The organism is Rhizobium sp. AP16, assembly GCF_000281735.1.
Lineage (GTDB): Bacteria > Pseudomonadota > Alphaproteobacteria > Rhizobiales > Rhizobiaceae > Rhizobium > Rhizobium rhizogenes.
Window position 1 is genome coordinate 1 of record NZ_AJVM01000086.1, and the last position, 56370, is coordinate 56370.

At 61.6% G+C, this 56370-nt stretch carries 58 protein-coding genes and 1 tRNA gene (1 of these 59 only partly in view); 37 read left to right on the top strand and 22 right to left on the bottom strand.

Annotation, left to right across the window (positions count from 1 at the left end; translation table 11 throughout):
- From PMI03_RS29240 to PMI03_RS29250, 3 genes are all read right to left on the bottom strand, one after another.
- Positions 1-986: ABC transporter ATP-binding protein (locus PMI03_RS29240; protein WP_007702893.1), on the bottom strand; the 986-nt coding region annotated here is incomplete at its 3' end.
- Positions 987-1066: 80 nt separating this feature from the next.
- The gene (locus PMI03_RS29245) at positions 1067-2062 is read right to left on the bottom strand and encodes a BMP family protein (RefSeq protein WP_007702895.1); all 996 of its coding nucleotides are present in this window, start codon (positions 2060-2062) and stop codon (positions 1067-1069) included.
- 349 nt (positions 2063-2411) lie between these two features.
- The gene (locus PMI03_RS29250; protein WP_007702897.1) at positions 2412-2729 is read right to left on the bottom strand and encodes a hypothetical protein; all 318 of its coding nucleotides are present in this window, start codon (positions 2727-2729) and stop codon (positions 2412-2414) included.
- Between the two features lie 234 nt (positions 2730-2963).
- Between PMI03_RS29250 and PMI03_RS29255 the strand changes: the two genes are divergently transcribed.
- Positions 2964-3053 (top strand) — tRNA-Ser (locus PMI03_RS29255).
- A gap of 110 nt (positions 3054-3163) precedes the next feature.
- On the opposite strand, the gene PMI03_RS29260 is transcribed toward PMI03_RS29255, so the two are convergent.
- Positions 3164-3790: a TetR/AcrR family transcriptional regulator gene (locus tag PMI03_RS29260; RefSeq protein WP_007702900.1), complete on the bottom strand. Its 627-nt coding sequence runs from the start codon at positions 3788-3790 to the stop codon at positions 3164-3166.
- Positions 3791-3885: 95 nt separating this feature from the next.
- Here PMI03_RS29260 and PMI03_RS29265 point away from each other — a divergent pair, with 95 nt between their 5' ends.
- Positions 3886-4614, top strand: coding sequence for an NIPSNAP family protein (locus PMI03_RS29265; RefSeq protein WP_007702903.1), 729 nt, complete (start codon positions 3886-3888; stop codon positions 4612-4614).
- Positions 4615-4684: 70 nt separating this feature from the next.
- On the opposite strand, the gene PMI03_RS29270 is transcribed toward PMI03_RS29265, so the two are convergent.
- On the bottom strand, positions 4685-5599 hold the full coding sequence (locus tag PMI03_RS29270; RefSeq protein WP_007702906.1) for a LysR family transcriptional regulator: 915 nt from the start codon (positions 5597-5599) through the stop codon (positions 4685-4687).
- 136 nt (positions 5600-5735) lie between these two features.
- On the opposite strand from PMI03_RS29270, the gene PMI03_RS29275 reads away from it, so the two are divergent.
- The gene (locus PMI03_RS29275) at positions 5736-6842 is read left to right on the top strand and encodes an aldo/keto reductase (RefSeq protein ID WP_007702909.1); all 1107 of its coding nucleotides are present in this window, start codon (positions 5736-5738) and stop codon (positions 6840-6842) included.
- Positions 6843-6890: 48 nt separating this feature from the next.
- Here PMI03_RS29275 and PMI03_RS29280 read toward each other — a convergent pair whose 3' ends face one another.
- Positions 6891-7349, bottom strand: coding sequence for a helix-turn-helix domain-containing protein (locus tag PMI03_RS29280; protein WP_007702910.1), 459 nt, complete (start codon positions 7347-7349; stop codon positions 6891-6893).
- Between the two features lie 95 nt (positions 7350-7444).
- On the opposite strand from PMI03_RS29280, the gene PMI03_RS29285 reads away from it, so the two are divergent.
- Positions 7445-8740 (top strand): MFS transporter, encoded by a 1296-nt coding sequence (locus PMI03_RS29285; RefSeq protein ID WP_007702911.1) that lies wholly within the window; start codon positions 7445-7447, stop codon positions 8738-8740.
- An 18-nt stretch (positions 8741-8758) separates the two neighbouring features.
- On the opposite strand, the gene PMI03_RS29290 is transcribed toward PMI03_RS29285, so the two are convergent.
- Positions 8759-9508, bottom strand: a complete 750-nt coding sequence (locus tag PMI03_RS29290; protein WP_007702912.1) for a sulfite exporter TauE/SafE family protein — start codon at positions 9506-9508, stop codon at positions 8759-8761.
- 98 nt (positions 9509-9606) lie between these two features.
- On the opposite strand from PMI03_RS29290, the gene PMI03_RS29295 reads away from it, so the two are divergent.
- Positions 9607-10497, top strand: a complete 891-nt coding sequence (locus PMI03_RS29295; RefSeq protein WP_039974903.1) for a LysR family transcriptional regulator — start codon at positions 9607-9609, stop codon at positions 10495-10497.
- A gap of 76 nt (positions 10498-10573) precedes the next feature.
- Here the strand turns inward: PMI03_RS29295 and PMI03_RS29300 are convergent, their stop codons facing one another.
- Positions 10574-10915 carry an antibiotic biosynthesis monooxygenase gene (locus tag PMI03_RS29300; protein ID WP_007702914.1) on the bottom strand — a complete coding sequence of 114 codons (342 nt, stop codon included), beginning with the start codon at positions 10913-10915 and terminating at the stop codon, positions 10574-10576.
- Positions 10916-11011: 96 nt separating this feature from the next.
- On the opposite strand from PMI03_RS29300, the gene PMI03_RS29305 reads away from it, so the two are divergent.
- From PMI03_RS29305 to PMI03_RS29335, 7 genes are all read left to right on the top strand, one after another.
- Complete coding sequence (locus PMI03_RS29305) at positions 11012-11443, top strand: MarR family winged helix-turn-helix transcriptional regulator (protein ID WP_007702915.1); 432 nt, start codon at positions 11012-11014, stop codon at positions 11441-11443.
- 82 nt (positions 11444-11525) lie between these two features.
- Positions 11526-11987, top strand: coding sequence for a GNAT family N-acetyltransferase (locus PMI03_RS29310; protein ID WP_007702916.1), 462 nt, complete (start codon positions 11526-11528; stop codon positions 11985-11987).
- 145 nt (positions 11988-12132) lie between these two features.
- A complete protein-coding gene (locus tag PMI03_RS29315; RefSeq protein ID WP_007702920.1) occupies positions 12133-13011 on the top strand; it encodes a helix-turn-helix domain-containing protein in 879 nt (292 codons plus the stop codon).
- Positions 13012-13112: 101 nt separating this feature from the next.
- Positions 13113-13985, top strand: a complete 873-nt coding sequence (locus tag PMI03_RS29320) for an NAD(P)H-binding protein (protein ID WP_007702923.1) — start codon at positions 13113-13115, stop codon at positions 13983-13985.
- Between the two features lie 96 nt (positions 13986-14081).
- Positions 14082-14888 carry an alpha/beta fold hydrolase gene (locus PMI03_RS29325; RefSeq protein ID WP_007702926.1) on the top strand — a complete coding sequence of 269 codons (807 nt, stop codon included), beginning with the start codon at positions 14082-14084 and terminating at the stop codon, positions 14886-14888.
- 204 nt (positions 14889-15092) lie between these two features.
- Positions 15093-16214 (top strand): alkene reductase, encoded by a 1122-nt coding sequence (locus tag PMI03_RS29330; protein ID WP_007702929.1) that lies wholly within the window; start codon positions 15093-15095, stop codon positions 16212-16214.
- Complete coding sequence (locus tag PMI03_RS29335; RefSeq protein WP_007702931.1) at positions 16211-16939, top strand: SDR family NAD(P)-dependent oxidoreductase; 729 nt, start codon at positions 16211-16213, stop codon at positions 16937-16939. The genes PMI03_RS29330 and PMI03_RS29335 overlap by 4 nt, the downstream gene beginning before the upstream one ends.
- 22 nt (positions 16940-16961) lie before the next feature.
- Here the strand turns inward: PMI03_RS29335 and PMI03_RS29340 are convergent, their stop codons facing one another.
- The gene (locus PMI03_RS29340) at positions 16962-17258 is read right to left on the bottom strand and encodes a hypothetical protein (RefSeq protein ID WP_007702934.1); all 297 of its coding nucleotides are present in this window, start codon (positions 17256-17258) and stop codon (positions 16962-16964) included.
- Between the two features lie 139 nt (positions 17259-17397).
- Between PMI03_RS29340 and PMI03_RS29345 the strand changes: the two genes are divergently transcribed.
- Positions 17398-18468, top strand: a complete 1071-nt coding sequence (locus PMI03_RS29345) for a LacI family DNA-binding transcriptional regulator (protein ID WP_039974897.1) — start codon at positions 17398-17400, stop codon at positions 18466-18468.
- A gap of 84 nt (positions 18469-18552) precedes the next feature.
- On the opposite strand, the gene PMI03_RS29350 is transcribed toward PMI03_RS29345, so the two are convergent.
- Positions 18553-20727, bottom strand: coding sequence for a mechanosensitive ion channel domain-containing protein (locus tag PMI03_RS29350; RefSeq protein ID WP_007702939.1), 2175 nt, complete (start codon positions 20725-20727; stop codon positions 18553-18555).
- A gap of 178 nt (positions 20728-20905) precedes the next feature.
- Here PMI03_RS29350 and PMI03_RS29355 point away from each other — a divergent pair, with 178 nt between their 5' ends.
- Positions 20906-21862 carry a hypothetical protein gene (locus PMI03_RS29355; protein WP_007702942.1) on the top strand — a complete coding sequence of 319 codons (957 nt, stop codon included), beginning with the start codon at positions 20906-20908 and terminating at the stop codon, positions 21860-21862.
- A 10-nt stretch (positions 21863-21872) separates the two neighbouring features.
- Here the strand turns inward: PMI03_RS29355 and PMI03_RS29360 are convergent, their stop codons facing one another.
- The 9 genes from PMI03_RS29360 to PMI03_RS29400 form a co-directional block, all read right to left on the bottom strand.
- Positions 21873-22118, bottom strand: a complete 246-nt coding sequence (locus PMI03_RS29360) for a type II toxin-antitoxin system RelE/ParE family toxin (RefSeq protein WP_198929354.1) — start codon at positions 22116-22118, stop codon at positions 21873-21875.
- A gap of 35 nt (positions 22119-22153) precedes the next feature.
- Positions 22154-22438: a CopG family ribbon-helix-helix protein gene (locus PMI03_RS29365; RefSeq protein WP_007702948.1), complete on the bottom strand. Its 285-nt coding sequence runs from the start codon at positions 22436-22438 to the stop codon at positions 22154-22156.
- 87 nt (positions 22439-22525) lie between these two features.
- Positions 22526-23830, bottom strand: coding sequence for a nicotinate phosphoribosyltransferase (pncB, locus tag PMI03_RS29370; protein ID WP_007702951.1), 1305 nt, complete (start codon positions 23828-23830; stop codon positions 22526-22528).
- A gap of 191 nt (positions 23831-24021) precedes the next feature.
- A complete protein-coding gene (locus tag PMI03_RS29375) occupies positions 24022-24981 on the bottom strand; it encodes a glyoxylate/hydroxypyruvate reductase A (RefSeq protein ID WP_007702954.1) in 960 nt (319 codons plus the stop codon).
- 11 nt (positions 24982-24992) lie between these two features.
- A complete protein-coding gene (locus PMI03_RS29380) occupies positions 24993-26630 on the bottom strand; it encodes an ABC transporter ATP-binding protein (RefSeq protein ID WP_007702958.1) in 1638 nt (545 codons plus the stop codon).
- Entirely contained in the window at positions 26627-27778 is a 1152-nt protein-coding gene (locus PMI03_RS29385; RefSeq protein WP_007702962.1) for an ABC transporter permease, read from the bottom strand. The genes PMI03_RS29380 and PMI03_RS29385 overlap by 4 nt, the downstream gene beginning before the upstream one ends.
- A complete protein-coding gene (locus PMI03_RS29390; protein ID WP_007702966.1) occupies positions 27778-28869 on the bottom strand; it encodes a microcin C ABC transporter permease YejB in 1092 nt (363 codons plus the stop codon). The genes PMI03_RS29385 and PMI03_RS29390 overlap by 1 nt, the downstream gene beginning before the upstream one ends.
- 173 nt (positions 28870-29042) lie before the next feature.
- The gene (locus PMI03_RS29395) at positions 29043-30881 is read right to left on the bottom strand and encodes an extracellular solute-binding protein (protein ID WP_007702969.1); all 1839 of its coding nucleotides are present in this window, start codon (positions 30879-30881) and stop codon (positions 29043-29045) included.
- Positions 30882-30991: 110 nt separating this feature from the next.
- Positions 30992-31579, bottom strand: coding sequence for a TetR/AcrR family transcriptional regulator (locus PMI03_RS29400; protein WP_007702971.1), 588 nt, complete (start codon positions 31577-31579; stop codon positions 30992-30994).
- Between the two features lie 397 nt (positions 31580-31976).
- Here PMI03_RS29400 and mepA point away from each other — a divergent pair, with 397 nt between their 5' ends.
- From mepA to PMI03_RS31945, 7 genes are all read left to right on the top strand, one after another.
- Positions 31977-33023: a penicillin-insensitive murein endopeptidase gene (gene mepA / locus PMI03_RS29405; RefSeq protein WP_007702974.1), complete on the top strand. Its 1047-nt coding sequence runs from the start codon at positions 31977-31979 to the stop codon at positions 33021-33023.
- Positions 33024-33126: 103 nt separating this feature from the next.
- Positions 33127-33507, top strand: coding sequence for a methylglyoxal synthase (locus PMI03_RS29410; protein WP_007702978.1), 381 nt, complete (start codon positions 33127-33129; stop codon positions 33505-33507).
- Between the two features lie 32 nt (positions 33508-33539).
- A complete protein-coding gene (locus PMI03_RS29415) occupies positions 33540-34562 on the top strand; it encodes a glucokinase (protein ID WP_007702981.1) in 1023 nt (340 codons plus the stop codon).
- Positions 34563-34702: 140 nt separating this feature from the next.
- Positions 34703-36541, top strand: coding sequence for an ABC transporter ATP-binding protein (locus PMI03_RS29420; protein WP_007702983.1), 1839 nt, complete (start codon positions 34703-34705; stop codon positions 36539-36541).
- 15 nt (positions 36542-36556) lie between these two features.
- Complete coding sequence (dapB, locus tag PMI03_RS29425) at positions 36557-37381, top strand: 4-hydroxy-tetrahydrodipicolinate reductase (protein ID WP_007702985.1); 825 nt, start codon at positions 36557-36559, stop codon at positions 37379-37381.
- A gap of 25 nt (positions 37382-37406) precedes the next feature.
- Positions 37407-38042, top strand: a complete 636-nt coding sequence (locus PMI03_RS29430; RefSeq protein WP_007702987.1) for a 2,3-bisphosphoglycerate-dependent phosphoglycerate mutase — start codon at positions 37407-37409, stop codon at positions 38040-38042.
- Between the two features lie 91 nt (positions 38043-38133).
- Positions 38134-38304, top strand: a complete 171-nt coding sequence (locus tag PMI03_RS31945; RefSeq protein WP_174015308.1) for a hypothetical protein — start codon at positions 38134-38136, stop codon at positions 38302-38304.
- A 16-nt stretch (positions 38305-38320) separates the two neighbouring features.
- On the opposite strand, the gene phnF is transcribed toward PMI03_RS31945, so the two are convergent.
- Positions 38321-39055, bottom strand: a complete 735-nt coding sequence (gene phnF, locus PMI03_RS29435) for a phosphonate metabolism transcriptional regulator PhnF (protein WP_007702989.1) — start codon at positions 39053-39055, stop codon at positions 38321-38323.
- A gap of 102 nt (positions 39056-39157) precedes the next feature.
- On the opposite strand from phnF, the gene phnG reads away from it, so the two are divergent.
- From phnG to phnN, 15 genes are all read left to right on the top strand, one after another.
- Entirely contained in the window at positions 39158-39634 is a 477-nt protein-coding gene (phnG, locus tag PMI03_RS29440; RefSeq protein WP_007702990.1) for a phosphonate C-P lyase system protein PhnG, read from the top strand.
- Positions 39634-40260, top strand: a complete 627-nt coding sequence (gene phnH / locus PMI03_RS29445; RefSeq protein ID WP_007702993.1) for a phosphonate C-P lyase system protein PhnH — start codon at positions 39634-39636, stop codon at positions 40258-40260. The genes phnG and phnH overlap by 1 nt, the downstream gene beginning before the upstream one ends.
- A 3-nt stretch (positions 40261-40263) precedes the next feature.
- On the top strand, positions 40264-41373 hold the full coding sequence (locus tag PMI03_RS29450) for a carbon-phosphorus lyase complex subunit PhnI (protein WP_007702997.1): 1110 nt from the start codon (positions 40264-40266) through the stop codon (positions 41371-41373).
- On the top strand, positions 41370-42266 hold the full coding sequence (locus PMI03_RS29455) for an alpha-D-ribose 1-methylphosphonate 5-phosphate C-P-lyase PhnJ (protein WP_007703001.1): 897 nt from the start codon (positions 41370-41372) through the stop codon (positions 42264-42266). The genes PMI03_RS29450 and PMI03_RS29455 overlap by 4 nt, the downstream gene beginning before the upstream one ends.
- Complete coding sequence (phnK, locus tag PMI03_RS29460) at positions 42263-43039, top strand: phosphonate C-P lyase system protein PhnK (RefSeq protein WP_007703004.1); 777 nt, start codon at positions 42263-42265, stop codon at positions 43037-43039. Before PMI03_RS29455 ends, phnK begins: the two co-directional genes overlap by 4 nt.
- A gap of 12 nt (positions 43040-43051) precedes the next feature.
- Positions 43052-43759 (top strand): phosphonate C-P lyase system protein PhnL, encoded by a 708-nt coding sequence (phnL, locus tag PMI03_RS29465; RefSeq protein ID WP_007703007.1) that lies wholly within the window; start codon positions 43052-43054, stop codon positions 43757-43759.
- A complete protein-coding gene (locus PMI03_RS29470; protein WP_007703009.1) occupies positions 43756-44373 on the top strand; it encodes a DapH/DapD/GlmU-related protein in 618 nt (205 codons plus the stop codon). Before phnL ends, PMI03_RS29470 begins: the two co-directional genes overlap by 4 nt.
- Positions 44374-44467: 94 nt before the next feature.
- Positions 44468-45031 carry a pyridoxamine 5'-phosphate oxidase family protein gene (locus PMI03_RS29475; RefSeq protein ID WP_007703013.1) on the top strand — a complete coding sequence of 188 codons (564 nt, stop codon included), beginning with the start codon at positions 44468-44470 and terminating at the stop codon, positions 45029-45031.
- A 226-nt stretch (positions 45032-45257) separates the two neighbouring features.
- A complete protein-coding gene (phnC, locus tag PMI03_RS29480) occupies positions 45258-46112 on the top strand; it encodes a phosphonate ABC transporter ATP-binding protein (protein WP_007703015.1) in 855 nt (284 codons plus the stop codon).
- Positions 46113-46207: 95 nt separating this feature from the next.
- Complete coding sequence (gene phnD, locus PMI03_RS29485) at positions 46208-47113, top strand: phosphonate ABC transporter substrate-binding protein (RefSeq protein WP_007703018.1); 906 nt, start codon at positions 46208-46210, stop codon at positions 47111-47113.
- A gap of 68 nt (positions 47114-47181) precedes the next feature.
- Positions 47182-48162 carry a phosphonate ABC transporter, permease protein PhnE gene (gene phnE, locus PMI03_RS29490; protein WP_007703021.1) on the top strand — a complete coding sequence of 327 codons (981 nt, stop codon included), beginning with the start codon at positions 47182-47184 and terminating at the stop codon, positions 48160-48162.
- 8 nt (positions 48163-48170) lie between these two features.
- The gene (gene phnE, locus PMI03_RS29495; RefSeq protein ID WP_007703024.1) at positions 48171-49517 is read left to right on the top strand and encodes a phosphonate ABC transporter, permease protein PhnE; all 1347 of its coding nucleotides are present in this window, start codon (positions 48171-48173) and stop codon (positions 49515-49517) included.
- 190 nt (positions 49518-49707) lie between these two features.
- Positions 49708-50400: a DUF1045 domain-containing protein gene (locus PMI03_RS29500; RefSeq protein ID WP_007703027.1), complete on the top strand. Its 693-nt coding sequence runs from the start codon at positions 49708-49710 to the stop codon at positions 50398-50400.
- Between the two features lie 10 nt (positions 50401-50410).
- Complete coding sequence (locus tag PMI03_RS29505; protein WP_007703030.1) at positions 50411-51550, top strand: alpha-D-ribose 1-methylphosphonate 5-triphosphate diphosphatase; 1140 nt, start codon at positions 50411-50413, stop codon at positions 51548-51550.
- Positions 51547-52149: a phosphonate metabolism protein/1,5-bisphosphokinase (PRPP-forming) PhnN gene (gene phnN, locus PMI03_RS29510; protein ID WP_007703033.1), complete on the top strand. Its 603-nt coding sequence runs from the start codon at positions 51547-51549 to the stop codon at positions 52147-52149. Before PMI03_RS29505 ends, phnN begins: the two co-directional genes overlap by 4 nt.
- Positions 52150-52171: 22 nt before the next feature.
- On the opposite strand, the gene polA is transcribed toward phnN, so the two are convergent.
- Entirely contained in the window at positions 52172-55174 is a 3003-nt protein-coding gene (polA, locus tag PMI03_RS29515) for a DNA polymerase I (RefSeq protein WP_007703036.1), read from the bottom strand.
- 431 nt (positions 55175-55605) lie between these two features.
- On the opposite strand from polA, the gene PMI03_RS29520 reads away from it, so the two are divergent.
- Positions 55606-56037, top strand: a complete 432-nt coding sequence (locus PMI03_RS29520; protein WP_007703039.1) for a MarR family winged helix-turn-helix transcriptional regulator — start codon at positions 55606-55608, stop codon at positions 56035-56037.
- Here the strand turns inward: PMI03_RS29520 and PMI03_RS29525 are convergent, their stop codons facing one another.
- A protein-coding gene (locus tag PMI03_RS29525; protein WP_007703044.1) for an EAL domain-containing protein crosses the window boundary here: on the bottom strand, positions 56038-56370 show its final stretch. The gene runs 2004 nt beyond the window's last position; the window shows 333 of its 2337 coding nt (coding positions 2005-2337); its start codon lies beyond the right edge, outside the window — the gene reads right to left on this strand; its stop codon occupies positions 56038-56040.

Sequence of the window (56370 nt, forward strand, 5' to 3'; positions counted from 1 at the left end):
GCCGGGTCGGCCCTGCCGATCGGCTTGCCGTGCAGACAGATCTCGCCCGAGGCCGGCTTGCGGATGCCGGCGATCGCCTCCAGCAGCTCGGACTGGCCGTTGCCGGCGACGCCGGCGATGCCGACGATCTCGCCGGCGCGCACATCGAAGGAGACATTGTCGACCATGGTGACGCCGCGGCCGTCCTTGACGGTCAGATTGCGCACGGAGAGCAGGACGTCACCCGGATGGGCGGTGCCTTTTTCGACGCGCAGCAGCACGCGGCGACCAACCATCAGCTCGGCCAACTCTTCGACGGTGGTTTCAGCGGTCTTGCGGGTGGCGACCATTTCACCGCGGCGCATGACCGACACCGTATCGGTGATCGCCATGATCTCGCGCAGCTTATGGGTAATGAGAAGGATCGTCTTGCCCTGGTCGCGGAGCACGCGCAGGATGCGGAACAGGTTATCGGCTTCGGCGGGCGTCAACACGCCGGTCGGCTCATCGAGGATGAGGATCTCGGCGCCGCGATACATGGCCTTCAGGATCTCGACGCGCTGCTGCTGGCCGACGGGAAGCTCTTCGATCAAGGCGTCGGGATCGACGTCCAGGCCGTAGTCCGTCTCCAGCCTGCCGAGCTCGGCGCGGGCCGCAGCAACGCCCTTGGCCAGAAGGGCTCCGCCTTCGGCACCAAGCATGACGTTTTCCAGCACGGAAAAATTATCGACCAGCATGAAATGCTGGTGCACCATGCCGATGCCGGCGGCGATGGCCGTCTGGCTGTCACGGATGGCGATGGGATTGCCGTTGATGCGGATCTCGCCGCTGTCGGCCTGATAGAAGCCGTAGATGATCGACATCAGAGTCGACTTCCCGGCACCGTTCTCTCCGATGATCCCGTGGATCGAACCCTTGGAAACGGTCAGGTTGATGTCTTTATTGGCATGGACGGCACCGAACTTCTTGTCGATGCCCACAAGTTCGATGGCAGGCAATTGGCTCACTACACGGCTCCAGAAATCAGAATTCCGGATAAGAAAAGGGCGTATGACGTTTTGATGCCGTCATACGCCCTAATTTCATATCAGCTCTTCGGGCAGGCGTTATCGGTCGTGTAGTCATGCACCTTGATCGTGCCGGCAATGATGTCGGCGGTCGCCTTGTCGACGGCAGACTTGATTTCCGGGGTGATGAGCGGCTTGTTGTTGTCGTCCAGGGCTACGCCAACGCCCTCTTCCTTGAGGCCGAGTTCCTGCGTGCCGGGCGTGAACTTGCCGGCCTTGGCGTCGGTGAAGGCATTGTAGACCGCGAGATCGACACGCTTGACGACGGAGGTCAGAACCGAACCCGGATGCAGGTAGTTCTGGTTCGAGTCGACGCCGACGGAAAGCTTCTTGTTGTCGGCAGCCGTCTGCAGCACGCCGAGGCCGGTGGCGCCGGCAGCCGCGTAGATTACGTCCGCGCCCTGGTCGATCTGGTTCTTGGTGAGCTCGCCGCCGCGAACCGGGTCGTTCCAGGCAGCACCGGTCGTGCCGGCCATGTTCTGGAAGACTTCGATCTTCGGATTGGCGGCGCGGGCGCCCAGTTCGTAACCGCATTCGAACTTGCGGATCAGCGGAATGTCCATGCCGCCGACGAAACCGATCTTGCCCGACTTCGAAGACAGAGCGGCCATGACGCCGGCGAGATACGAGCCCTCATTTTCCTTGAACTTGACCGAACGAACGTTCGGCAGATCGAGGCTGTCGTCGATCAGAACGAATTCGGTCTTCGGATATTCAGCTGCAACCTTCTGGAGAGCGGAGGTCCAGGCGAAGGAAACGGCAATCACCGGGTTGAAACCCTTGCTGGCGAAGTTGCGCAGCGCCTGTTCGCCCTGGGTGTCGCCGGTCGGCTCGAAGTCGCGATAGGCGATGCCGGTTTCCTTCTTGAACTTTTCGGCGCCGTTATAGGCCGCTTCGTTGAAGGACTTGTCGAACTTGCCGCCGGTGCCGTAGACGATCGCCGGCTTGATGTCGGCCGCAAGCGCCGTTGCCGACATGGCAGCCAAGGCGAAAAGCGTCAAAAGGGATTTTTTCATGAGTTGCAGCCCTGTTGTTTCTATCTTGTTGGGTCCTCCCGCAAGCCCGTTGACCGGACATGTCTGCGGAACCGCCGGCCTCCCCCGAGGCCAAGCTGGCGCGCATCCTTGCATGGCTGCACGAAAAATTCACCAGAAATTTTTCAGTTGGTAAAGATTTGTGGGAATTGCCAAAAGCCCGCTCAAAGGGGCTGTTTTTTGGACAATTCCGCTCTCGAACTGCGATTTTATTAGCCAACCAAGCGGCGATGGAAGGCGATAACACCCGCGCCGACGCGCCTCCGGACGTCGCCAAATTGCATAGCCGGACCGGTTTTCAAAGCATAATACCGAGGAGGAACGACCGGCCTCAGACGCTGAAACGGCCCGCAACCGGCGGCTTCTTGTAGGCAACCATCCACAATAGCAGCGAGAGCACCAGGAAGACCGCGAAAGCCGGCTGGAACAGCAGCCATTGCATGGCCATGTCGTAGAGGCGCGGATGAATATAATAGGAGATCAGCGACTGGACGCTCGCGAGTGAGGACGGGCTCACATCCTTCCAGGCATCCCCCATCGGCGTCATGACCACAGCAGAGGCTGCGACCGACTGGATGGAATCAATGGTCCCGGCAACCACCGCAACCACGAGCGCGACGAGGCTGGCAAAACGCAGCAGGAAACGCATGAACTCCTCCCGATACTCAATGATACTCGGCCATATACGCTTGGCCGGTTGCATTCTTTTTCCGTCTTTCTCTTTAGATAAGTTGGGAATGAGACAAGCGCAATGGAGGAGAAGCGCATAGTTTTCTGCTCAGAAGTCAAAAAACTGTCAGATTTGGGTTGATCCCAGAAAATTCATCGGTATATATCGCGCCGTTCCCACAATAGCTCCTTCATCGGATGCGAAAGTGCAGATGGACAGGTGGCCGAGTGGTTTAAGGCGCACGCCTGGAACGCGTGTGTGCGTGAAAGCGTACCGTGGGTTCGAATCCCACCTTGTCCGCCATCTCTATCGATTGCGCGATAACGTCCCTATTGCCTGACTGGCTCGCCGAAGCATGTGAAAAGCTGACGGATTAATCCGTGCCGGGATTTCCCTGAACTGAAAATCGAATATCAGCTAGCCGGAGTTGCTGCGCGATATTTCAGTGCCAGAAGCGCTGTCAACTCCGCCCTGGATTCGATGAGCGCACCGACATCCTGACGTGCTTTTGCCATCGCCATGGCGCCGGAATAGACGGCGATTACCAGCGTCGCAAGACTGCTTGGGCGGATGTCGCTCGCGCGTCCCGACGTCAGGTCCGCTTGAAATTTTGCCGACAGTGCCTCGTGCCAGGCAGCGAAAATATCGCCGAGGGCAACACGCATTTCAGGATCATGGGGGGAGACGTCCATCGCCATGTTGTTGAGCGGACAGCCGGAAACCGAGCCCTTGTACGTCAGTTCGCCGATGATGCCCTCGAAAATCAGATCGACGGCAGCTGGTGCGTCAACACATGTGTCCAACGGCTCAATCCACGTCTGCTGCACAGCATGGCTCACCCGATCGCGGATAACCGCCAACCCTAGCTCGCGCTTTGCCGGGAAATGATGCGCCATCGCACCACCGGATACCGAAGCCTTTTCACGGATCTCCAGCATCCCGGTTGCGATGTAACCCTGCTTGATGAAGGCGTCATAGGCCGTATCGACGATCCGACGACGTACACCCTCAGGGTCATTGGTTCTTCTGTTTCCGATCATGCAACTCCTGCGAATTTTTCAAGAGAATAGCATCTTGACAAAACAGGTCAATCATCCTCTTTTTAAACAGGATGATTGACCTGTTAGGAGGAAGCATGGAATCCCACACCGTATTTGAACTTCGCCGCTATCGGCTGCTTCCCGGAGGCCGGGAGCCATTGATCAGTCTGTTCGACAGGGAATTCGTTGAACCGCAGGAAGAGCTGGGCATGCGTGTCGAGGCCGAGTTTCGCGACCTTGGGGATCACAATGCTTTCGTCTGGGTACGCTCTTTCCGGGACATGGAAGCGCGGACGGAGGCGCTCCAATCCTTTTATTCAGGACCGATCTGGAAAAAGCACGGGCCGGACGCAAACGCCACGATGCTCAACTCGGACAACGTGCTGCTCCTGAAATCGGCGGGCGCAATGCAACCCTTCGCGCGCAATTTACAGAGAAAGCAGGAGACGGAGCGGCCCGAAACGAGGGGTATCGTCATTGCGAATACCTGCTCGTTGGCACCCGCGACAGAGGGTGATTTCGCGAGGTTCTTTTTCGATCGCGTACTCCCGATCATCCAAGACGCCGGCGCGCGGGTTGATGCCGCATTTGTCACGGAGCAAAGCCCGAACGGTTTTCGGAGGCTCCCGGTTCGCGAGGGAGAGACTGTTTTCGTTTGGTTCGAATGCCACGAGGACGAGGCTGGCGTGGCGCGATACCGGGAGCGTCTGCGTCAGAACGCCGATTGGACGGACGAGATCTACCCGCGCATGGACAGCCTGTGCTGGCGTGAAATCGAGGTAGCGCGCTTGACGCCGACGTCACGGTCGCTCTGCGCCTGGTAATCGCGATTGGCGACTTCGTCCGGTCCTCATGGGACAACTCGCTCCCATTCCGGCCGGGCAAGGGAGTTCGTCAGGACAACGGCGCGGCCGAATGGCCGACGCTCCGCGCGGTAGCGATGAAAGCCCTGAGCTTCGGCGCCAGTTCGGCGCGGCGCGGGAAATAGAGGAAGAGGCCGTCTTCGGTAACGGCGTAGGGATCCAGCACCTGAATGAGCCTGCCCGCGGCAATATCGGCCTTTACCAGAGGTTCGAACACATAGGCGAGGCCGACCCCGGCAAGCGCCAGTTCGATGGCCGAGTGCGATTCCGTGACGATCGCCGAACCTCGTACCGCCACGGCGACATCCCGGCCGTCCTGTACTAGGTCCCACTGGTAGAGCCCGCCGGAGCGAATGAGCCGGTAACCGATGCAATTGTGCTGCGAAAGATCCGTGAGATTCATCGGGCGACCGTGGCTGCCGATATAGCTGGGCGAGGCAACCACAATGGAGCGGAACGGCGGCGTCAGCCGCACCGCCACCATGTCCTGCGCGATCATCTCGCCGATGCGGATGCCGGCGTCGAAGCCTTCGGAGACGATATCGGTCAGACGCTCATCGGAGAATATTTCGACCTCGACATCGGGATAGCGCTCCGCCATCGCGGCGACGATCGGGGTTACGGCAAGCGGCAGGGATATCCTCGCGGCATTGATCCGGAGCAGGCCGCTGGGCCGGCCCTTGACCGAGCGGATACGCTCCATTCGCTCGCGAATATCCTGCAGGGCCGGGGCCAGCGTCCCGACCAGACTCTTGCCCGCATCCGTCAGCGCAACGCTGCGGGTCGTGCGTGCAAACAGCGGCTGTCCCAGCCGCTCCTCCACCAGCCGTACGGCATGGCTGACCGCCGACGGGCTCATGCCGAGTTCGGCGGCAGCGGCGGCAAAGCCACCGCGTCGCGCCACGGCAACGATAACCGGCAGATGGGCAAGCAGGTCGCGATCCATTCATGCACCATATCGCACACTACATGCGGAATAAACGATCTTATCGAATAGATGCCTTTTGCGCATCCTACGCCGGCGAACCGCGACGCAGGAGAACCTGCCAAACGCACAGGATCTATGAGCGAGGATCAAACCCATGGGCATGACCTATTACACACTCGGCAATAGCGGCCTGAAGGTGCCGCAGCTTGCGCTCGGCACCATGACCTTCGGCACGGAATGGGGCTGGGGCGCCGACAAGGACACAGCACGCGCCGTGTTCGACGCCTATGTCGAGGCCGGGGGCAATTTCTTCGACACGGCCGACGCCTATACCGGCGGGACATCGGAAGCCTGGCTGGGCGAATTCATCGCCGAGCGTGGCCTGCGTGACGAGGCCGTGATCGCGACCAAGTTCAGCATGAATATCGCCGGCAACAATCCGAACACTGCAGGCAATGGCCGCAAGAACATTTTGCGCGCGGTCGAAGGCTCGCTGAAGCGGCTGAACACCGACCATATCGACCTCTATTTGCTGCATTGCTGGGACCGGCTGACGCCACCAGAGGAAGTCATGCGTACGCTCGACGATCTCGTCCGCTCCGGTAAAGTTCGGCATGTCGGCCTTTCCGACGTGCCGGCCTGGTATGCCAGCCGCGCGCAGGCAGTGGCCGAACACCGGGGATATGAGCCGGTCTCGGCATTGCAAATGGAATACTCTCTGGCAGAGCGCAATATCGAGCAGGAATTCATCCCCTTCGGCACCCGCTATGGCGCCGGCATCATGGTCTGGAGCCCGCTGGCAAGCGGCTTCCTGAGCGGAAAATACCGGTCCGATTCCAGGGAGCAGGTCAATGGACGGCTTGAGACCATGCGCGGTACGAGCAATCCCGGCTTCCAGAAATTCACCGAGCGGAACTGGGCGATCGTCGCCGAGCTTGAAAAAGTGTCAGTCGAGCTTGGCCGCAGCATGGCGCAGGTGGCCGTGAACTGGGTCATGACGCAGCCCGGCGTCGCCTCGGTCATCCTTGGCGCCACCAGGCTGGACCAGCTCAAGCACAATCTCGCAGCCGTGGAGTTCGAGATCCCGCTCGAACTGCGCCGCCGCCTGGACGAGGTGAGCGCCCTGCCCCAGACATTCCCCTATTCCTTCTTCGGTTCGGAAATCCAGGGGGGCCTCACTGGCGGAAAGACGATCGGATACAAGCCGGAGGGCTATTTTCCCGACCTGACACTGTCGGGAAGCTTTGCCGGCGTAAGCTGACGGAAGAGTCGGCATAGAGGATGCGAGGCCGGCTGGCGGATTGACCGGTCAATCCTCGTCCGTGACGGGCACCTTGAGGATGAGCGCCTTGTCGGCGGTGATAGCACTGCCGTCATCCGTTCGGACGTCGAGGCGGATGGGCCGGCCGGTGTCGCGATCGACCAGCTTCGAGTGCGGCTCGCCCGGCTCGAACAGATAGCGCTCTCCCCATTGCCGCAGCGCCACCATGACCGGGAAGAGATCGCGGCCCATATCGGTCAGATGATATTCCTGATGCGCGCCGCCGTTGGGAGCTGGAACCGATGCGAGAATGCCGCGCTCGACCAGCGTACGCAGCCGCTGGGCCAGGATATTCTTGGCAATACCAAGGCTTTTCTGGAATTCGCCGAAACGCGTCAGCCCATCGAAGGCGTCGCGGACGATAAGCAGCGACCACCAATCGCCGATCACATCCAGCGATCGCGCGCTCGGGCAGTAATTTCCGCTAAGGCTCTTTCGCCCGACCATGCGTCTTCCTTCGATAGATAGCAGTTGCATTATAAAACCAATCCACTATTGATCAAACGGTTTCATTATAAAACCGAATCAATGGAGGAGCTGCGATGCGATCCGATGATGATGTGGCCCTGGACGCCGATTTTGCCAAGACGAAGATAGTCTCCAACAAGAAGGAGCATAGGGCGCCCAGTCACGGCGAGCCGCGCCAAACAACGCCGCTGTCGCGCACGATCATGCTGCTCTTCGCGGCGGCGAGCGGGCTGGCGGTGGCCAATGCCTATTTCGCGCATCCGATGCTCGACGTGATGGCCGACGATCTCGGCCTGTCACGCGCCCATGCCGGGCTGATCGTCGGGGCAACCCAGGTCGGCTATGGACTGGGGCTAATCCTACTGGTTCCGATCGGCGATCTTATCAACCGACGCCGGCTGGTGATCGCACAATCGCTGCTCTCCGTCGCCGCACTCATCGCCATCGGCTTCGCGTCCAGCGGAAACATGCTGCTCGTGGCGATGGCGGTCATGGGGCTGCTGGCGGTGGTAACACAAGCCTTCGTCGCCTATGCCGCGAGCCTTGCCCCACCGGCCGAGCGCGGCCATATCGTCGGGGTCGTCACCAGCGGGATCGTCCTCGGCATTCTGCTTGCCCGCACTGTCGCCGGCACGCTCACCGATCTCTCGGGCTGGCGAACGGTCTATCTCGCTTCGGCGGCAGCGACGCTCGTCATCGTCGCGCTGCTCTGGAAGGCCCTGCCCCGGCAGGAAGCGCGCCCGGCGTCGATGTCCTATCCGCGCCTGATCGGCTCGCTATTCGGGCTGCTCGTCTCCGAACCGGCGCTGCTGATCCGCGGCATCATCTGCATGCTGATCTTCGCCAATATCACGACGCTGCTGACGCCGCTTGTGCTGCCGCTGAGCGCGCCGCCCTTCTCGCTGTCACACACGGCAATCGGCCTGTTCGGGCTTGCCGGCGTGGCCGGAGCGCTGGGTGCGACCAGGGCCGGGCGATGGACGGATCGGGGATTGGGCCAGCGCACCACCGGTATTTCGCTGGCGCTGATGCTGCTCGCCTGGGGGCCGATCTCCCTGCTGCCGCATTCAATCCTCTGGCTGGTCATCGGCGTTGTCGTCATCGACTTCGGCCTTCAGGCCGTGCATGTGACCAACCAGGCGATGATTTACCGCGTGCGGCCCGACGCCCAGAGCCGGCTGACGGCGGGCTATATGGTCTTCTATTCCATCGGCAGCGCGCTGGGCTCGTCCATGTCAACGCTTGCCTATGCCCATGCCGGCTGGCTCGGCGTCTGCCTGCTCGGCGCCGGCATCAGCGCCCTCGCCCTCATCTTCTGGGGCTTGACCTTGCGGGTCATGCCGGCAAACGCGACCCAGGCTCTCTCATAATGTTGGCCGATACCGCGTTTAGAGAAACGGCCTTGCGAGCATTTCGGCACCAAGAAGAAGGAGGCAGATCAGGAACCATAGCCTAAATGTGGCCGGGCTGACCCGGTTGCGAATAAGCTGCCCGGCCCACATGCCGGCAAGCGCCGGCAGGATCGCCAGCGCCGACATGGCGAGATTGTCGAGCTGGAAAGCGCCGCGCCAAGCAAGCCCGGCCGCGAGCGCCATGGTGGAGACGGTGAAGGACAGGCCGAGCGCCTGCACCAGATCGTCCTTTTCGAGACCCAGCGCCTGCAGATAGGGCACGGCCGGGATGACGAAGACGCCGGTGCCGCCCGTGACAATGCCGGTCGCTGCACCGACAAGAGGCGACAGCCACAGCTCCAGCCGCGCCGGCACGCGGAGCTGGCGGGCGACGAGCGTATAGGCGGCATAGATCACCAACGCAGCGCCAAGTGCTGCCGTCGTCAGCATAGTGTCGCCGCTGGTCAGCAGCGATGAACCCACCACAGTGCCGACGACAATCGCCAGCATCATCGGCCACAGCCTGCGCAGGAGCGGCCCGAATTTCGGGCCGGCGAAGAGCTGCCAGACATTGGTCACGAAGGATGGGGCAATCAGCAAGCCGGCGGCGGCAAGCGGCGAGATCAGCGCGCCGAGCACGCCCATGGCGACCGTCGGCAGCCCCATGCCGGTGACGCCCTTGACGATGCCGGCGGCAAAGAAGGTCGCGGCGATCGCGACGACGAGCAATAGCGAATGGTCCATCATGCCGCTGACATAGGGGATCTGGCGACGGGCACAATGCGGATGATCCGCAGCCAGGCTTCGGCTGTTCCGAAGGCTGGATCTCGGCTATGCTGACCATCATGCGCTTCGACTTGACCGATCTTCGTCTTTTCCTTGCCGTGGTGGATGCCGGCAGCATCACCCATGGGGCAGCGGATGTCGGGCTTTCCCTGGCCGCCGCCAGCGAGCGCCTGCGTGACATGGAGGCGACCGGCGAGGTCAGGCTGCTCGAGCGCGGCCGTCGTGGCGTCTGGCCGACGCCGGCCGGCGAGGCGCTGGCGCATCACGCCCGCCTGATCCAGCGGCAGATGGCGCAGATGCATGGCGAACTCGGCGAACATGCCAGCGGCCTGCGCGCCACCCTCCGGCTGGCGGCCAACACCGCCACGATCACCGAATTCCTGCCCGAACGGCTCGCGCCCTGGATGGCGGCCCATCCGCGGATCGATATCGAGCTGAAGGAGCGGCAGAGCATCGAGATCGCCAAGGCCATCGCGGCCGGGCTGGCGGAGATCGGCATTCTCTCGGATGCGGTCGACACCAGCGGCCTGGAGCTGCGCCCCTTCGCCATCGACCGACTGGTGGTGGTCATGCCCCGCGATCACGCGCTGGCGGAGAAGAAGCGCATCGCCTTTGCCGATATCCTGCACCACCATTTCGTCGGGCTCTCAGGCGGCGCGCTGCAGGATCACATCGACGCCCAGGCAGCGAGAATAGGCGTCAAGCTGAAGATACGGGTGCGTCTGCGCACCTTCGAGGCCATCTGCCAGATGGCGGCAGACGGCGTCGGTCTCGGCATCGTACCCGAGACAGCGGCGCGACGCTGCGGCAGATCCACCAAAATCACGGCCATCCGCCTTGCCGATGATTGGGCGACGCGCCGGCTGTCGGTCTGCATCCGCGCGCGCGAGGAATTGACGGCGCCTGCACGGGATCTTTTCGAGCATCTGGCGTCGCACGGCATGCAGTAGAACACTGCCCTCCTCATTCCCGGACTGCTGTCGAAGCAAAAACACTGGCCCATTCGACGGCCCTCGTTGAAGGGGTTTAGAGGGCTGAGGAAAACCCTTCCGACATCGGCGTGTAGTTCCCAAGATCGGCCTTGATGCCCAGTTCTCGGAAGTAGCTCTGCGGATCGAAGCCGTTCTCCTTCTGCCTTTGCTGCGCGGCCTGCCTGGCATTTTCATAGGCGGCGGTGTCGCGCCACTCGACAATGGTGACGAAATTGAATTCCCCGGCTCCGGACACCTGTTCGAGGACAAGGTTCTGCACGCACCCATCCGCGGCCCCCAGTGTTTTATGCGTAACCTGTAGCCGGGCCATGAAAGCATCGCGCGATTGCGCCGGCACCACAAACTTATCCACGCGAAAAATAGACTCCGTCTTCATGCCTCTCACTCCAAGGTTCAATTTCACATTGATCTCACCATCGATTAATGACAACATATTGTCAATATTGATTTCCGCAATCAGAGAAAGCGACCCATGCCCGCAGATGCAGACGAACTTGGCCGCCTGATCCTCGAAGTCTTCCGCCTGAATGGACGGCTTCTCGCAAGGGGCGACGAGATCGTCGGGCCGATTGGCCTGACGAGCGCGCGCTGGCAGGTGCTCGGCGCCATTGCCCGACCAAGGAATGGACGCACGGTCGCGCAGATCGCCAAGGAGGCCGGCGTTGCCCGTCAAGGCGTACAGCGCATCGTCAACGAACTCGTCCGCGACGGCCTGGTGGAATTCCGAGACAACCCGCACCACAAGAAAGCGCAGCTCGTCGTCCTGACCGGCAAGGGCAGCGACACCTATGAGGCGGCCGACCAGCTTCGTCGCGACTGGATCGGAGCACTTGCCGCCAAGTTCCAATCGGCGGATATTGCCAAGGCTATCGACGTGCTTGCCGCACTTCGGCAAGGCTTATGACGACGCGCTTCTCTTGCCAACATCCGGCTATGTATCGATAGTCGGGTGTCCATTGCTCCGTTCAAAACGACAAGGCGCAGGAATGTCCAATCTACCCATGATCCGCCCCGTCGCCCGCAAAGACTTCGATCAGTGGCTTCTCCTATGGGAAGGCTACAACGCGTTTTACGGTCGCTCGGGCGCGACTGCCCTTGCGCCCGAGATCACGCAGATGACCTGGGCACGCTTCTTCGACGCTTACGAGCCGATGCATGCTCTTGTCGCCGAAAGCGAGGGGCAGCTTGTCGGCCTCACGCATTACCTTTTCCATCGCAGCACCACCGCGATCGAACCGAGCTGCTACCTGCAGGACCTGTTCACGCTCGAGGCCGCACGGGGAAAAGGCGTGGGCAAGGCTCTGATAGGCGAAGTCTACGAGCGGGCGGGCGAGGCTGGCGCTGCCCGCGTCTATTGGCAGACGCATGAAACCAACCTCACGGCGATGAAGCTTTACGACCAGGTGGCCGAGCGCTCCGGATTCGTTGTTTATCGCAAGCTTTTCTGATCGAGACGCCACTGCCGCCAGCCCCTCCGATTTCCTGAGAGGCTAAAGTCATCCGGACGGACTTCCGTCGCCCGATCTCGAACCCGATCGACAAAGGTGTATGATCGGCGCAAATCAACGACGTCCTCTATGAAAGGGCGAACTCATGGATCAATTCGGCAATCCCAATCTCTCAAAGAACGGTGCGGCAAGCATCCTCCTTTCAAGCAGGCATCTTGGCTGGGCTGGTTTAAATGCGGAACTCCTGCATATCCGCGCCGGGCGCACCTATGTTCCCGGTTTGTCATCGCACCGGCTCGGCGTTCATTTCGGACGTGCCGTGAACGCGCATTGCCAGTGCGATGGCCGGCACTCTCGCCGTGTCCAGAAACATGGCGACATCGACGTCGTGCCTGCCGGATTGGAGGGATGGTGGGAGGACGATGCCGATTGCACCATTTTGCGATTGGGGATCGGTCCCGAACTCCTCAGCACTGCGGCCACGGCAATGGGACGCAATCCGGAAACGGTTTCCCTCGCTCCGAAGTTTCAGCTTCGCGACGCCCGGATCGAGTCGATCGCTTGGGCGATCAAGACGGAACTCGAGGCAAGCGTACCTTCCGACAGGCTCTATGGCGAGACGCTTGCCTTGGCGCTTGCGATCCGCCTGGTGGAAAACGGGGACCAGTCGGGAGGGGAGAAAACCGCAACGGTGAGGTCGCTCAGCGCCCTGCAAAGGCGTCGTCTCGTGGACTTCATCGAAGACCATATCGATCAATCCCTGTCGCTTGCCGACCTGGCTGCGGTCTCCGGGCTCAGCCTATCCCATCTGAAGCCGTTATTTCGGGCCACATTCGACATGCCCATGCACCAATACGTGCTGACACGCCGGGTTGAGCGCGCCAGGCTGATGCTTCTGTCCGAAGACATGCCACTGAGCCAGGTAGCGCTGGAAACCGGCTTCGCTCACCAGAGCCATATGGCGCACTGGATGCGGCGTATTCTCGGCATCACGCCCGGCATGATCGCCCGCACGCGCCAGTAATTTCGATTTTCATCCGATCCCGCAATTCGTCATCCGAACATGCGCGAAGGAAGTGGCACGGACGAATAAGCCTCTTGGGATGACACACAGGAGGAAACATCATGTTCGCTATTCTGGGCGCTACCGGGAAAATCGGCCGCACGACAATTGCCGCCTTGCGAGAGAGAGGTGCGCCGGTCCGGGCAATCCTGCGCGATCGCTCAAGGGCTCAGGAGTTTGTCGATCTGGGCTGCGAAGTCGCCGTGGCTGATATGGCCGATGTCGGCGCTTTGAGCGATGCGATCGACGGCGCCCGCGCTGTCCAGGTCATCTGCCCTATCGATGTCAGGGCGATTGATGCACGCGCCGAGATGCTGCGGCTGATCGAGACGATGGGCGAGGCTCTGGACAAGGCAAATCCGGAATTGGTGCTTGCCATCTCCGATTATGGTGCCGAAGTGAGGTCGGGCACCGGCATCACACTGCTCTTCAACGCCTTGGAAGCTCGCCTGCGAAAGCTGCGCTCACGCACTATCTTCCTGCGGTCGGCGGAGCACATGGAAAATTGGGCGCGGGTGACGCGAGTAGCGGTCGAGACCGGCCAGCTGCATAGCTTTCATCATCCGCTGACGAAACTGTTCCCAACCGTCTCCGCCTTCGACGTCGGCGCGATTGCCGCCGACCTGCTTCTTGAAGAGAAAGACATGAGCCTAAGGATTGTCCATGCCGAAGGTCCACGGCGATATACGCCACACGATGTCGCGGCCGTCATCACCTCCCTGGTTGCCCGTCCCGTCGTCGCCCGGGAACTGCCACGGTCGCAATGGGAAGCTATCCTGACCCGCGGCGGCCTTTCCGAGAGCTATGCCCGGTTGGTGACCGAACTCTACGAGGCGCATAATGCCGGTCGAATAGATGCTGAGCGTGATGCCGGCGAGATCCGTCGTGGAACAAGCGAATTGGCGGATGCACTGCGGCGGTTTGTAACGCCGTGACGAGCTGCCCGGCCGGCTTGGCTGGATAGATGACCCGGCCTGGATTTCGGTTATGCTACCGCCGAGAAGACGTCATCGCATGGGGGGGAGATGAGCATGGAATTCAAGGACGACGATCTCGAAATATTCGCGGCCGATGGTGCCGCCCCCCTGCCCGCCACGGATATCCACGGCCATGTCGAGCATGACGGTATCCGCATCTGGTATGCGGCCTATGGGGAGGGGCAGCCGGTCATCCTGCTGCATGGTGGCCTCGGAAACGGCGGCAACTGGGGCCATCAGGTGCCGGCGCTGATCGAGGCCGGCTATCAGGCGGTAATCATCGACAGCCGAGGCCATGGCCGCAGCACGCGCGATCCGCGACCATACAAGTACGAACTGATGGCCTCCGATGTGCTGGCGGTGATGGACAGGCTCAACATCGAAAAAGCCGCCATCGTCGGGTGGAGCGACGGGGCATGCACCGGCCTGATCCTCGCCAGAACCCATCCCGCGCGCATCGCCGGCGTCTTGTTTTTCGCCTGCAACATGGACCCCAGCGGCGCCAAGGAATTCGTGCTCACGCCGATCGTCGAGCGCTGCTTTTCCCGGCACGTCAAGGATTACGCCGCCCTGTCTGCGGCGCCGGATCAGTTCGACGCCTTCGTCGAGGCCGTCGGCCTGATGCAGCGGACGGAGCCGAATTACTCGGTCGCTCACCTTGCCGAGATCGACGTGCCTGTCACGATCGTGCACAGCGAGCATGACGAATTCATCAAGCGCGAGCATGCCGACCATCTCGCCCGCAGTATTCCCGGCGCGGAGCTGATCCTGCTGCCCGGTGTCAGCCATTTCGCGCCGTTGCAGCGCCCGGCGCAGTTCAATGGCGCGATGCTGGCTTTCCTCGCCAGGATTACGGCGTAGCACCCGTCAGGCCGGAAGTCTCCACGCTCGGCGGTTGCGGAAATATGACTTTCGGCATCAAGCTTGAACGAGATTTGGTTGCGCACGTCCGATTGTTGGAATAAATGATGACCATCATCTTATTCACACACTCCCGAGACCGATTCGCCGGTGACCGGCCCTTCCGCCCCGGCGAGCAAAATTCGCTCCAGGCAGGTGATTTGCATGACAGCTACTTTATTTTCGCCGTTGTCCGTCGGTCCTTACGAACTGGCGCATCGTGTCGTCATGGCGCCGTTGACGCGCATGCGGGCAAGCCAGCCGGGCAATGTCCCCTCTCCGATGAACGTCGAGTACTACGCGCAGCGCGCCTCCGAGCGCGGGCTGATCATTTCCGAGGGCTCGCAGATCTCGCCGAGCGGACAGGGCATGCCGGCAACGCCGGGCATCCATACGCTGGAGCAGATCATCGGCTGGAAAGCCGTGACCGACGCGGTTCATGCCAAGGGCGGCCGGATATTCCTGCAGCTCTGGCATGTCGGCCGCATCTCCCATTCGTCGCACCAGCCCGGCGGCGCAGCGCCGATCGCACCGTCCGCGGTTGCCGCATCCGGTCAAGCCTTCACGGCCTCGTTCGAGCGCGTGCCTTTCGAGACGCCGCAGGCAATCGATATCGACCTGATGCCGCTCTTGATCGATGTCTACGCCCAGGCAGCGGCCAATGCGAAGCAGGCCGGTTTTGACGGCGTCGAAATCCACGGCGCCAACGGCTATCTGATCGAACAATTCCTCCAGGCCCGCTCGAACCAGCGCACCGACCAATATGGCGGCTCGATCGAGAACCGCACGCGACTGCTGCTCGACGTGGTCGAGGCGGTTTCCAAGGTCTGGGGTTCCAATCGCGTCGGCGTCCGCCTCTCGCCCTTCGGCATTGCCAATGATAGCGGCGAGGACGATCCACTCAGGCTCTACGGCCATGTCATCCGTGAGCTCGACCGGCTGCATCTTGCCTATCTGCACCTGATCGAGCCGCGTGCCAGCGGCGCCGGACAGGCCGAGGTTGACCACAAGAATGTACCCTCGGCGGCCGAGCTCTTCCGCCCCGCCTGGTCAGGCACCCTCATCGCCGCCGGTAATTTCAAGCCGGAAACCGCAGAGGCAGCCCTTGCCACAGGTCATGCCGACGCCATTGCCTTCGGCCGCCTGTTCATTGCCAATCCGGATCTGCCCGAGCGCATTCGCCAAGGTGCACCCCTCAACCCCTATCATCGCCCAACCTTCTATGGCGGCGGCACCGAGGGCTATACGGACTACCCGACACTCGACGCCAGGGAGGCAGCGGAATGAGCACGCCAAGCGCCGTCATCGTGGGTGTAGGAGCCGAACAAGGGCTTGGCGCGGCGCTCTGCCGGCTGCTGGCCGACAAGGGCTATCACGTCGTCATTGCCGGCCGAACCCTGGACAAGATCACCAAGGTCGCCGACGGCATCAATGCCTCCGGCGGCAGCGCCGAAGCGATCGAGACCGATGCGACCGACGAAGCCGCCGTAACGCAGCTGTTCGACCATGCGTTTGCACCGCGAAATGAGATCGACCCACCCGATTTTATCGTCTTCAACGCCGGCATCAACCGGCCGATCGGCTTTCGCGACGTCACCGCCGCCGAGTTCGAGGAATTCTGGCGCATCTGCTGCTTCGGCGGTTTCCTCGTTGGGCGCGAGGCAGCCCGGCATCTCGCTCCGCTTGGACGCGGCACGGTGATCTTCACCGGCGCGTCGGCCAGCCTTCGCGGCAAGGCCGGTTACGCGCAATTCGCCGCCGCCAAGGCGGGCTTGCGGATGATCAGCCAGAGCATGGCGCGTGAATTCGGACCGCTCGGCCTGCATGTCGCCCACACCATCATCGATGGCGGCATCGACGGCGACAGATTGCGCTTGAGGCGGCCGGAGGTGCAGGCGGACAGCCTGCTCAACATCGACGCCATCGCCGAGACCTACTGGCATATCCACCGCCAGCACCCCTCCGCCTGGACCCAGGAAATCGACCTGCGCCCGTATAAGGAAAACTTCTGAGACCAGCACGCAGCGCGGATTCCTAGCAGTTTCGCGAAAGTGCTTTCGCAAGGTTGAGGAACTTCGGCTGCATGATATCGCACTGGCTGCGACGACCGCTGCTTGCATCGCCCGCCACGTCGGGCGTTTCGCTCGAGATCGTGAAGGACCACGCGGACGGTCGCTTCCGACGACGTTGGAAGAAGCGAGCAAGGCGGCCGAGAGCGCCCTGCGAGCCGCGGTCGTTGTCTTTAGGGGAAGATGGCTCCACCGCATTCGGGTTGGCAGGATCACCCCAACGATCATTGTAGAGATCCCTGAAGAAGTCATTGGTCAGCATAAGATAAGCCTTCAATATTGAATCGATTCAATATCAATTCGGATTGTTGAATTGAATCGGTTCAATCGTACGCTTGAAAATTCTCCCGTCAAGCAGAATTGAACCGATACAATTTCATGCTAAGGTGCCCGGCGTAAAAATGGAGGCGTTATTGGTCAAGGGCACCATCAAGCTCGCGGATGTCGCCAAGGCGGCGGGGGTATCGCAGGGAACGGCCTCCAATGTTTTCAGCCGGCCTGATGTGGTCCGCGAGGAGGTGCGCGAGCACGTCCTCGAAACGGCCAGACAGCTGGGATATCCCGGCCCGAGCCTCACGGGACGATTGCTGCGCGCCGGAAAGGTCAATGCCATCGGCGTCGCCGCCGTGGAACCGCTCGCTTATTTTTTCGACGATCCCTGGGCAAGAGCCCTCCTGGCAGCCGTTGCCCAGGTTTGCGATGCCAGCGGCACCGGGCTCGCGCTCGTCTCGGCCAAGGATCGGCAGAAGCTGGACTGGAACATCAAGAGCGCTCTGGTGGATGGCTTCATCCTATTGTGCGTGGAAGCCGGCGAGAAACTTGTGCAGCTGACGCGCGAGCGGCAATTACCCTTCATTGCCCTGGCATTGAATGACGATGATCCGTCGATCCCGTCGATCGGCGTGAACAATATCGGGGGAGCTGCGACAGCCGCCACACACCTGGCGGAACTGGGCCACCGACGCTTCGCCGTCCTTGCCACCAAGTTTGTCAACGACCATGTCGGATTGGTCGGTACTGGTGAAATCGAGCGGGCGATCTATTCGACGTCGCGCCATCGCGCCATCGGCTATTGGCAGGCGCTCGAGGCCTCCGGCATTCCGCGCCAGGATATTCCGATCTACGAGACCAACAACGACAAAACGAGTGTCGAGACATGCCTTGAGCATCTGTTTTCGGCGCCAAAGCCGCCGACCGCCATCCTGGCAATGTCGGACAATATCGCATTACTGGCCATGAGCTGGCTGGCGGCACGAGGGCTTACCGTTCCTGGAGACGTCTCGATCATTGGCTTCGATGGCGTCCCGGAGGGCGGCATGGTGGAGCCGGGCCTGACGACGGTGGCGCAGCCCTTTGCCGAGATCGCGCAACGTGCGGTGCAGGCGGTTCTGGAAGACGCCATGCCAACCGAGCGCGAAATGATCGATGTGACCTTGGTGGTGCGCGGCAGCACTGCGGCGCCAAAAACATGAAGGAGGCAGGCGAAACCGCCTACATCCTATTTCGATAACACATCTGCTCGTTGCCGACCGAGACTGTCACCGGACCCACGGGTCCTAGCCAGCCTGCGGTTCGATGTTCGCCGCCCGCATCTCCATTAACTGCCGGGCTGCGGCCGCAGAGGCATCCCTGTCACCCGCCACCTGCACGGTCGGGAAGGCGAACTGGATGCCGTTTTCGTCGAAGGCCTGCTTGATCATCGCCAAGGCGCTGCGGCGGATGGCGGAGAGTTCGTTGGGCTTGGCGGTGAACGCCAGCCGGATCTCGATCGCGAAATCGCCGAACTGCTCGACACCCTTCATCTTCAGTGTCTGGATGATGTTAGGAGCAAGCTCCTCATCATCCAGCAGGCGCTGGCCGATATCCTTGATGATCCGCTTCATCTTCACCAGATCGGTATCGTAGGTGACCTTGACGATGATCTTGTCGATCGCCCAGTCGCGATTCATGTTGTTGACCGCCCCGAGCGAGCCGAAGGGCACGGTCGCCAGGGGGCCGCGCTGGTGGCGCAGCTTGACCGAACGCAGGCTGAAAGATTCCACCACGCCCTTGTGATTGCCGCTTTCAATGTACTCGCCGACGCGAAAAGCATCGTCCCAAAGATAGAACATGCCGCTGATGACATCCTTGACGATGGTCTGCGCGCCAAAGCCGACGGCGACGCCGACGACGCCCGCGCCGGCAATCAGCGGCCCGATCTGAATGCCTAGCCCCGACAGCACCATCATGATGGCGATGATGACGATGACGACCGCGAGGATGTTGCGGAAGATCGGCAACAGTGTCTGCAGCCGCGCGCGGCTGGCCCTCAGCTCCTCGGAATCGCTGACGAGCGGCAGCGCCTGCATCAGCTTGCCGTCGATATAAGTCTTCGCCAGGTGCCAGATCAGATCAGCGGCGAGCAGGACGACAATGCCGCCGAGAATGCCGCGTGCGACGCGGTCGATACCGGATTCAGGCGTCCGCATCATCATATCCGCCTCGACGCCCAGCATCCGGCCGAGCCAGAAGGCGGCAAACGCGATGATCAGGGCGCGAACGCCGCGGTCGAGAAACACGGCCGCAAGACTACCGGTGCCGAAAACGCCGCCGGCCGCATCATGCAATGCCTCTACCGCCCGCGACGACACCGAGAGCGCCCGCGGCAGCAGAATGGTATAGATGCCGACCCAGAGCAGGCCATCGAAGCCGGTCACCCAAAGGCACCATAGTGCCGCGAAATAGACCGTCAGAAGCCAGGAGATCGCCGTTCTGCCAGGCTTGCCAGGCTGCGACGGCCGCGACCAGACGGCCTCGACGGCGATCAGGAACAGGCCAATGCCGAGTGTGTAGCCGACGAGATAGCGGGCGCCATTGGAAAAGCCGAGCGGCACGATAGCCTGCATCACCGCCCAGCCGCAGGAGAAATAGATGACGAACAGGGCGCCGCGCCGATACCAATAGGTCGCCACCCGCCGCCGCTCCGCAATGCGCACGACGCCGCCGTCCTCATCCAGAACGTCGCTTGCCCGGCGCATCGCGATCAGCTCCATCAGCAATTTGCCGATCGAGATGGCCAGCCGCATGGAAACGAACGCGATGACGCAGGCGATCGCGAAGCTTTCGATGATCGGCGGCCAGTCGAAGACGAGAAGCGGGATCAGTGTCGCCAGGCCGTGAACGATCGCCGGCACCACGCCGCCCATGAACTGAAAGCGAGCCGCCTGCAGCTCTGTTTCGACACCGGCGGCGTCTTTTGTTCGCTGCGTATGCTTGGCGTTGATCAAGCGCCCAACCACCCATTCGGCAACAAGGCCAAGGAAAAACAGCACCAGCGCCTGGATGCCGATGCGCAGCCGGCCGGCTGCCTCGCCCTCGGCCTCCAGCTTCTGTGATGCCGCCATCACCTCGGAGGGAAGCGTCATCACCGCGCCGGATACCGTTTCCAGATGTCGGCGGGTATGACCGAGCGTGTCCGACAGTTCCGACATCTGGCCACCGCCCATGCCGGGATCGCTTGCGGGAGCGGCGGTCGTCGAGGAAGTCGTGTTCACTTGCGCCGCAAGCCATTGCCTGACGTCCGGCTCGTTCATCAGCTGGATGAGCTCGCGGACCTTCTCCGGCGGCGGCGCGACAACGGCAGCCGGCGTCGTGGCCGCGCTTTGCGCGAGGGCCACAGCGGGCATGGCAAACCCGAACAGACATAGAAGCAGTACCCCGACCGAGCGGCCCTGACCCCCGACAACACCCATATGCACTGCCTTTCCCCACTCAGGCCCGACCGGACCATATTTGCAGACTATACGCCTTTTTTGCGCGCACAAGCAGGCACTTACACTTGTGCTTCAGGCAAACGGCATCGGCATTGCGCGCAAGGCGGCGGCGCGTTAGGCTTTGCGAGAATACTGTCCGGTGCCTGGGGATATCAGCGTGTTCAATTTCCTGAAAAAGCTCTTCGGTGGAGCCGGACGGCGGGAGGCACGCATCGAGCAGCCTGCCCCGCGCCAGCCGCAGCCCGACAGCCAACCGGTGATCAAGAGCCTGGACCTCAATATTCCTGACGAGGCGCTGCAGGACGAGGCGCGTTTCGCGGCCTACCTGCAGGAGCGCCTGCCATTCTTCGGTGACGTGCTCAAAGTGGACTATGATCCGGGCGCCGGCAGTCTGACGATGCATAACCGCAACGGCAACACGATGACGAAATTCCTGAACAATGCGCTGCTGGCGCTACGCGAGAAGCAGGGCCAGGCGCGCGCCCAGGCTTTGCTCCATTATCTTAACGTGACGGAAGCGGCCGATGGCGCGGGTAATCTCGGCAAGGTTCTGCCGGTGCTGAAGTCGCGCAGCTTCGTCGACGTGGCGCGGCGTCAGATGATGCAGGCAGTTCGGAACGAACGCGAGCCGCCGCAATTCGTCTATCTCGACGAAGCCGAGGATCTGGTCAGGCTGTTCGTGGTCAACGGCGAAACGACGGTCAGCTACGTGATGACCAGCACGCTGGACCATTGGGGCATGGACGCCGGCGAGCTGGCGGAAACGGCACAGGACAATCTCTACAAGTTCCTGTCGAAGACCGGCGTGCAGATCGCCAAGCGCAGCCAGTTCCAATATGTCGAGATCGACGGCCAGTTCGAATCCAGCGTCGCCTTCCTGCCGAAATTCTGGGCGCAAGTGCAGGACCAATCCGGCGGCGCAGCACCGATCGCCGCCTTCCTCTCCCGCGACAAGGTCTTCTTCACCCACGAGAACGATGCCCCGGGATTGCAGCTCCTCGAGCTGATCAGCGCCGATCTCAGCGACGTGCCCTATGTTATTTCGCCGGATCAATATCGCTGGGAGAACGGCAAATGGTCTCTGTTCAAGCGGGTGGGACGGACGATGCAGTAGGCGGTATCTGTTACTTGTATCCGTCTTCACGACCATGGCGGATAGCCGCTATGAGCACTTCATCGCCAATATACCGGTAGAGAACAACGTAACCGTCGCGCCCGAATTTGACGATGAGCTCCCTCAATCCTTGATGCAAGTCTTCCACTGGCCGACCCATATCGGGCTGGTTCGACAACATCTGGATCGTTTGAATGATCTTTGTCGAAGCTTTCTTTGCGGAGGCAGCATTCTTGGGCTGCAGAAACTGTCTCATTCGCTCAAGGTCGCGAAGAGCGCGCTGCGTCAACCTTACCGATGGCATTCAGGCGGGGCCTTCTCGTCCTCATCGCCCCACGTCTCAAGCCACGCAATGACTTCGTCACCCGTGACATGCAGACCTGTCGCCTCATATTCATCCAAGGAAAGGCGCCCATCCCGCAGGAGAGAATCGCGCTTCTCCTCACGATCCACATATTGCTCGACGGCTTCTTTAAGAAGTAGATCCGGCTGGCGGTGACGGCTGGCGGCCAATTTCTCGAGCCGCTCGTTCACCTCAGGATCAATCTTTACACTGGCTTTCAAAGCGGATGACATCGAATTCTCCTGCGCAGGCTGTGCCTTCAATATAGTAGCAGGACCTCGCGCAAAGAACCACCAGCTGGTTCTGTCGGGCCAGTGCCGCTACACCAGCACCTCATGATCGACCCGATCCTCGGCGCCGAAGAATTTCAGGTAGCGTTCGACCTCGGCCGGTTCGCCGGTCGCCTTCTGCGGATTATCGGAGAGCTTGACGGCCGGGCGGCCGTTGGCTTCGATGACCTTGCAGACGATCGAGATCGGGTTGAGGCCATGGATCTCGGTGGGCGCGCAGCCGGCAAAATCGTTGGTGAGGTTGGTGCCCCAGCCGAAGCCCATGCGTACGCGGCCCTCGAAATGCTTGTAGGTGGCGATGATCGCGTCGACGTCGAGGCCGTCGGAGAAGATCAGAAGCTTCTGGCGCGGATCGCGGCCCATCTTCTTCCACCAGTCGATGATCTTCTCGCCACCTTCGATCGGCGGCGCGCTGTCCGGACGGAAGCCGGTCCAGTCGGCCACCCATTCCGGCGCGTTGCGCAGGAAGGAGGCCGTGCCGAAGGCATCGGGCAGGACCACCAGCAGGTTGCCGCCATAAAGGCGGTTCCAGTCGCGCAGCACCTTGTAGGGCGCCTTGCCGAGTTCCTCGTCGGTCTTGGCGAGGGCCGCTGCCACCATCGGCAGCTCATGTGCATTGGTACCGACGGCTTCGAGATCGGAATCCATGGCGAGAAGGACGTTGCTCGTGCCGGTGAAAGCGTGGGGCACACCTTCCTTCAGCGCCTCGACGCACCAGCGCTGCCACAGGAAGCTATGACGGCGGCGGGTGCCGAAATCGGAAATGTGCAGGTCGGGCAATTCCCTGAGACGCTCGACCTTCTCCCACATCTTCGCCTTGGCGCGTGCATAGAGCACATCGAGCGTGAAAGGACCGAGCGCCTTCAGCGCCGTGCGCGAGCGAAGCTCATTGATGATGGCAAGCGCGGGGATTTCCCACATGGTCGTTTCCTTCCACGAGCCGTGGAAGTCTAGAACATACTGGCCGTCGCGCTTCGACAGCTCATAGTCGGGAAGCTGGAAATTCGACAGCCAGGTGAGGAATTCCGGCTCGAAGATCTGGGCGCGGCCGTAAAAACTGTTACCCGCCAGCCAGATCATTTCCTTCTTCGAAAGCCGGAGCGTGCGGGCGTGGTCGAGCTGTTCGCGCAGCTCCTTCTCGTCGATCACCTCGGCGAGCCGGACGCTCTTGGTGCGGTTGATCAGGGAGAAAGTGGCGTCGACATCCGGATAGAGCTTCCAGATCATCTGCAGCATCAAGAGCTTATAGAAATCCGTATCGATCAGACTGCGGACGATCGGATCGAGCTTCCAGGTATGGTTATAGACCCGGGCGGCAATATCGGTCTTCGTCATGTCGTTCCTGCCCGTCTCCCTGCGCCCACCTCTCGCCACGGCCAAACGGGCCGGCAGGCGGATACAGTTCTAGTCTTATCAAAAAAAGTTGAGGGAAAGTCCAGTCACTGAAGCAAAATTGATAATCATTTGGACACGCGGCTGCCTATTGCCGGCAATGCATGCCCAAATTTTCGGCCGTGGCAGCCTCATCAATAGCCGAGGCTGCGGTCCACCACATACTGCAGTGGCTCGCCGCCTTCGAAACGGGCGATCTGCTCCTCGACATGCCGCATCAGCGAGTATTCTTCCGAGACCGCCGCGTCGTGCGGGGTGATGACGACATTCTCAAGGCCCCAGAGCGGGTCGTCGGCCGGCAGCGGTTCGACCTCGAAGACATCGAGCGACGCGCCACCGAGGATGCCGGCCTCGATCGCCGAAACGATATCGACCTGGACCTGGCTCTTGCCACGCCCGGCATTGATGAACACAGGCTTGCCCAAGGCGCCATCGCGACGAAGCTTCGAAAACAGCGAGGCATTGTAGAGTCCCGTCGTTTCCGGCGTCAGCGGCAGCAAGCCGACGAGTATGTCGGTCCGGGCGAGAAATGCGTCGAGTTCGCCAGCGTCGAAAGTTTCCATGCCGTCAATCTGCTTCTTCTGGCGCGACCAGCCGATGACATCGAAGCCCATGATCTTGAGCTTGGCGGCGGCATCGAGGCCGAGAACGCCAAGGCCCATGACACCGACAGTGACATCGCGCGCCTCAAGCCCCGCCGGCCGGCCCCAGACGCGCTTGCGCTGGTGCCGGAAGTGCCCGCAGACATCGCGCAGATGCATCAGGCATTGCAGCACGACCCATTCCGACATGCGTACCGTCAGGCTGCGGTCGACGAAGCGGACAATGGGAATATCGAGCGGGGTGGCGGCGGTGATCAGCGAATCGACCCCGGCGCCGCCAGAAAAAATCACCTTGAGATTGGGTGCGCGCTGATAGAGATCGGCATCCGGCTTCCACAGAAGCGCATAGTCGACATGACTCAGATCGGCGCCCTTGGTGGCGGGATCGGCGAGATTGACGCTGCCACGATCGGCAAAGAAGCTCTTGAGGGCCTTGGCGACGCTCTCCGGATTGAACTTGAGATCGACGAGAACGGGACTTTTGGCCGGCATGGCAATGCTCTCTATTGCTGGATGGCGGCGGTCGGAACCGCCTCGATATTGAACGCGGCAGCGAGGAGCGCCTTGGTGTAATCCTCTTGCGGCGCGCGGAAAACATCCGCCGACGGCCCCTGCTCCACCACCTTGCCGAAGCGCATGACGATTAGGTCATTGGCAAGCGCCTTCACCACCTTCAGGTCGTGACTGATGAAGAGGTAGGCGAGGTCATGGCGCTGCTGCAGGTCGCGCAGGAGATCGACCACCTGGGCCTGCACGCTCATGTCGAGCGCCGATGTCGGCTCGTCCAGCATGACGAAACGCGGCTTCAGCACCATGGCGCGGGCAATGGCGATGCGCTGGCGCTGGCCGCCGGAGAATTCATGCGGGAAACGCCAGCGGGTCAAAGGATCGAGACCGACCTCTTCCAGTGCCCAACAGACGCGCCGGTCACGCTCTTCCGACGACAGGGATGCTTCATGCACCTTCAGCCCCTCGGCGATGATATCACCGACCGACATGCGCGGGCTGAGCGAGCCATAGGGATCCTGGAAGACGACTTGCAACTGGCTACGCAGCGGCCGCATCTCCTTGAAGGAATAGTCGGCGATATCCTTGCCGACGAAGGCGATGCGGCCCTTGGACGAGATCAGCCGGGCGAGCGCCAGGCCGAGCGTCGTCTTGCCGGAACCGCTCTCGCCGACGACGCCGAGCGTCTGGCCGGCGCGAAGCTTCAGATCAATGCCATCGACCGCCTTTACATGATCGACCACCTTGCGCATCAGCCCGGCCTTGATCGGGAACCAGACCTTGATGTCGGAGCCTTCCATGACCACCGGCTTGCTGGTGTCGCTGACCGGCGGCTCGCCGCGCGGTTCGGCGGCCAGCAGATGACGGGTATAGTCGTGCTGCGGGTTGGTGAAGACCTCTTCGACCGTACCGGTCTCGACGATCTTGCCCTTGGTCATGACGCAGACGCGGTCGGCGAATTTGCGGACGATACCGAGATCATGGGTGATGAACAGCATCGACATACCGTGCACGCCCTTGAGATCGCGCAGCAGTTCGAGGATCTGCGCCTGCACGGTGACGTCGAGCGCCGTGGTCGGCTCGTCGGCGATCAGCAGCTCCGGCCGATTGGCGAGCGCCATGGCGATCATCACGCGCTGGCGCTGACCGCCTGACAGCTCATGCGGATAGGCCTTCAGGCGCTTTTCCGGCTCGCGGATACCGACCTGATTGAGAAGCTCCAGCGTGCGGCGGCGGGCCTGCTGGCCGACCACGCCCTGATGCAGCGCCAGGATTTCCGTGATCTGCTTTTCGATCGAGTGGAGCGGATTGAGCGAGGTCATCGGCTCCTGGAAGATCATCGTGATGTCGTTGCCGCGCACGGCGCGCAGCTCATTATCCGACGCCTTCAAGAGGTCCTTGCCCTTGAACAGGATTTCGCCTGAGGGGTGGCTGGCGGACGGATAGGGCAAAAGCTTCAGGATCGAGTTCGCCGAGACCGACTTGCCGGAGCCGGATTCGCCGACCAGCGCCAGCACTTCGCCCTTATGAATATCAAACGAGATGCCGTCGACGGCTGTCGAGGTTCGGCCACCCTGATGAAAGGCGACGGAGAGATTACGGACGGACAGCAAGAGGGTCGAATTGTCGCTCATCGGAACGTCTTCCTCGGATCGAACGCATCACGCACGGCCTCGCCGACAAAGATCAGCAGTGACAGCATGATCGACATGGTGAAGAAGGCGGAGAGGCCGAGCCACGGGGCCTGCAGGTTGGACTTGCCCTGGGCGATCATCTCACCCAGCGACGGCGAACCGGGCGGCATGCCAAACCCCAGGAAATCCAGCGAGGTCAGGGTTGTGATCGAGCCGGAGAGAATGAAGGGCACGAAGGTGAGGGTCGCGACCATGGCGTTGGGCAGCAGGTGGCGATACATGATGGTGATATTGTTGACGCCGAGCGCGCGGGCCGCACGTACATATTCGAAATTGCGCGCCCGCAGGAATTCGGCGCGCACGACGCCGACGAGACCCACCCAGGAAAACAGCAGCAATATGCCGAGCAGGATGAAGAAGCCGGGCGGCAGCACCGAGGCGATGATCAGCAGGATATAGAGCACCGGCATCGACGACCATATCTCGATGAAGCGCTGCAACAGAAGGTCCGTCCAGCCGCCGAAATAGCCCTGGACGGCGCCGGCGGCGACGCCGACGACGGCCGAGCAGATGGTCAGCGCCAGGCCGAACAGCACCGAGATGCGGAAGCCGTAGATCATGCGCGCAAAGACATCGCGCGCCTGGTCGTCCGTGCCGAGCCAATTGAGATTGCTCCAGGTGCAGTTGGGATCAGCAACGCCCTGGGCATAGCCGGAGCAGCGCTGTTCCTTGGTCATCAGCCAGAAGGGCGCGGTCGGGGCCGATATGCCCTGCGGAAGATTGGAATTGGCAGTCTGGTAGGAATAGTGGATCGGCGGCCAGATCATCCAGCCATGGGCGTTGATCTCGTCTTCGATATCCCCGGAGCGATAATCCGTCTGCGCCAGGAAGCCGCCGAACTTCTCCTCGGGGTAGTCGACCAGAACCGGCACCAGGATCTCGCCCTTGTAAGAGACGAGGATCGGTCGGTCATTGGCGATGAATTCCGCCCCGAGGCTGAAGAAGAACAGAACCAAGAACAGCCAGAGGGACCAATAGCCACGGCGGTTCGCCTTGAAATTCTGCCAGCGGCGAATGTTGGTCGGGGAGAAGAGACCCTTGCGTGGCGGCTTGATCGTTGCCGTCGGTACACTGCTCGCAGCATCCATCAGACGTCCCTCCGCTCGAAATCGATGCGCGGGTCGATCCAAGTATAGATCAGGTCCGAGATCAGGCTGACGAAGAGGCCGAGCAGCGAGAAGATGAAGAGCGTCGCGAAGACGATCGGATAGTCGCGCTGGACGACGGAGAGATAGCTCAAGCGGCCGAGGCCATCGAGCGAGAAGATATTCTCGATCAGCAGCGAGCCGGTGAAGAAGGCTGAGATGAAGGCGCCGGGAAAGCCGGCGATGACGATGAGCATGGCGTTGCGGAAGACATGGCCGTAGAGCACGCGGCGCTCGCTCAACCCCTTGGCGCGGGCGGTGATGACATATTGCTTCTTGATTTCCTCGATGAAGGAATTCTTGGTGAGCAGCGTCGTGGTGGCGAAGGCGGCAAGCGACAGCGAGATCAGCGGCAGGACGAGATGCCAGAGATAATCGAGGATCTTCTGCCACCAGTTGAGATCGGCAAAATTGTCCGAGACGAGACCGCGCAGCGGAAACCAGTCGAAGAAGGAGCCGCCGGCGAAGAGCACGATCAGCATGATGCCGAAGAGGAAGCTCGGGACGGCATAGCCGACGATGATGACGCCGGAAGTCCAGACATCGAAGGTCGATCCATCCTGGATCGCCTTACGGATGCCGAGCGGGATCGAGATGGCATAGGAAAAGATCAGGATCCAGATACCGAGCGAGATCGACACCGGCAGCTTCTCGGCGATCAGATCGATCACCGAGGTATTGCGGAAGAAGCTCTCGCCGAAATCGAAGCGGATATAGTTCCACATCATCTGCCCGAAGCGCTCCAGCGGCGGCTTGTCGAAGCCGAACTGCTTGTTGAGCTTGGCGATCAGCTCCGGATCGAGCCCCTGCGCGCCGCGATATTTCGAACCGCCATCGTCGGTCGCCTGCTGGGCCAGCATATCCCCGCCGCCGGAGAGGCGGCCGCTGGCATTGTCGGCCTGGCCGGTCAGTTGCGCGATCATCTGCTCGACGGGTCCGCCGGGCGCAAATTGCACGATGGTAAAGGAGATCGCCATGATGCCGACAATGGTCGGGATCATCAGCAGCAGACGTCTGAGGATATAGGCACCCATCAGCCCGTCACTCCCTCATCGAGGAACATGCCTGCCCCGGCCTTCATCCATCCGTCGTTCAAATCGCTTATTCCCTTCCGCCGCGTAAAGCCCGGCGTCGTCATGTCACGTAGAAATTGCCGAATCGGCATGGGGCATTTGGAGCCCAGCCCGCCCGCCATTGCAAGAGCCGCTCATTTTGCGACGCTTTTCGACCACCAGAGATCGGGGAAGCCGATGGAGTAATAGGGTAGCTCCGCTGGATGATCGAATTTGTCCCAATAGGCTATCCTGGTCGTCGTCCCGTAGAAGGTCGGCAGAACATAGTGATGAGCGAGCAGCACCCGGTCGAGCGCCCTGGTTGTCGCTTCCTTTTCTGGTACGTCTTTTGCGAAGATCACCTTCTGGATGAGGGCGTCGATGCCTGGGTCGGCTATACCAGCGTAATTGCGGGACCCTTGGCGGCCGGCGGACGCGGAGCCCCAGAATTCGGCCTGCTCATTGCCAGGGTTCAGCGTCTGCGCCCAGACGACCCAGATCATGTCATAGTCGAAGCTGCGAATGCGGTTAATATACTGCGAGGGATCGACGGTCCTGACGCTCGCATCGATGCCAATGCGCTTCAGGTTCTGTATATAGGGCAGCACGGATCTTTCCAGCGAGGGATTGTTCAGCAGGAGTTCCAGCGAAAACGGCTGGCCGCTCTGCGCGTTCACCATCTTGTTGCCTTTGAGAACCCAGCCCGCCTCCTTGAACAAACCAATAGCCTTGCGAAAATTATCGCGCGTCTTCTGCGGATCGCCGCCGACAGGGTTGGTATAGGGCGAGGTAAAGACCTCTGCGGGTATCTTGTCCCTGACACTATTCAGAACGTTGAGTTCCTCCCCTTGCGGAAGACCAGAGGAGGCGAATTTGGTGCCGAAAAAGAAGCTGTCGACCCGCGTCAACTTCCCGAAGGAAAGGGTTCGGTTCAGCTCCTCGAAATCGTAAACATAGTTCAGCGCCTCACGGACGCGCTCGTCCTTGAATTGTTCACGCCGCATATTGGGAACCAGAGCCTGCATGATGCCGACCGAGCGCAGCGTGTTGGGTAGCTCCTCCCGCTTGATGCGACCGTCCTTGGCGGCCGGGAAATCGTAGCCGGTCACCCAATGGCTTGTCGAATTATCCTGCCAGTAATCGATGACGCCACTTCGGAACGCCTCGAAAGCAACGTCGTAGTCAGAAAAATAGAGATAGTTAATCGCGCCGAAATTGTTCTCGCCGACGTTGATCGGCAGGATCTTGCCCCAATAATCGTCGCGCAGTTCGTAGCGGATCGAAGCACCCGGCTGGACTGATGCGATCCTGTAGGGTCCGGACCCCATGACCGGCTCAAGCGTCGTGCGTGTGATATCGCGCGGCTTGCCGTCGGGGCCTTTTGCTTCCCACCAATGTTTCGGCACAATGGTAAGCTGGCCCAGGATCGAAGGCATCTCCCGGTTGCCCTTTTCATCGAAGTGAAAGGTGACATCGCGCTCGCCGGTCTTCTCGGCGCTCACGACATGCCCGTAGTAGCTGGCCGCCTGCGGATTGAGTTCCTTGAATTTCTCGAAGCTGAAGATGACGTCCTCGGGCGTTACCGGCGTGCCATCGGCCCACTTCGCTTCAGCGCGCAGCCGGAAGGTGGCGCTTGAAACGTCATCGGGATAGGAAACGCCCTCGGCAAGCAGGCCATAGGAAGAATTGGCCTCATCATCGGCCTTCTTCAGCAGCGTATCGTAGATCAGCTCTATCCCGTCGGCGGGATTGCCCTTGAACAAGACCGGATTGAACGTATCGAACGTGCCGATGCTCGACTGCTTCAGCTCTCCACCCTTCGGCGCATCCGGATTGACGTAGTCGAAATGTTTGAAGCCGGGCTGATATTTCAGGTCGCCGAGAATGGCGGTGCCGATGCGGAATTGCGACTCATCGGCATTGGATGGCGCCGGCAGGGCCAGCAGGCAGAAAAGAGAAACAACCAAGCCTGCTTTCAACCGCGACAATGCCATTCATGATCCCCTGATGATTTGAATGGAATCAAGCATAAGGCAAATGAGGGCAAAAAACAGGACGGAATTGCTGACCTCTTCGCGAGGCCACCGATAAGTACCCGACGAAATCAGGCTTTTGCCGTGGCTTCCTCCAGGCGCTTGCGCAGCATCAGGCGCAATTCGCGGATAAGGCGCCGGTCCTCAACCGCTTCCGGCTCGTTGGCGGCAATGACGGCGATGCGGATCAATTCGAGAATGATCGCCGACATCAGGGCGACGTCGTCGGTGACCGGTGGCTCGGCGCGTCGCAGGATGGAGGAAATCAGCTCCTTCACCTCCGCCCGCGAGCGCAGCTTGCGATCCCTCGGAATATCCCGGCGCGCGGCAAGCACCGGATATTCGGGAAACGTCTCGATGAAGGCCGCGAGCCTGTCGAAGATCGCCTCGCCGCTATCAGCAGCCGAAAGGCCGCCGCTCTTTTCCGCGATGTCTTGAAACACCGCCTTCAGCCGCTCCAGCCGATCGATATGCAATGCTTCAGCAAGCAGCGGCTTGGTCGGAAAAAATTGATAGAGCGAACCGATCGACGAATGCGCCTTTGCGGCAATCTCCGTCATCGTCGCGGCATCATAACCCTTATCGACGAAAACCGTCGCGGCCGCTTCCAAAAGCACAGCCACACGATCATGACCGCGCCGGCGTTTGGGTGTCCGCATTTGCGGCTCGCCGGTCGATGTCTCCGCGGGTTGTCCGCTATTTGTCCCCACCCCTTATTCCCCTTTGCAATCCCCAAGCTACCACTACGCTCGTCTCAACCGACCCGAGACCCAGGCTCCGGTTCCCAACCATCGGCGCACTCCCCAACTCGCGCGGCAGATGGTCGAGACCATGGTCATTGTGACTGTCGGATTTTCCGCAGACTATGCCGGCACTGTCAACCGGCCGGCCAAGGAAACCCTGCGATTTCCAGGGGGAGATTGCTGCCGACCGTCGGTAATGGAATGAAGACTGGAGGTACGGGCAGCCGGAAAATCGATTCCGATTTTCGGGGTTATGCGGTAGATTTCGTTGCAAATCACTTCGGCCAACGCCGGCAGCATCTCAAGGAACCACATGATTTCCCTCCTGGTTCGAACCATCAGCACCGTCAGCAAACTAGCCCTCGCCACGACGATCGGTGCTAGCCTCGTTACCGGCGATGCGCTGGCCCAGCAGGCCGGCCCGACGCCCGGCAGTGCCAAGGCGATCTTCGGTGGGGTGGCGCTGCCGACAGCAGGGCAGTCGCAATCGATCGGCTTTTACGCCAAGGGCTGCCTCTCCGGCGCCGTGGCGCTGCCGACCGATGGACCGACCTGGCAGGCGATGCGCCCGTCGCGCAACCGTCGCTGGGGCCGGCCGGAGATGATCGGGCTGCTCGAACGCCTGTCGCGCGACGCGGCAAAATATGACGGCTGGCCGGGCTTGCTGGTCGGTGACATGGCGCAGCCGCGCGGCGGGCCGATGTTTAACGGCCATGCTTCGCATCAAATCGGCCTCGACGCCGACGTCTGGCTGACGCCGATGCCGTCGCGGACGTTGACGGCGGCCGAGCGCGAAAGCCTGCCCTTCACCTCGATGCTGGCGAAGGACAAGTTCCTGACCATCAACGACCGGGTCTGGACGCCGGCGCATGCCCGCCTCCTGATGCGCGCCGCCAGCTATCCCGAAGTCCAGCGCATCTTCGTCAATCCGGCGATCAAGAAGAAAATGTGCGACAGCTGGACCGGCGACCGCACCAATCTCGGCAAGCTGCGCCCGGAATATGGCCACGACTCGCATTTCCACATCCGCTTGAGCTGCCCGGCGGGCTCGGTCGGCTGTACGCCGCAGGCCCCGGTTACCGCCGGTGACGGCTGCGACAAGACGCTTGCCTGGTGGCTCGGTCCCGAGCCCTGGGCCAAACCGAAGCCCAGCACCAAGCCGCCGGTAAAGCCCCGCGAGGTCATGGTGTCAGACCTCCCCAAGGCCTGCCAGGCGGTGCTGGACGCCCCCTCGGTGCCCTCGGCCCGCGCCGCCACCTATGGCATCAAGGCGGCAGCCCCGACGACGGCGACCGGCACGCTGCCGGTTTCGAGCAGCGGCACGGGCAACACGCCGCCCGGCAGCATTCCGCAGCAGTGAAGCGCCAAGATCTGATCTGACATTGGCCGGTCTTTCAAAGCCCGGCCTCTTGGTATAGAAGGCGGATAAATCGATTAAAAATCCGGGACGGAGTGGGAATTTCATGGCCGGCGGCAAATGCATCGCGCTGATCGCGCATGATCAGAAGAAGGATGCAATGGCGGAGTTTGCACGCCGCAACGAGGATGTGCTTGCCGATTGGCATATCGTCGCCACGGGCACCACCGGCGGCCGCGTGCTGGATGCCTGCCCCGACCTGAAGGTCACCCGCCTGAAAAGCGGCCCACTCGGCGGCGACCAGCAGATCGGCGCGATGATCGCTACCGGCGATATCGACATGCTCATCTTTTTCATCGATCCGCTCACCCCCATGCCGCACGATGTCGATGTCAAGGCGTTGACTCGGCTTGCCGTTCTCTACGACATTCCGATGGCCCTTAACGAAGCCACCGCAGAACGCCTGATCAAGACACTGAACCATTAATCCGCCTTCAGGCGGCAGACACGGACCTGTCCATGCCCGAGCTCAATCACAGCGAAGCCCCCCTGCCCTTTCCGATCCTGATCGGCGATATCGGCGGTACCAATGCGCGTTTCTCCATTGTCATCGATGCTCATTCCGAGCCGGCGCATTTTCCGATCGTGCAAACTGCCAATTTCAAGACGATCGACGACGCGATCGAGGAAGCGCTTTCCAAGTCGGCGGTGCGGCCGCGCTCGGCGATCCTTGCCATGGCCGGCCCGGTGCGTGGCGACGAAATTCCGCTGACCAATTGCGACTGGGTGATCCGCCCGAAGACGATGATCGCCAATCTCGGCATGGAAGATGTGCTGATCATCAATGATTTCGAAGCGCAGGCGCTGGCGATCGCCGGTATTTCCGAAGAGCATCGCGCCACCATCGGCGAGATATCGGAAGGCATGGTCGCCTCGCGCGCCGTGCTCGGCCCGGGCACCGGCCTCGGCGTCGCCGGCCTCGTTCATGCCCAGCACGCCTGGATCCCCGTGCCCGGCGAAGGCGGCCATATCGACCTCGGACCGCGCAGCGAGCGCGATCTGCAGATCTGGCCGCATCTGGAAACGATCGAGGGCCGCATTTCCGCCGAGCAGGTCCTCTGCGGCCGCGGCCTGCAGAACCTCTACCATGCCATCTGCAAGACCGACGGCATCGATCCCAGCCTCAAGGAACCGGCCGATATCACGGCGCATGCGCTCGCTGAAACCAACATTCAGGCCGAAGAGACCCTGACGCTGTTCGTCACCTATCTCGGTCGCGTCGCCGGCGATATCGCGCTGGTCTTCATGGCGCGGGGTGGCGTCTATATCACCGGCGGCATCTCGCAAAAGATCCTGCCGGCGCTGCAGACGCCGGAATTCCGCGCCGCCTTCGAAGACAAGGCGCCGCATACCGCGCTCTTGAAATCGATCCCGACGCATGTGGTCACCCATCCGCTGGCGGCACTCTCAGGACTCACGGCCTATGCCCGCGCACCGGCCAGTTTCGGCCTGGCAACGGACGGACGGCGCTGGCGGCGTTGATCCGATCAGGGCCGCAGGCAGCCTTTTTGAAGGGGCTTCCTTCCCTTATAATGATCTTGGCTCCATGGCTTGCCCCTTAACCAGTGCGGCAGGCCATCTCTAGCCAAAGCCGTCCTAACTCTTTATAGAGCCGCGAAAGCATGTGCCATGTGCGGCTCGCTTGGTTTGAGACAGGAAGCCGATTTTTGAAATCGCCCAACACGAAAAAGACCGATATCGACAGCGAAGCCATTACCGTTGTCCTGAAGCGCGTTATAGCTGAAAACGGCCGCGATCATATCTGGGGCTATTCGATCGCAATCTTCTGCCTCGTCGTCGTCGCAGCATCCACGGCGATGATGGCCTTTGTTATGAGGCCGATCGTCAACGGAGCTTTCTACGAGCGCCGCGCCGAAGTTATGTGGCTGATTTGTCTTGCTATATTTGCGGCTTTTATAGCGCGTGGTTTTGCCGGCTATTTTCAATCGGTCATTCTGTCCAAGATCGGCAATGACATCATTGCTCGCTATCAACGGCGCCTCTATGCGCATTTGATGACGCTGTCAGTCGGTTTTTTCAGTGAAGCTCGCTCTGCTCAGATTGCCGCGCGGGTCAGCCAGAACGTTTCCGGCATCCGCGATGTGATGAACCTCGTCATCACGTCTACGGCGCGCGACTTTCTGTCATTCGTCTTTCTGCTCGGCAACATGGTCTATCAGGACCCATTGCTCAGCCTTATCTTTTTCGTCATTGCCCCACCTGTGTTTCTGGCCTTGCGCCACATCTCCAAGCGCCTGCGCGCCGTCACGCGCGAGGCGGTCGTTCTCAACAGCCGCGTGCTTGGCGCGATGCAGGAAACCATTCAAGGCATTTCCATCGTCAAGGCCTTCACGATGGAGCCCGAACTCGACCGCAAGATCAACAAGCTGATTACGGCAGCAGAGAATCGACAAAACCGTATTGTTCGCATTTCCGAGCGTAACGGCCCGTTGATCGAAACTGTTGCCGGCTTTGCCGTCGCCGGTGTCTTTGCCTATGCCGCCTACCGTTCGATTTATGAAAATGTGCCGCCAGGCGCCGTGTTTTCCTTCATCGTGTCGCTACTTTTGGCTTATGATCCGGCCCGCCGCCTTGCCAAATTGCAGACGCAGCTTGAACGCGCGGTCGTCAACGCACGGATGATCTACGAACTGCTCGACATGGAACCGCGCCAGCGCGATCTGCCGGACGCCAAGCCGCTGGTCGTCACCGATGCCCGTATCGAATTTCGCGACGTACAGTTTGCCTATGGCGACGACACCGTTCTATCGGGCGTGAGCTTCACTGCCGAAGGTGGACAAACGACGGCGCTCGTCGGCCCCTCCGGCGCCGGTAAATCCACCGTCATCAACCTCATTCCGCGCTTCTACGACCCGAAGGCCGGCAGCATCCTGATCGACGGGCAGGACATCAGCCACGTCACCAAGCAGTCGCTGCGCGAGCATCTCGCCTATGTGTCGCAGCAGCCCTACCTTTTCGAAGGCACGATCCGCGACAATATCCGGTATGGCCGTCTGGAAGCGACCGATGCCGACATCGAGGAAGCAGCCCGGCACGCTTACGCCCATGACTTCATACTGGCGCAACCGCAGGGCTACGACACCCCGGTCGGTGAAAACGGCGTGACGCTTTCCGGCGGCCAGCGGCAGCGCCTGTCGATTGCCCGCGCGCTGGTGCGCAATGCGCCGATCCTCCTTTTGGATGAAGCCACATCGGCGCTCGATACCGAGTCGGAAGCGGCCGTGCAGAAGGCATTGGACGAAGCCATGAGCGGCCGCACGGTCGTCGTCATCGCCCATCGCCTGTCGACGGTGGTCCGGGCCGAGAAGATCATTGTCATGCAGAATGGGCGCGTCGTCGAAGAGGGCAACCACGAGACGCTTGCGGAGGCCGACAATGGCCTTTACGCTCGCCTCAACAGCCTTCAGCGGCCGGCCGTTTCCGGCAATTCCCGCAAATAAGACGATAGAGACGACATGAGCGACGATGCGATGAAGCTGGTGGTGGTGGGCGCGGCAGGCCGCATGGGTCAGGCTCTGATCCGCCTCATCCACGCCACCGAAGGCCTGACCCTACACGCCGCCGTCGCGCGCCCCGGTTCGGCTTTCATCGGCAAGGATGCCGGCGAGATCGCCGGGCTGGGGCAGATCGGCATTCCCGTCACCGACGATCCGCTTTCCGCCTTCCTGCATGCCGACGGCGTTATCGACTTCACCACGCCGGCAACCAGCGTCACCTTCGCCGACCTCGCCGCCCAGGCGCGCATTGTCCACGTCATCGGCACCACCGGCTGCTCTGCCGAAGACGAGACCAGGTTCAAGGCTGCCGCCCGACACGCCCGCATCGTCAAGTCGGGCAATATGGGCCTCGGCATCAACCTTTTGAGCGTCCTTGTCGAGCAGGCCGCGCGGGCGCTTCCGCCGGCCGATTGGGACATCGAAGTCTTGGAAATGCACCATAAGCACAAGGTCGACGCGCCATCGGGCACCGCCCTGCTGCTGGGTGAAGCCGCTGCCAAGGGGCGTGGCATCGATCTCGGCGATCATTCCGTGCGCGTACGCGACGGCTATACCGGCCCGCGTCCGGCGGGTTCGATCGGCTTTGCCACGCTGCGCGGCGGTGCCGTCATCGGCGATCACTCAGTTATTTTTGCCGGCGAAGGCGAGCGGCTGACGTTGTCCCATAGTGCGGGCGACCGGTCATTGTTTGCCCGCGGCGCGCTTCAAGCGGCTCTCTGGGCGCGCGACAAGAAGCCCGGCCTTTATTCCATGCTCGATGTCCTCGGGCTTTCCACACGTTGATACGATCCTTTCAAGGAGTGACATTATGAGCGGTACTCTCGTCCTCGTTCGCCACGGCCAGAGCGACTGGAATTTGAAGAATCTCTTTACCGGCTGGAAGGATCCCGACCTGACAGCGCTGGGCGTTGAAGAAGCCAAGACCGGCGGCAAGGCGCTGGCCGATTACGGCATCAAATACGACATCGCCTTCACCTCGGTGCTCACCCGCGCCCAGCACACGCTGAAGATCATCCTCGATGAAGTCGGTCAGCCCGGCCTGGAAACGATCAAGGATCAGGCGCTGAACGAGCGCGACTATGGCGATCTCTCCGGCCTCAACAAGGACGACGCCCGCGCCAAGTGGGGCGAGGAACAGGTACATATCTGGCGCCGCTCCTACGACGTGCCCCCGCCCGGCGGCGAAAGCCTGCGCGACACCGGCGCCCGCGTCTGGCCTTATTACCTCACCGAAATCCTGCCGCGCGTGCTCGCCGGCCAGAAAGTGCTCGTCGCCGCCCACGGCAATTCGCTGCGCTCACTGGTCATGGTGCTCGACCGCCTGACCAAGGAACAGATCCTGGCGCTTAACCTCGCGACCGGCGTGCCGATGGTCTACAAGCTCAACGCCGACTCCACCGTCGCTTCCAAGGAAGTGCTCGGCGACATGTCCGGCGCGCATTGAGCGGCTGCGCTACCACGGCTGACTATTCTTGATGCTCTCATATGCTACGCTACGCATGCGGCGTAGCATATGAGCTGACGATGGAACGAGAATGAAACACGAAAAAGACGTGATTAGTTATAGCGCTTGGTTTCGGCAGCAGATACTGGCGGGACAGAATTCTGCCAATGCAGGTAATCTTATTCCCGCTGGCGAAGTAGAAGCCGAATTCGCTGCTCTACGGGAAGAAACCCGCAGCAAGCTGGATAGACAGCTTTCTTAAAATTCAGATTACAGCTTCAATTCTCGATCGTGAACCGCACCCGATCCGCGGCAAAGCGTGAGATCGAATATTGCACCGGCACGCCGTCGAGATCGGCGTTCAATGCCCTGGTATTCATGACGATGGCACCGGGGGAGAGTTCGAGGTCGGTGAGGTCACCTTCCTCCGCATGGGTGGCGGTGATTTCCGTGACGACACGAACATAATCGGCGACGCCGAGTTCGCGGAAAGCCTTGGTGATCGAGCCGGTGGTTCCATAGATCTCAGCGATATCGGCAAAGCGGTCGGCGGGAAACCAGCTCGTAGCGCGTGACACCGGGCGATGGTCGGCCCGGCCGATCGTTTCCAGCCGGACGACGGCTGCGCCAGGTGTCAGCTTCAGCCAGCGGGCCACCTCGGCACTGGCAATTTCACGGCTGGCCGCCACCAGCACGCTGCGCGCTTCGCGCGCCTGATCGCCGATCCCTTGAGAAAATCGTGTCCGTTTCGAGATCGGGAAATTCAGGCGTTCCTTGCGCTCGATCAGGGTGCCCCGCCCCTGCACGGCGCGAACGATGCCTTCCTGCCCCAAAGCGGCCAGCGCGCTTCGCACCGTATGCCGGTTGACGCCGAACTGCAGCGCCAGCGCCGTTTCCGGCGGCACCATGCCGGTCTCGTCGAAATCGCCCTGATTGATCGACGCGCGAATCCGGTCGGCAATCTGCCGCCAGAGCGCCACGCCCGTCTGTCTCTGTACCTTCTGCCCCGCCATATTTCCCGCTTGTCCTGTCATACGCTTGTCACGTCGCCCCAATAGATATAAAACATACCTTGTATGGTTGTCTATATCAATAGACATTTTGAGGAAGACGCGATGAATTCAGCACAGAGGCAAGAGGTAGCTGCGCAGGAGCGCCGGGAACGCAAGCGCACGGCGGACCTTCTGGCCCGGGCCGAGCGCGACGAGCTCGATGCGGCCTGGGAAGCACTGTCCGACAAGCCGGCTATCCAGCCCGTGCGTGGGCCAGAAACCGGTCTCGTCATGGTGCGCGGGCGCATCGGCGGCGGCGGCGCACCTTTCAATCTCGGCGAGGTCACGGTAACCCGCGCTACCATCAGACTCGCCTCCGGCACGGTCGGCCACGCGCATGCGCTCGGCACCGACCGCGAGAAGGTACGGCTGGCGGCGATCTTCGACGCGCTCTGGCATCAGCCGGCCACCAAGGATTTCGTCGAGAAGGCGATCCTGCTGCCGATCACCGAGCGGATCGCCGGACGGGATCGGCAAAGAGCCGAAGAGACGGCCGCTACCCGCGTCGATTTCTTCACCATGGTCCGCGGAGAAGACTGATGACCCTTTCCAACACCATCACCCCTGACAACGATGCCCTGACCGGCGGCTTTACCAACCCGGTCTTCGACGCGCAGAGCGTCTTCAAGATGATGATGGACGCGATGGCGCGGCCGGGAACCCTGCAAACGGTCGTCTCCGACATCGCACCGCCCGCACCCCTCGGCATCGCCGCCGGCGCCATTGCGCTCACCCTTTGCGACCATGACACATCGGTCTGGATGTCGGGCGGCCTTGCGCGCTCGACCATGCCGGAATGGCTCGGCTTCCACACCGGCGCGCCGGTGACGTCCGAAAAGCTCGAGGCCCGCTTTGCCTTCGTCGAAGCCGGCGTGCTGCTCGCTTCGCTCAACCAGTTCGATGTCGGCACCCAGGAATATCCCGACCGCTCGACGACGATCGCGCTGGAAATCGCGAGCCTCGAAGGCGGCAAGGAACTGGCGCTCTCCGGCCCTGGGATTGCCGACATCAACATGATTGCGCCCATCGGCCTGCCGGACACGTTCCTGCGCTTCTGGAACGACAATCGCGCGCTCTTCCCGCGCGGTGTCGACCTCGTTCTGACGGCCGGACGGCAATTCCTCTGCCTGCCGCGCACCACCAAGATCATCGCGACGGAGATCTGACGCATGTATGTTGCCGTAAAAGGCGGCGAAGCCGCCATCGCCAATGCTCACCGGCTGCTCGCCGATCGTCGCCGCGGCGACCGCTCGCTGCCGGCGCTCGGCATCGACCAGATCGTCGCGCAGCTTGCGCTTGCCGTCGACCGCGTCATGGCCGAAGCCTCGCTTTATGACCGGACGCTCGCAGCACTTGCCGTGCGCCAGTCGCGCGGCGATATGATCGAGGCGATCTTCCTACTGCGCGCCTACCGCACGACGCTGCCGCGCTTCGGCTATTCCCAGCCGCTGGATACGGCGGCGATGAAGATCGAACGCCGCATCTCCGCTACCTACAAGGACCTGCCGGGCGGCCAGCTTCTCGGCCCTACCTTCGATTATACCCACCGCCTGCTCGACCCGAGCCTGCTCACCGACGAGCCGGTGGACGAGCCGATGCAGCGGTCGGCGGAAGAGGGTCGCGTCATGCGAGTCTCCGAAATCCTGGCCGAAGAAGGGCTGATCGAGGGCGATGGCGAGATGCCGATCGATCACGAAACCGGCGACCTGACGCGCGAGCCGATGGAATTCCCGATGACCCGCGACCTGCGCCTGCAGGCGCTCGCCCGGGGCGACGAGGGTTTTCTTCTGGCGCTTGGCTATTCCACCCAGCGCGGCTATGGCCGCAACCATCCCTTCACCGGTGAAATCCGCATCGGAGAAGTCGAGGTCGAACTCGACGTGCCGGAACTCGGTTTCGCCGTCTCACTGGGCAGCATCCAGGTGACCGAGTGCCAGATGGTCAACCAGTTCAAGGGCTCGGCCAAGGCGCCGCCGCAGTTTACCCGCGGCTACGGCCTTGTCTTCGGCCAGAGTGAGCGCAAGGCCATGGCCATGTCGCTGGTCGACCGGGCGCTACGCGCCGACGAGCTCGGCGAGGATATCGTCGCCCCCGCCCAGGACGAGGAGTTCGTCATCTCCCATTCCGACAACGTGCAGGCAACCGGCTTCGTCGAACATCTGAAGCTGCCACACTATGTCGACTTCCAGGCCGAACTCGACCTGGTGCGCCGCATGCGCCGCGACTTCGAGGCCGCCCGCGACGGCGGCAAGGATCCCCTGACGGAGGCAGCCGAATGACCGATCTCGCCACCTACAACTTCGCCTATCTCGACGAACAGACCAAGCGGATGATCCGCCGCGCCATCCTGAAGGCGATCGCCATTCCCGGCTATCAGGTGCCCTTCGCCTCGCGCGAAATGCCGATGCCCTATGGCTGGGGCACCGGCGGCGTGCAGCTCACCGCGGCGATCATCGGGCCGGACGACGTCCTGAAAGTCATCGACCAGGGCGCCGACGACACCACCAACGCCGTCTCCATCCGCGCCTTCTTCCAGAAGGTCGCCAATGTCGCGGTCACCACCCGCACGGAAGAGGCGACGATCATCCAGACGCGCCACCGCATCCCGGAAGCCAAGCTCGGCCCCAACCAGGTGCTGGTCTACCAGGTGCCGATCCCGGAACCCTTACGCTTCCTGGAACCGCGCGAGACCGAGACCCGCAAGATGCATGCACTCGAGGAATACGGCCTCATGCATGTGAAGCTCTACGAGGACATCGCCCGCAACGGCCGCATCGCCACGACATATGCCTACCCGGTCAAGGTCGCCGGCCGCTACGTGATGGACCCATCTCCGACGCCGAAATTCGACAATCCGAAAATGCACCTGTCGGATGCGCTGCAGCTCTTCGGCGCCGGCCGCGAGAAGCGCATCTATGCGGTGCCGCCCTATACCGACGTGGTCAGCCTCGATTTCGAGGATCACCCCTTCGAAGTACAGCGCTTCGAGAAGCCCTGTGCGCTCTGCGGGGCCGAGCAGGTCTATCTCGACGAAGTGATCCTCGACGACAAAGGCGGACGGATGTTCGTCTGCTCCGACACCGATTTCTGTGAAGACCGCCGCGCCCACGGCCATGTCGGCCCGATGCTGGCGCCAAATGGGCCGGCACCCAATCAGGAGGCCGCCGAATGAGCGACACACCACTCCTCAAGGTCAAGGACATCTCGAAATTCTACGGCAGTCGCATCGGATGCCGTGACGTCTCCTTCGATCTCTGGCCCGGCGAAGTCCTGGCCATCGTCGGCGAGAGCGGCTCGGGCAAGACCACCTTGCTCAACTGCATCTCGACGCGGCTGCTGCCGACCACCGGCAGCGTCGAATACCACATGCGCGACGAGACCTATCGCGACCTCTTCCGCATGAACGAGGCGGAGCGTCGCTTTCTGATGCGTACCGACTGGGGCTTCGTCCACCAGAACCCCGCCGACGGGTTGCGCATGACGGTCTCGGCCGGCGCCAATGTCGGCGAGCGGCTGATGGCGATCGGCAACCGTCACTACGGCAATATCCGCGCCACGGCGGTCGACTGGCTGGAACGCGTCGAAATCGATGCCGACCGCATCGACGACCAGCCGCGCGCCTTTTCCGGCGGCATGCGCCAGCGCCTGCAGATCGCCCGCAATCTGGTGACCGGCCCGCGCCTGGTATTCATGGACGAGCCGACCGGCGGCCTCGACGTCTCGGTGCAGGCACGCCTGCTCGACCTCGTGCGTGGCCTCGTCAACGATCTCGGCCTGTCGGCGATCATCGTCACCCACGACCTCGCCGTCGCCCGCCTGCTGTCGCACCGCATGATGGTGATGAAGGACGGATACGTCATCGAACATGGTCTGACCGACCGCGTGCTCGACGATCCGCGCGAACCCTACACGCAGCTGCTCGTCTCTTCGATCCTGCAGGTCTGAGGAAATAAGATCATGGCAACCCCCCTCGTCGTTTCCGAAGTCTTCAAGAGCTTCACCATGCATCTGCGCGACGGCATTCGCCTGCCTGTCGTCGCCGATGTCTCCTTCTCGGTCGCAGCCGGCGAATGCGTCGTGCTCGGTGGCCCCTCCGGCATCGGCAAGAGCTCGCTCTTGAAGATGATCTACGGCAACTATGCCGTCGACGCCGGTCAGATCCTGGTGGCGCACAAGGACAGGATCACCGATCTCGCCACCGCCGATCCGCGCACCGTGCTCGAGGTTCGCCGCCATACCATGGGCTATGTCAGCCAGTTCCTGCGCACCGTGCCGCGCGTGGCCGCCATCGATGTCGTCGCCGAGCCGCTTCTGGCGCGCGGCGTGGTACTGGCGGATGCCCGGCAAAGGGCCGGCGCCCTGCTCGCCCAGCTCAACCTGCCGCAAGAGCTCTGGCAGTTGCCGCCCGCCACCTTCTCCGGTGGCGAGCAGCAGCGCGTCAATATCGCCCGCGGCTTCATCACCGACCACGCCATCCTGCTGCTCGACGAGCCGACGGCCTCCCTCGATGCCCGGAACCGCGCCGTCGTGGTCTCGATGATCGAGGAGAAGAAAAAGGCCGGCGTCGCCCTGCTCGGCATCTTCCACGACGAGGAAGTGCGCGAAGCGGTCGGTAGCCGGATTCTCGACGTCTCCCGCTTCTCACCCAGAAAGTCCGCCGCATGAGCCGCCAACTGGGCGAATCGCCCTTCATCAGCCCGACAGCAACGGTCAAGAACTCGACGTTCGGCCGCTACACCGAGGTCTCGGAGCGTTGCCGTATCGACGAAGTCGAGATCGGCGATTATTCTTACATCATGCAGGACGGCGCCGTCTGGTGCGCGACGATCGGCAAGTTCGTCAACATCGCCGCCAGCGTCCGCATCAACGCCACCAACCATCCGACATGGCGGGCGACGCTGCATCACTTCACCTATCGCGCCGCCGATTATTGGCCGGATGCCGATATGGAGACGGATTTCTTCACCTGGCGGCGCGAGAACCGCGTCGTGATCGGTCATGACGTCTGGATCGGCCACGGCGCCACCATCCTGCCTGGTGTTGCGGTCGGCAATGGTGCCGTCATCGGCGCCGGTGCCGTCGTTTCCAAGGATGTCGCCCCCTATACGATCGTCGGTGGCGTACCGGCCAAGCTCATCCGCGAGCGTTTCACCACCGAGGTCGGCGCGCGGATGGACAAGCTTGCCTGGTGGGACTGGGATCACGCCACTCTGCGCACGGCGCTGACCGACTTCCGCGCCCTTTCCGCCGAGGATTTTTTGATCCGCTACGGCGCATGAGGACGTTTTTCGCCGATACGGGGCTTGCGCCGGCCGACTGAGGATCCAGCGTCTGGCGACCCTTTGAGACCAGATATTCGAGGGAGACGCCTTCATGGCAAAACAGTTCGAAAGCATCGATGACCGGCTGAACGATTTCATTGCCCGGCAACATATCTTCTTTACGGCATCTGCGACCGGGACGTCCCGCGTCAACGTTTCGCCCCGCGAGACGCTGTGCCTGCGCATCATCTCACCCAATACCGCCATCTATCTCGACCGCACCGGCAGCGGCAACGAGACCTCGGCGCATATGAAGGCCGATGGGCGGCTGACCATCATGTTCTGCGCCGTCGCGGGGCCGCCGATGATCCTGCGCCTCTATGGGCGCGGCCGGATCATTCACCGGACATCGGCTGAATACCGGGAATTGCTGCATACCCATTATGCCGGCGACGAACCGCTCGGTGCCCGCCAGATCGTCTGGCTGGATATAGACCTCGTCCAGACCTCCTGCGGCTTCGGCGTGCCGCTCTTTTCCTATGAAGGCGAAAGGCCGAGCCTCGATCAATGGGCCAAGGCCAAGGGTCCCGATGGTATCGAGGAATATCGGCGGGAAAAGAACGTCCGCAGCATGGATGGTCTCCCAACGGGTTTATTTGACGCCGACAGCAACTAATGCGGCTCCACTGAATCATCCCACCGCACCAATAGCGGGGGATTGTAACAACACTTACACAAATCTGACATCGGAGCTTCATGAAGCGGCGATAATGCGTTGCCTATACTTGGCGCACAGCCGCTCGAAATTCCGTTTTGAGCCAAGGCACCTGTGCCTATTCATAGTTAGTAGCGCGACGTCAATGCCAGCTGCGGACCAAAGCAGCGGCGAAAGGGAAAGCTTCATGTTCGAGCTCAAGAATGTCTCGCGCCGGTTCGGAAACAAGCTCGCTGTCGATTCCGTGACGTTGGACATTCCGCAAGGACAGATGGTTGGCGTCATCGGCCGCTCGGGCGCCGGCAAGTCCACGCTGCTGCGCATGATCAACCGCCTCGCCGACCCGACTTCCGGCTCGATCCATTTCGCCGGCACCGAGGTTTCCAAGCTGAGTGGCCGGGCGCTGCGCAACTGGCAGCGCGACTGCGCCATGATCTTCCAGCAGTTCAACCTGGTCCCGCGCCTCGACGTCTTGACCAACGTCATGCTCGGCCGCCTCAACCAGCGCTCGACCGTCATGAGCCTTCTCTCGGTCTTCACCCGTGAAGAGCGCATCGAAGCGATCGCGGCACTCGGGCGCCTCGGCATCGAGCAGACCGCATTGCAGATGGCCGGCACGCTGTCGGGCGGCCAGCAGCAGCGCGTCGCCATCTGCCGCGCGCTGATGCAGCAGCCGAAGATGATGCTCGCCGACGAGCCGATCGCCTCGCTCGATCCGCTCAACGCCAAGATCGTCATGGACGCTTTGCGCGACATCAACGAGCGCGAAGGCATCACCGTCATCACCAACCTGCATACGCTGGATACGGCCCGCAACTATTGCGAACGCATCGTCGGCATGGCCGCCGGCCGTGTCGTCTTCGACGGCAAGCCGTCCGACCTGACGGCCGCAGCAGTCAAGGAAATCTACGGCACCGACAAGGATGGCGCCGGTGTCGACGAGACGATGACGTCGACCGCCATCAACATTCCCGATCAGGCCGCGCAAGCCGCGGCACATGCATCCGCCGGCCTGCAACCGCTGGCACTGGCCGGTCCCTGAGAGGGAGCCGGCCGCGATCGAGAGCCCGCGTCAAGGGCGCATTTTTTCAGACCGAAGACATCCGGGGACACACCGGTTAACCAGGAGACGAACCCATGTTGAAGAAGACCCTTCTTGCAGCCACGGCGCTTCTCGCGCTTGCCGGCGGCGCTGCCGCTCAGGACCTCAAGGAATTCCGCGTCGGTATTCTCGGTGGCGAAAACGAAGCCGACCGCCTGCGCAACTATGCCTGCCTCTCCGATCACCTGAAGAAGGAATTCGGCTTCGAGAAGGTATCGCTGTTCCCGGCCGCCGACTATGACGGCGTTATCCAGGGTCTTCTCGGCGGCACGCTCGACTTTGCCGAACTCGGCGCTTCCGGCTATGCAGCCGTCGCTATCAAGGACCCGAAAGCCGTCACCCCGATCCTGACCACGCAGCAGGCTGACGGCTCGACCGGCTATTACTCGATCGGTCTCGCGCTCAAGTCCTCCGGCATCAAGAGCATCAAGGACGCCAAGGGCAAGAAGCTCGGCTACGCCGATCCGGACTCCACCTCGGGCTATCTCGTTCCGCTGACGCAGATCCCGAAGGACACCGGCATGCCGAACGACAAGTTCTTCGCCTCGACCCAGTTCAACGGCGGTCACGAGAACAACCTGCTCGCCGCCTATGACGGCAAGGTCGACGTCGCTGTCGACGACTCCTCGGGCCTCGGCGACTTCAAGGACGGCTACACCTCCGGCACCTTCCGCAAGGAAGTCGACAAAGGCGCCGTCGACCCGAACAAGCTCGTTGAAGTCTGGCGTTCGCCGCTGATCCCGAACGGCCCGCTCGTCGTTCGCAACGCTCTCGGCGCCGAATGGCAGACCAAGCTGACCGACTTCTTCCTGAAGCTCCCGACCGCCGACGCCAAGTGCTTCAACGCCATCGAAGGCGGCGACTTCAAAGGCTACGTCAAGGTCAAGCCGGACTTCTACAACGCCGTTATCGAAGTTCGCAAAGCTGCCATCGGCGGCTGATCTTCGTCCTGACTGCGAGGCGGCCGGCAACGGCCGCCTCTTTGCTATTTTTCAAGGCGGTATTTTTCATGACGATTGCCGATGCCCAGCCACAGATGCAGAGCGCGCCCCACAGCGCCAAGGAGATCGGCGATGCCTGGAGCCGCATGGTGGCCCGGCGCCGTCTCTATACCGGGCTCGGGCTCGCGATCCTGATCATCGCCTTCGTCAGCTCCGTCCGCTTCGCTGACGAGAGCAATGCAGGCCATTTCTTCGACCGCCTGCCGCATCTCTTCGATTTCCTGAGCTGGCTGATCCCCAAGGATTGGGCCGACGTCTATCGCGCACTCTTCGATCTTGCGAGCCCGAACGGCGCAAACGGCGTTGGCGGCGAAGAATTCAATTTTCCCCTCGGCCGCGTCTATGTCTGGGGCAATTTCTACATTCCCGAATATTTCGAGCTGATGATCATCACGATCAACGTGGCGCTGGTATCGACCATCATCGGTTTCATCGTCGCCCTGCCTCTCAGCTTCTTTGCCGCCCGCAACATGTCGCCGTCCAATCCTGTACGGCTGGTGACGAAGCGCGTCATGGAATTCCTGCGCGCCTTCCCCGAGATCGTCATTGCCGGGCTGTTTTCGGCGATCCTGTCGATCGGCCCGATCGCCGCCATCATCGCCGTCGGCCTGCACACGATCGGCGCGCTCGGCAAGCTCTTCTACGAAGTCGTCGAAAATATCGACATGAAGCCGGATGAGGGCATGAAAGCGGTCGGCGCCAGCTGGACGGAGCGCGTCCGCTTCGGCGCCCTGCCGCAGGTGATGCCGAATTTCATGTCCTATGCGCTGCTGCGCCTGGAAATCAACGTCCGCGCCTCGACCATCATCGGCGCCGTCGGCGGCGGCGGCATCGGCGAGGAGCTAAAGCTGTCTATCTCGCGCGGCTTCGGCGCCAAGACGGTGGCGCTCGTGCTGCTGCTCTTCATCACCATCATCGCCGTCGATCAGTTTTCCGCATGGCTCCGTCGCCGTCTCGTCGGCGAACATGCCTTCCTTCTGCAGCATTGAGGTCGCCCATGTCCGTTATCGACGCCAGCCGCATGCAGGATATCGAAGCACGCTACCCGGAGATCCTGCACCGATCCTTTCGCCAGCGCTTTGGTGCCCTGATGGTCTTCATCGGCGTGATCCTCTACGGCTTCTACGCCGTCTGGTTCTTCGACCTGCCGAAAGTCATCACTGAGGCCCACTGGGAGCGCGTCGGCATCTATCTGAGCGAATGGGTCAGCTACGACGTACAGCCGGAATTCCGCATTTCCGGCGACACGATCAGCATCAAATATCCGCGCTTTTCGCCGCTGGGTGATAATCCGCACCCGGATTGGGTGACAAACAACCCCGACGGCAGCTTGACAGTCTCGGTCAGCGGCACCAGCCGCACCGTGACGATCACCAAGACACAGGCGATCCTCACCGCGCATGGTGTCACTATCCCGATCGACATCACCGGCGACGTGCCAAAGGTGATCGGCTCGGAGCCGGTTCCCGCCTGGATGACGGTCTATGACGATAATATCCTCGTGGACATGGGTTTTGCCGGCAATGTCAGCATCTCCACGGACCGCGTGAAAATCCGCAAGCGCTTCATCGGCTGGGCGAATTTCGTCTTCGACACGCATTCGCCCTTCTTCGACAAGCCGGCGGGCGAAGTCATCAGCCTGATCGTCTCCGGTCCCCGGCTCAATCCCGATGAATCGAACCTTTCGCTCGCCTTCGACAATGTCTGGAACAATGCCGCTTGGCAGCACGGTGATGTCTGGTCCAAGCTGTTCCAGACCATCGTCATGGCCTTCCTCGGCACGCTGCTCGGCTCAGTCGTCGGCTTCCCACTGGCCTTCCTCGCAGCGCGCAACATCACACCAAACCGGCTGCTCAATCAGGTGCTGAAACGCTTCTTCGACTTCCTGCGCTCGGTCGACATGCTGATCTGGGCGCTGTTCCTGACCCGCGCCTTCGGCCCCGGACCGCTTGCCGGCAGCGGCGCGATTTTCCTCACCGAGACCGGCACGCTCGGCAAGCTCTACTCCGAGGGCCTTGAGAATATCGACAACAAGCCGCGCGAAGGCGTGAAGTCCACCGGTTCGTCAACCATCCTCGTGCATCGCTACGGCATCATGCCGCAGATCGTTCCCGTCATCGTCAGCCAGACGCTCTATCAATGGGAATCCAACGTGCGTGGCGCCACCATCATCGGCGCGGTCGGCGCCGGCGGCATCGGCCTGAAGCTATGGGAAGCCATGCGTACCAACGCCAATTGGGAAAACGTCGCCTATATGGTGCTGCTGATCCTGATCGTCGTCTTTCTGTTCGACGCCGCCTCCAGCGCGCTGCGGACACGCCTGATGGGCACGCAAAACAGGTAAAAAAGACAACAAAAAACCGTATCGCATCATCATTTTGTCACGGGAATCCTTTAGCGGAAGCCCGGGCAGGATAAGATCGGGCGCACCGGGTTTAGCCGGATTCGATTCGATACCGTCTGGCCTCTCTTGCGGTTTGGCGCAAATCACCCAACAGTGTCTCGCGCAGCCGATTTTTCCAAGGAATATAGCCTTGCGCTACGCTCTCTATTTTACGCCGCCAAAAGCCGATCCCCTGACGGCGCTCGCCGCCCGATGGCTCGGCCGCGATGCCTTTTCGAATGAAATCTTTTCCGACAAGGCGATCGGCGTCGTGCCCGAGAACCATGCCGAGGTCACCGCCGATCCGCGCCGCTACGGCTTTCACGCCACGCTGAAGGCGCCTTTCGAGCTGGCAAGCTCGGTCACGGAGCGCGATCTTCTCGACGTGGCCGCCGATTTCGCCGCGCGCACGCCGGCCTTTGCCATTCCTGAGCTTGTGCTCGGCCAGCTCGGCCAGTTCTTCGCGCTCGTTCCGGGAGCCGTCTATCAGCCGCTTCAGGATTTCGCCGCTCAAGTCGTCAAGACCTTCGAGCCGTTTCGCGCCGCCCTTTCCGAAGCCGATATTGCGCGGCGCAAGCCGGAGGGATTGAGCGAGGCGGAGCGTGCAAACCTGCTGCGCTGGGGCTATCCTTACGTGAACGACGAGTTCCGCTTCCATATGACACTGACCGGCAAGGTCGCGGCCGAGCAACAGGCCAGCATCCATGACCTGCTGCGCGATCGTTTCGCCGATCATACCGGCAAGCCGCTCGATATTTCCGGCCTCGCCGTCTTCGTCGAAGAAGAGCGTGGCGCACCCTTTACCGTCCGTTCCTGGCTGCCGCTTGCCGACGCCCAAAAGTGAAAGACCTGACATGACCAAAGAAATCGTCCTCTCCAACGCCCGCATCGTCCTCGAAGACAAGATCCTTGAGGGCTCCGTGCTGATCCGCGACGGGCGGATCGCCGATATTTCCGACGGCAGGTCCGGTATCGGCGAGGATTTCGAGGGCGATTATCTGATCCCCGGTCTGGTCGAGCTGCATACGGACCATCTGGAAGCCCATTATTCGCCGCGCCCCGGCGTGCGCTGGAACAAGACGGCCGCCATCCAGGCGCATGACGCCCAGATCGTCACCTCGGGCATCACCACCGTCTTCGACTGCCTGCGCATGGGCTCCGACGAAGACGGCGGTTTCGAAAAGGGCGAGATGCGCGACATGGCCGACGCCATCCAGGCGGCACAGCGCGAAGACCGGCTGCGCGCCGACCACCTGATCCACCTGCGCTGCGAGGTCTCCTCCGACAACGTTCTCGATCACTTCCAGGATTTCGAGAAGGACCCCTATGTCCGCCTGGTCTCGCTGATGGACCACGCGCCGGGCCAGCGCCAGTTCCAGACAATGGACCAATACATCTTCTACTACCAGAAGAAGCGCGGCCTCAGCGACGAGGCCTTTGCCGTTTTTGTCGCCAAGCGCCAGGCAGAATCGGCCCGATACGCAACGCCGCATCGCGATGCCATTTCGAAGGTCTGCAATGAGCGCGGTATTACCATTGCCAGCCATGACGACGCGACGCTTGTCCATGTCGACGAGGCGATCAATTACGGCGTGCGGCTGGCGGAGTTCCCGACCAGCGTCGATGCGGCGAAGGCATCGCATGGGGCCGGCATGAGCGTGTTGATGGGCGCGCCGAACATCGTGCGCGGCAAGTCGCATTCCGGCAACATCGCCGCCCGCGATCTCGCCGAACTCGGCGTGCTCGACGTGCTCTCCTCCGATTACGTGCCGCTCAGCCTGTTGCACGCGCCCTTCATTCTCGCCGACGAAGTCGAGGGTATCTCGCTGTCGCAGGCGATCGCCATGGTCACCGCGACCCCGGCCAAGACCGTCAGCCTCAACGATCGCGGCCGCATCGCCGAGGGACTGCGCGCCGATCTCGTGCGCGTCCGCCGCGATCACGGCGTGCCGGTGACGCGCTCGGTCTGGCGGGAAGGACGGCGTGTGGCATGACGCTCGACGCCAAGACAGAGCCGACTAAGGACCTCTCGGCAAACACAGCCGGGATCATGGTCGTGGTCGTCGGCCCGAGCGGCGCCGGCAAGGATACGCTGATGAATCTCGCCGCCCGGCATTTCGCCGGCCGGTCGGACATTCATTTCGTCCGTCGCGTCATCACCCGCTATGGCGATGCTGGTAACGAAGACCACAGAAGCGTCTCCGACGCCGATTTCGACGCCATGGAACAGGACGGCGCCTTTGCCGTCTCCTGGGAGGCGCACGGCCTGAAATACGGCATTCCTAGTGATGTCGAGGGCGAACTCGCCAACGGCCACCTCGTCGTCGCCAATGGCTCCCGTTCGGTGCTCCATCGTTTCCAGGCGGCATTTCCGAAGCTGAAGGTCATCAACGTTACGGCGCGGCGCGAAGTATTGGCGGAGCGGCTGATAGCGCGCGGCCGAGAAAGCCGCGAGGACGTGCTGAAACGGCTGGAGCGCGGCTCGCTCACCGTTCAGGGCAGCTACGATGTCGCCGACATCGACAATAGCGGCACGCTGGAAGAGGCGGGCCGTGTGATCGTCGCAGAGCTGGAAACGCTTATAAGACGATAGGAATCAGCTTGAGATAAGGCGCTCAATGCGCCTCATCCCAATTGTTCGCCGCCCGCGCATCGACCTTCAGCGGCACGGACATATTAACCGCCGGCATGGCGGCATTTTCCATGACCGAGACGATGACCGGAGTCGAGCGTTCGACATCGGCGTCCTCAACTTCGAAGATCAATTCGTCGTGCACCTGCAGCAGCATGCGAACGCGATCGCCAAGGCCCGCATCGGCCAGCGCCGGCTCCATCTTGATCATCGCGCGGCGAATGACGTCGGCGGCCGAGCCCTGAATCGGGGCATTGATCGAGGCGCGCTCGTTGAAGGCGCGCACGGAGGGATTGGAGGAGCGGATTTCCGGGAAATGGACGCGGCGGCCGAAGATGGTTTCGACATAGCCCTTGTCACGCGCCGTCGCCTTGGTGCTTTCCATATAGTCGCGAATGCCGGGGAAGCGCTCGAAATATCGCTTGATGTAGTCGCCGGCTTCCGAGCGCTCGATCGACAGCTGATTGGCGAGGCCGAAGGCCGAAATGCCGTAGATGATGCCGAAGTTGATTGCCTTGGCGCGGCGGCGCACTTCGCTCGGCATGCCCTCGATCGGCACGCCGAACATTTCCGACGCCGTCATGGCGTGAATATCGACGCCATCGGCGAAGGCCTGCTCGAGCTGCGGAATATTGGCAACATGCGCCAGCACACGCAGTTCGATCTGGCTGTAGTCGGCCGAGATCAGCTTGTGGCCGGGCGTCGAGATGAAAGCCGTGCGGATCTTGCGGCCTTCAGCGGTGCGGACCGGAATGTTCTGCAGGTTCGGCTCAGAGGAGGACAGGCGCCCGGTCGTGGTCGAGGCCAGCGAATAGGAGGTGTGGACGCGCTTGGTCTCAGGATGGACGTAGCCCGGCAGTGCGTCGGTATAGGTGGATTTCAGCTTGGTGAGCTGGCGCCAGTCGACGATCTTACGTGGCAGCTCGAAGCCGGCAGCCGCCAGGTCTTCCAGCACCTGCGCCGAGGTCGACCACTGCCCGGTCTTGGTCTTGCTCCCTCCGGCAAGGCCCATCTTGCCGAAGAGGATATCGCCGAGCTGCTTGGGCGAACCGATGTTGAAACGCTCGCCGGCGAGCGTATAGATCTCGTCCTCCAGCCGGGCCGCACCCTGCGCCAGCTCGCCGGAGAGACGCGACAGGATTTGCCGGTCGATGGTGATGCCGCGCTCTTCCATATGGGCAAGCACCGGCACCAGCGGCCGCTCCAGGCGCTCATAGACGGTTGCGAGTTTTTCTGCTGCCAGTCGGGGCTTCAGCACCAGCCAGAGGCGCAGCGTCACGTCGGCATCCTCGGCGGCATAGGCTGTGGCGCGGTCGATATCGACGAGGTCGAAGGTGATGTTAGACTTGCCGCTGCCGGCAACGTCCTTGTAGGCGATCGGCTTATGGCCGAGCCAGCGTTCCGACAGGCTGTCCATGCCATGCGTGGCGTTGGCGCCGCCGTCGAGCACGTAGGACAGCAGCATCGTGTCGTCGAAGCCCTTGGTCTCGATGCCATAGCGCTTCATCAGCAGGTAGTCGTATTTCAGGTTCTGCGCGATCTTGAGGACGGAAGTATCCTCCAGCAGCGCCTTCAGCCGCGGCAGCGCGTCGCGCAGCGGGATCTGGTTGTCGGCAAGTCCGCCACCGAGCAGGTCTCCGACACCATTCTTGTGGTTGAGCGGGACATAGGCGGCGCGGATGGAAGCGCCCGTAGGATCGTTCTTGTTATCGGCAATCGCCAGCGAAAAGCCGACGATTTCGGCTTGCATGACATCGAGCGACGTCGTCTCTGTGTCGAAGGCCACGATGCCGGTTTCGCGCGCATCCGCGATCCACTGGTCGAGGGTGGCGACATCGCGGATGGTGGCATATTTCGAATGGTCGATCGGTGCGGTGGCGAAGCTTGCCGCGCGGGCCTTGGTGAGGTCGGCAGGTTCGGTCAGCCCCTCGACACCCACGCGCGGCTTGACCGCCGGCGCGGGAACGGAAGCGCCCTCGGCCGCGACGGTGCCGCCGGCGACGAGCTCGACATTGTCTCCGACATCGAGATCCGGGCCGTGGGCGGTGTCGCCCCACTCGACCTTGACGTCAGATGGTTCGATCGCCGTCGGATCGCAATTGCAGGCCTCGGCGACGCGGCGCGTCAGCGAGGTGAATTCCATAGCCTTCAGGAAGCCGACCAGCTTCGGGCCGTTCTGCGGCTCGAGCACCAGTGCGTCGAGCGGCAGTTCCAGCGGTACGTCGGTCCTGAGCGTCACCAGCTGCCGGGAAATCCGGGCCAGATCGGCGTTGGCGATGATGTTTTCGCGGCGCTTCTCCTGCTTGATCTCGCCGGCGCGGGCGAGCAGCGTGTCGAGATCGCCGAACGTCTCCAGAAGCTGCGCCGCCGTCTTCGGGCCAATGCCGGGGATGCCGGGCACGTTGTCGACCGAATCGCCGGTCAGGGCCTGCAGGTCGATCATCTTTTCCGGCGGCACGCCCCATTTCTCGATGACGTCGGGAATGCCGATCTGCTTGTCCTTCATGCTGTCATACATGTGGACCATTGGGGTAACGAGCTGCATCAAGTCCTTGTCGGAGGAGATGATGGTGACGTCGGCACCGGTTGCCTCGGCCTGGCGGGCATAGGTGGCGATGATGTCGTCGGCCTCGAAACCGTCCGTCTCGATACAGGGCAGGTTGAAGGCGCGGGTTGCCTGGCGAATGAGCCCGAATTGCGGGATCAGCTCTTCCGGCGGCGCCGAGCGATTTGCCTTGTAGGCGTCGTAGATATCCTTACGGAATGTCTTCGAGGAATAGTCGAAGATGACGGCGAAATGCGTCGGCGTCACGCCGACCGACGTATCGCGCGCCGAGGTCAAAAGCTTCCACAACATGTTGCAGAAACCGGAGACGGCGCCGACCGGCACTCCATCGGACTTGCGCGTCAGCGGCGGCAGGGCATGGAAGGCCCGGAAAATGAATCCGGAGCCGTCGACGAGGAAGAGATGATCACCTTTTTTCATGGAAGCATGGATAGCGTGGTGCACTTCCAACGTCCATATAAAGTTCCATCAGACAACGCGCGGACAGGCCAAATCTCTCACTGAAACGTTACCAAGTTTTAATCAATCTAAACTGCATATTCCCTTGAAAAACCATATTTGGAACCTCATTTCATACTCACCGGCGATTGATTACGCCGAGGGTCTGACAACCGGCCTGTCCCCCGCCATGTCAGACTTGGACAAAGGCCTATCCCCCTCTCCGGGCCTTTGTCCTCCTTTTCTAAGCCGCCATGGCGCCCCTCCAGGCCATGGCGGCTTTTCTGTTTGATCCGCTCGCACAGCCCAGCGGAACGCTGCTCGAAATACCGTTGCAACTCCGCCGATTCCGGACAGGCCCCGCCCGAGAATTGCCGATTGTTTTGGCCCGGAATACTGGCATAATTACAATCATGGGATTTAACCGGACGGACTCCGCGACCTACCTTGCCAATCAGATGGCAAAGGGATTTTCCCGCTCGTTACAACAACGTGCGGCACGGCTCGGCTTTTCCCCCGGTCAGTTCCCGATCCTGCTCGAATTATGGACCGAAGACGGGCTGACGCAGAAGCAATTGCTGGAGCGCGTCGACATAGAACAAGCGACGATGGCCAATACGCTATCACGCATGGAGCGCGACGGGTTGGTGGAGCGCCGGCCACATCCATCCGACAAGCGCGCGCAGTTGATCTTCCTGACCGGCAAGGCCACCGCCATGCAAACCGAAGCCGTCGAGGCCGCGATCGCGGCGGACAGGGACCTCTTCAGAGGCTTCCGCACCTTCGAGCGCGAATTGCTGCTCGAATATGTCAAACGCATCCTGGAAAACGCCAAACATATCTAATCAGGCTACGGTCTTATCCGATGCGGAAAACCTGCTGCTCGGCTCGATATCAGGCTTGCCCAGTAGGAAGCCCTGAAGTTGCGCGCAGCCCTCCTCGACGACGATACGGCGCTGGCTCTCCGTTTCCACACCTTCCGTCACCACCGGCATGTTCAGGCTATGACCGAGCCCGATGATGGCGCGCACGATGGAACGGGCCGCCGGATCATGTTCCAGCGCCCCGGTGAAGCTGCGGTCGACCTTGATCTTGTCGAAGGGAAAGGCGCGCAAGTTGCTTAGCGAGGAATAGCCGGTGCCGAAATCGTCCATCACGACACGAACGCCCAACCGGTG

Coding starts and splice junctions, on each gene's coding strand:
- PMI03_RS29260 (WP_007702900.1), bottom strand. CDS start 3,790: ATGATCGGAAACAGAAGAACCAATGACCCTGAGGGTGTACGTCGTCGG.
- PMI03_RS29310 (WP_007702916.1), top strand. CDS start 11,526: ATGTCCAATCTACCCATGATCCGCCCCGTCGCCCGCAAAGACTTCGAT.
- phnE (WP_007703021.1), top strand. CDS start 47,182: ATGACGATTGCCGATGCCCAGCCACAGATGCAGAGCGCGCCCCACAGC.
- polA (WP_007703036.1), bottom strand. CDS start 55,174: ATGAAAAAAGGTGATCATCTCTTCCTCGTCGACGGCTCCGGATTCATT.
- PMI03_RS29335 (WP_007702931.1), top strand. CDS start 16,211: ATGAGCACGCCAAGCGCCGTCATCGTGGGTGTAGGAGCCGAACAAGGG.
- PMI03_RS29330 (WP_007702929.1), top strand. CDS start 15,093: ATGACAGCTACTTTATTTTCGCCGTTGTCCGTCGGTCCTTACGAACTG.
- phnD (WP_007703018.1), top strand. CDS start 46,208: ATGTTGAAGAAGACCCTTCTTGCAGCCACGGCGCTTCTCGCGCTTGCC.
- PMI03_RS29285 (WP_007702911.1), top strand. CDS start 7,445: ATGCGATCCGATGATGATGTGGCCCTGGACGCCGATTTTGCCAAGACG.
- PMI03_RS29475 (WP_007703013.1), top strand. CDS start 44,468: ATGGCAAAACAGTTCGAAAGCATCGATGACCGGCTGAACGATTTCATT.
- PMI03_RS29360 (WP_198929354.1), bottom strand. CDS start 22,118: ATGAGACAGTTTCTGCAGCCCAAGAATGCTGCCTCCGCAAAGAAAGCT.
- PMI03_RS29305 (WP_007702915.1), top strand. CDS start 11,012: ATGCCCGCAGATGCAGACGAACTTGGCCGCCTGATCCTCGAAGTCTTC.
- phnC (WP_007703015.1), top strand. CDS start 45,258: ATGTTCGAGCTCAAGAATGTCTCGCGCCGGTTCGGAAACAAGCTCGCT.
- PMI03_RS29505 (WP_007703030.1), top strand. CDS start 50,411: ATGACCAAAGAAATCGTCCTCTCCAACGCCCGCATCGTCCTCGAAGAC.
- PMI03_RS29245 (WP_007702895.1), bottom strand. CDS start 2,062: ATGAAAAAATCCCTTTTGACGCTTTTCGCCTTGGCTGCCATGTCGGCA.
- phnF (WP_007702989.1), bottom strand. CDS start 39,055: ATGGCGGGGCAGAAGGTACAGAGACAGACGGGCGTGGCGCTCTGGCGG.
- phnE (WP_007703024.1), top strand. CDS start 48,171: ATGTCCGTTATCGACGCCAGCCGCATGCAGGATATCGAAGCACGCTAC.
- PMI03_RS29320 (WP_007702923.1), top strand. CDS start 13,113: ATGTTCGCTATTCTGGGCGCTACCGGGAAAATCGGCCGCACGACAATT.
- PMI03_RS29420 (WP_007702983.1), top strand. CDS start 34,703: ATGTGCCATGTGCGGCTCGCTTGGTTTGAGACAGGAAGCCGATTTTTG.
- phnN (WP_007703033.1), top strand. CDS start 51,547: ATGACGCTCGACGCCAAGACAGAGCCGACTAAGGACCTCTCGGCAAAC.
- phnL (WP_007703007.1), top strand. CDS start 43,052: ATGGCAACCCCCCTCGTCGTTTCCGAAGTCTTCAAGAGCTTCACCATG.
- PMI03_RS29365 (WP_007702948.1), bottom strand. CDS start 22,438: ATGTCATCCGCTTTGAAAGCCAGTGTAAAGATTGATCCTGAGGTGAAC.
- PMI03_RS29290 (WP_007702912.1), bottom strand. CDS start 9,508: ATGATGGACCATTCGCTATTGCTCGTCGTCGCGATCGCCGCGACCTTC.
- PMI03_RS29350 (WP_007702939.1), bottom strand. CDS start 20,727: ATGGGTGTTGTCGGGGGTCAGGGCCGCTCGGTCGGGGTACTGCTTCTA.
- PMI03_RS29250 (WP_007702897.1), bottom strand. CDS start 2,729: ATGCGTTTCCTGCTGCGTTTTGCCAGCCTCGTCGCGCTCGTGGTTGCG.
- PMI03_RS29450 (WP_007702997.1), top strand. CDS start 40,264: ATGTATGTTGCCGTAAAAGGCGGCGAAGCCGCCATCGCCAATGCTCAC.
- PMI03_RS29415 (WP_007702981.1), top strand. CDS start 33,540: ATGCCCGAGCTCAATCACAGCGAAGCCCCCCTGCCCTTTCCGATCCTG.
- PMI03_RS29340 (WP_007702934.1), bottom strand. CDS start 17,258: ATGCTGACCAATGACTTCTTCAGGGATCTCTACAATGATCGTTGGGGT.
- pncB (WP_007702951.1), bottom strand. CDS start 23,830: ATGACGAAGACCGATATTGCCGCCCGGGTCTATAACCATACCTGGAAG.
- PMI03_RS29325 (WP_007702926.1), top strand. CDS start 14,082: ATGGAATTCAAGGACGACGATCTCGAAATATTCGCGGCCGATGGTGCC.
- PMI03_RS31945 (WP_174015308.1), top strand. CDS start 38,134: ATGAAACACGAAAAAGACGTGATTAGTTATAGCGCTTGGTTTCGGCAG.
- PMI03_RS29385 (WP_007702962.1), bottom strand. CDS start 27,778: ATGGATGCTGCGAGCAGTGTACCGACGGCAACGATCAAGCCGCCACGC.
- PMI03_RS29270 (WP_007702906.1), bottom strand. CDS start 5,599: ATGGATCGCGACCTGCTTGCCCATCTGCCGGTTATCGTTGCCGTGGCG.
- PMI03_RS29280 (WP_007702910.1), bottom strand. CDS start 7,349: ATGGTCGGGCGAAAGAGCCTTAGCGGAAATTACTGCCCGAGCGCGCGA.
- PMI03_RS29410 (WP_007702978.1), top strand. CDS start 33,127: ATGGCCGGCGGCAAATGCATCGCGCTGATCGCGCATGATCAGAAGAAG.
- PMI03_RS29375 (WP_007702954.1), bottom strand. CDS start 24,981: ATGCCGGCCAAAAGTCCCGTTCTCGTCGATCTCAAGTTCAATCCGGAG.
- mepA (WP_007702974.1), top strand. CDS start 31,977: ATGATTTCCCTCCTGGTTCGAACCATCAGCACCGTCAGCAAACTAGCC.
- PMI03_RS29400 (WP_007702971.1), bottom strand. CDS start 31,579: ATGCGGACACCCAAACGCCGGCGCGGTCATGATCGTGTGGCTGTGCTT.
- PMI03_RS29300 (WP_007702914.1), bottom strand. CDS start 10,915: ATGAAGACGGAGTCTATTTTTCGCGTGGATAAGTTTGTGGTGCCGGCG.
- phnG (WP_007702990.1), top strand. CDS start 39,158: ATGAATTCAGCACAGAGGCAAGAGGTAGCTGCGCAGGAGCGCCGGGAA.
- PMI03_RS29295 (WP_039974903.1), top strand. CDS start 9,607: ATGCGCTTCGACTTGACCGATCTTCGTCTTTTCCTTGCCGTGGTGGAT.
- PMI03_RS29390 (WP_007702966.1), bottom strand. CDS start 28,869: ATGGGTGCCTATATCCTCAGACGTCTGCTGCTGATGATCCCGACCATT.
- PMI03_RS29395 (WP_007702969.1), bottom strand. CDS start 30,881: ATGGCATTGTCGCGGTTGAAAGCAGGCTTGGTTGTTTCTCTTTTCTGC.
- PMI03_RS29455 (WP_007703001.1), top strand. CDS start 41,370: ATGACCGATCTCGCCACCTACAACTTCGCCTATCTCGACGAACAGACC.
- PMI03_RS29520 (WP_007703039.1), top strand. CDS start 55,606: ATGGGATTTAACCGGACGGACTCCGCGACCTACCTTGCCAATCAGATG.
- PMI03_RS29315 (WP_007702920.1), top strand. CDS start 12,133: ATGGATCAATTCGGCAATCCCAATCTCTCAAAGAACGGTGCGGCAAGC.
- phnK (WP_007703004.1), top strand. CDS start 42,263: ATGAGCGACACACCACTCCTCAAGGTCAAGGACATCTCGAAATTCTAC.
- dapB (WP_007702985.1), top strand. CDS start 36,557: ATGAGCGACGATGCGATGAAGCTGGTGGTGGTGGGCGCGGCAGGCCGC.
- PMI03_RS29470 (WP_007703009.1), top strand. CDS start 43,756: ATGAGCCGCCAACTGGGCGAATCGCCCTTCATCAGCCCGACAGCAACG.
- PMI03_RS29380 (WP_007702958.1), bottom strand. CDS start 26,630: ATGAGCGACAATTCGACCCTCTTGCTGTCCGTCCGTAATCTCTCCGTC.
- PMI03_RS29430 (WP_007702987.1), top strand. CDS start 37,407: ATGAGCGGTACTCTCGTCCTCGTTCGCCACGGCCAGAGCGACTGGAAT.
- PMI03_RS29345 (WP_039974897.1), top strand. CDS start 17,398: ATGGAGGCGTTATTGGTCAAGGGCACCATCAAGCTCGCGGATGTCGCC.
- PMI03_RS29275 (WP_007702909.1), top strand. CDS start 5,736: ATGGGCATGACCTATTACACACTCGGCAATAGCGGCCTGAAGGTGCCG.
- phnH (WP_007702993.1), top strand. CDS start 39,634: ATGACCCTTTCCAACACCATCACCCCTGACAACGATGCCCTGACCGGC.
- PMI03_RS29265 (WP_007702903.1), top strand. CDS start 3,886: ATGGAATCCCACACCGTATTTGAACTTCGCCGCTATCGGCTGCTTCCC.